The organism is Streptomyces antibioticus, from assembly GCF_002019855.1.
GTDB classification, from domain to species: Bacteria; Actinomycetota; Actinomycetes; order Streptomycetales; family Streptomycetaceae; genus Streptomyces; species Streptomyces antibioticus_B.
This window is the reverse complement of sequence record NZ_CM007717.1, coordinates 3481025-3538695: the sequence shown is the minus strand read 5'-3', so window position 1 is coordinate 3538695 and position 57671 is coordinate 3481025. Positions and strand designations below refer to the sequence as shown.

Here is a 57671-nt window from a genome sequence, read left to right as displayed (position 1 = left end):
GCCCTCACCGATGAGTACAAGCAGCGGTACGCCGATGGTGAGAGTCTGGACGACCTGCTGCCCGAGGCGTTCGCGACGGTGCGTGAAGGCGCCAAGCGCGCGCTCGGCCAGCGCCACTACGACGTGCAGATCATGGGTGGCGCGGCCCTGCACCTCGGTTATGTGGCCGAGATGAAGACCGGTGAGGGCAAGACCCTCGTCGGCACGCTGCCCGCTTATCTGAACGCGCTGTCCGGCAAGGGCGTCCACCTGATCACGGTGAACGACTACCTGGCCGAGCGCGACTCCGAGATGATGGGCCGCGTCCACAAGTTCCTGGGTCTGAGCGTCGGCTGCATCCTGGCCAACATGACGCCGGCCCAGCGCCGCGAGCAGTACGCGTGCGACATCACGTACGGCACGAACAACGAGTTCGGTTTCGACTACCTGCGCGACAACATGGCGTGGTCGAAGGACGAGCTGGTGCAGCGCGGCCACAACTTCGCCATCGTCGACGAGGTCGACTCGATCCTGGTCGACGAGGCGCGTACGCCGTTGATCATCTCGGGTCCGGCGGACCAGGCGACCAAGTGGTACGGCGACTTCGCGAAGCTGGTGACGCGCCTGAAGAAGGGCGAGCCCGGCAACCCGCTGAAGGGCATCGAGGAGACCGGCGACTACGAGGTCGACGAGAAGAAGCGCACGGTCGCCATCCACGAGGCCGGTGTCAGCAAGGTCGAGGACTGGCTGGGCATCGACAACCTCTACGAGTCGGTGAACACGCCTCTGGTGGGCTACCTGAACAACGCCATCAAGGCGAAGGAGCTCTTCAAGAAGGACAAGGACTACGTCGTCATGGACGGCGAAGTCATGATCGTCGACGAGCACACCGGCCGTATCCTCGCCGGCCGCCGTTACAACGAGGGCATGCACCAGGCGATCGAGGCGAAGGAAGGGGTGGACATCAAGGACGAGAACCAGACGCTCGCGACGATCACCCTGCAGAACTTCTTCCGCCTCTACAAGCGCCGCAGCCACAGCGGCAAGGAAGAGCCCGGTCTGTCCGGCATGACCGGTACGGCGATGACCGAGGCCGCCGAGTTCCACCAGATCTACAAGCTCGGTGTGGTGCCGATCCCGACGAACCGGCCGATGGTCCGCAAGGACCAGTCGGACCTGATCTACCGCACCGAGGTCGCGAAGTTCGAGGCGGTCGTCGACGACATCGCCGAGAAGCACGAGAAGGGCCAGCCGATCCTGGTCGGCACGACCTCCGTGGAGAAGTCGGAGTACCTCTCCCAGCAGCTCTCCAAGCGCGGTGTCCAGCACGAGGTGCTGAACGCCAAGCACCACGAGCGTGAGGCGTCGATCGTCGCGCAGGCCGGCCGCCGCGGCGCGGTGACGGTGGCCACGAACATGGCCGGCCGTGGTACGGACATCAAGCTCGGCGGCAACCCCGAGGACCTCGCGGAGGCGGAGCTGCGGCAGCGCGGCCTCGACCCGGAGGAGCACATCGAGGAGTGGGCGCACGCGCTTCCGGCCGCCCTGGAGCGGGCCGAGCAGGCCGTCAAGGCGGAGAAGGAAGAGGTCGAGGCGCTCGGCGGTCTGTACGTGCTGGGCACCGAGCGGCACGAGTCGCGTCGTATCGACAACCAGCTCCGTGGTCGTTCCGGCCGTCAGGGCGACCCGGGCGAGTCCCGGTTCTATCTGTCGCTGGGTGACGACCTGATGCGTCTGTTCAAGGCGCAGATGGTCGAGCGCGTGATGTCCATGGCGAACGTCCCGGACGACGTGCCGATCGAGAACAAGATGGTCACGCGCGCGATCGCGTCCGCGCAGTCGCAGGTCGAGCAGCAGAACTTCGAGACGCGTAAGAACGTCCTGAAGTACGACGAGGTCCTCAACCGCCAGCGTGAGGTCATCTACGGCGAGCGGCGCCGTGTCCTGGAGGGCGAGGACCTGCAGGAGCAGATCCAGCACTTCATGGACGACACGATCGACGCGTACATTTCCGCGGAGACTGCCGAGGGCTTCCCGGAGGACTGGGACCTGGACCGGCTGTGGGGCGCGTTCAAGCAGCTCTACCCGGTGAAGATCACCGTGGAGGAGCTGGAGGACGCGGCGGGCGACCGGGCCGGTCTGACCGCCGAGTTCATCTCGGAGTCCATCAAGGACGACATCCACGAGCAGTACGAGGCGCGGGAGAGCCAGCTCGGCTCGGAGATCATGCGCGAGCTGGAGCGGCGGGTCGTGCTGTCGGTCCTGGACCGCAAGTGGCGCGAGCACCTCTACGAGATGGACTACCTCCAGGAGGGCATCGGTCTGCGCGCGATGGCGCAGAAGGACCCGCTGGTGGAGTACCAGCGCGAGGGCTTCGACATGTTCACCGCGATGATGGACGGCATCAAGGAGGAGTCCGTCGGCTACCTGTTCAACCTGGAGGTCCAGGTCGAGCAGCAGGTCGAGGAGGTCCCGGTCGAGGACGCCGCGCCGGTCGACATGGACAAGCAGGACGTGGTGCCGGCGCAGGCGGGCTCGCGTCCGGAGATCCGCGCGAAGGGCCTGGACGCCCCGCAGCGGCGCAACCTGCACTTCTCCGCGCCGACGGTCGACGGCGAGGGCGGCACCATCGAGGGCGACTTCGACGACGACGGCGAGCCGGTGCGGTCCGAGGCGGACGGCCTCACGCGCGCGGAGCGCCGCAAGCAGGCGAAGGCCGGACGGCGCCGTAAGAAGTAGCCGCGGGAGGCAGCCGCGCGAGGCGTGAGGGCCGGGTCACCTTGGGGTGGCCCGGCCCTCCGCCGTCCGCCGGGCCGGTCGGGTCAGCCGGTACGGGGGCGGGACGCGCGGGGGCCGTCCAGTTCGATCGCCGTGCAGCGCCAGCGGTGGTCGGGGCCGAGTTCCAGGCGGAAGGCCATGGCGCGCAGCCGGTTGCCCGCGCCGATCCGCGCGAAGGCCTCCACGGCGCCCGGGCGTGCGACGTAGTAGCCGATGTCCCGGACGACCGGCCGGACGCCGTGCGCGGGGCGCAGGGGGCCGCTCTCGGCGAGGTGGGCGAGATCGTCGTAGGCCGAGCCGACCGTGTGGCGGAGCATGGAATGGACCGGGCGCTGTCCGCTCAGGACGGCCACGAGACGGTCGGCGAACAGGTCGGTGGGGCGCGGCCGGGGCGGCACGGCCGTCGGCCGGTTGTCCGCCGGGCGCGTGGAGGCGGTGCGGGGTGCGGCCGGCGGGCGGCGGGTGTCCCGGCGGCCGGGAGGACGGGAGCCGGGAGTGCGCTGGGTCCTCGTCATGACCTTGTTCATGGTTGTCCCCGTTCGGTGAGCCCGGTCGCTGTCTCTACCAGGCGGTAACTTTCGCTGCCGATCTTGTACGCGGTCACGGAACGTGATTGCAAGGAAGCTCGGAGTTGCCCCACTGTCAGGGGTCGATTCACTTATCAGGGTGATGAGAAAGGGTGAAAGGGCAGGCCAGGGCGCCGGGTGGGGTGAATTTCGGGGCGCGGAGTGGACGCCGGGAGTGGGGTGGGCGGGCGCCCGAAAGGGGACGCCCGCACGTATCCTGAAGCCCTTCGAGCGAAGCTCCCACCAGAAGCGAAGCTCCCGACCAGAGAAGAGCGGCCAGCCATGCGCGTCTACGTCCCCCTGACCCTCTCCGGCCTCACCGAGGCCCACAAGACGGGGGAGCTGGGGTCCGGGCCGCTCGTCGCGTACGCCGTCACGCCCGCGCTGCGCGAGTGGTACGACTCCGAGGACGTCGAGGAGCTGGAGTACGCCGCCCTCGGTCAGGCGGCGCTCGCCTCGCTGCGGCTGCTCGACGCGGACCGGGCGGCGCCCCGGCGCCGGGTCGTGGTCGCCGTCGACGTCGCCGACCGGATCGTCGAGGCCGACCCCGACCCCGGCCCCGGGAACGACGCCGCCGACCCCGGCGAGGTGCGGGTGACCGGCCGGGTCGCACTGGCCAAGGCGGCGGCCGTCCATGTCGACGCGGACGGCGCGGAAGCCGCCGTAGAGGCCGCGGCGGAGGCCCTCGCGGCGGCGGACGGCGGGGACGGCGGTGCCCGGTCCGTCGTGGACGGCGCCGAGGACCACGAGCTGCTGTGGTTCGCCCCGCAGGAGATCCCCCACCTGGTGGGCTCCTGATTGTCAGTGGGGCCAGGTACGTTTTGTGACATGGCGACGCAGCGAGAACCGGCACACATCGTCTGGGACTGGAACGGCACGCTCTTCCACGACAACGACGCGATCATCGGCGCGACCAACGCGGCGTTCGCCGAGCTGGGCCTGGAGCCGCTCACCCTGGAGCGGTACCGGGCGCTGTACTGCGTACCCGTGCCGAAGTTCTACGAACGGCTGATGGGCCGGCTGCCCACCGACGCCGAGTGGGAGCTGATGGACGACATCTTCCACCGGTACTACGCCGAGCACCGGGTGAGATGCGCGCTCACCGAGGGCGCGGAGGAGCTGCTGTCGGGGTGGCGGTCGGCCGGGCACAGCCAGTCCCTGCTGAGCATGTACGTGCACGACGAGCTGGTCCCGCTGGTGCGCGGCTTCGGCATCGAGCCGCACTTCGTACGGGTCGACGGGCGCACCGGGCCGTCCGGCGGCAGCAAGGCCGAGCACATGGTGCGCCACCTCGCGGCGATCGGCGTGGTGGAGCCGGAGCGGGCGGTGGTGATCGGGGACGCGGCCGACGACGCGGTGGCCGCGCTCCACGCGGGCGCGCAGGCCGTGCTGTACACCGGGGGGTCGCACAGCCGGGCCAGCCTCGAAGGGATCGGGGTGCCGGTGGTGGACAGCCTGGCGGAGGCGGTGGAGGTGGCGGGGAGACTGGCCGCCTGAGCGACGTACCGCCCCAGCGACGTACCGCTCCAGCCCAGCCCAGCCCAGCCCAGCCCAGCCCAGCCCAGCCCAGCCCAGCCCAGCCCCGCCCAGCCCCGTCCCGCTCAGCTCACCGGCGCCTTCGCCCGCAGCACCGTCAGGAACTCCCGCATCCAGGCCGAGTGGTCCGGCCAGGCGCGGGCGGACACCAGCGTGCCGTCGACCACAGCCTCGCTGTCCTGGAAGGTCGCGCCGGCCGACTGCATGTCGATCTCCAGCGCCGGATAGGCGGTCACCCGGCGCCCCCGCAGGGCGTCGACCGCGGCCGTCAGCAGGGGGCCGTGGCAGATCTGGGCGACCGGCTTGTCGGAGTCGAAGAACGACTTGAGGATCTTGCGCAGCTCGGGATCGTTGCGCAGATACTCCGGCGCCCGGCCGCCGGGGATCACGACGGCGGCGTACTGACCGGGCTCGACCTCGGAGAAGGCGAGGTCGGCGGGCCAGGTGTAGCCGGGCTTCTCGGTGTAGGTGTCGAAGCCGGGTTCGAAGTCGTGGACGACGAACCGCAACTGTTTGCGTTCCGGGGCGGCGATGTGGACCTCGTAGCCCTCCTCGCGCAGCCGCTGATAGGGGTAGAGGACCTCCAGGGACTCGGCTGCGTCGCCGGTGACGATGAGGATCTTCGCGGTCATGGTGGGCGGCTCCTCTCGGGCGGGCACTGTCACGGCCCACGCCGTCATGGGCAACGTGCCTCTCGGGGGCGGTCCTGCCAAGAGGGCGCGCCAAGAGAGGAACGCTCGCTTTCAGGGTGCCGTGAGCCGGGACCGCCGTCGACTCGTCCCGGTTCCGCGGGTGGCCCGGCACGTGTCACCCGCGTCCGCCCCTGTGCAGAACGTCAAACTTCTCCCCCCGCTTTTGTACACATACGGCTCATGACGGGGCCCCGGTGAGGAGCGATAGCCTGGTGGCGTGATCAGCGCGATATCTCGCGGGGGCGCAGTCGCCCCTGCCCTGCGCCCGGCGAGCACGGAGTATCCCCGTGGCCGGGCGGCGGACGCTGGTTCTTGCGGGCGGGACGGGGGCGCGAGGTCCCCCAGGACGCCGTACACACCCCAGGGACACGTGACGCGGAGAGCAGCGTCACACCCCGGGGCCGTGTCGAGAATGGCCGATACCGCCCCGCTCATCTCTTCTTGCGGCATAGCGTCGGAACGGACCGGAGACCCCGGGCCGTGGCGTCGAGCCGCAAAGGGAGAGCCCGTACTTCCTTCTACGTCACGCAACGGCGCGCGACAGGAGTCAGAGGACAATGCAGACCAAGCTGGACGAAGCCAAGGCCGAGCTGCTCGAGAGGGCGGCGCGGGTCGCTGAGAACAGCCCGGTCGGGGGGAACCTACCGACTGGGACGACGGGTGAGGGGCTTCCGGACCGGGACACCCTCCTCGCGTTCCTCCAGCGCTACTACCTGCACACCGCACCGGAAGACCTCACCGACCGTGACCCGGTCGATGTCTTCGGTGCCGCGCTCTCGCACTACCGGCTCGCCGAGAACCGGCCGCAGGGCACCGCCAACGTCCGGGTCCACACCCCGACGGTCGAGGGGAACGGCTGGATGTGCAGCCATTCCGTGGTGGAGGTCGTCACCGACGACATGCCCTTCCTCGTGGACTCCGTCACCAACGAGCTGAGCCGGCAGGGGCGGGGCATCCACCTCGTCGTCCACCCGCAGGTCGTCGTCCGCCGCGATGTCACCGGCAGGCTCATCGAGGTGCTGCGCACCCCGCCGTCCGCCACGGACCTTCCGCACGACGCGCACATCGAGTCCTGGATCCATGTGGAGACGGACCGCGAGACCGACCGCGCCGACCTCAAGCAGATCACCGCCGATCTGCTGCGGGTCCTGTCCGACGTCCGGGAGGCCGTCGAGGACTGGGAGAAGATGCGGGAGGCGGCGCTGCGGATCGCCGACGACCTCCCCGAGGAGCCGGTCCCCGGCGACCTCCCCTCCCCCGAGGTCGAGGAGGCCCGCGAGCTGCTTCGCTGGCTCGCCGCCGACCACTTCACCTTCCTCGGCTACCGGGAGTACCAGCTCCGCGAGGACGACTCCCTCGCCGCGGTCCCCGGGACCGGTCTCGGCATACTGCGCGCCGACCCGCACCACACCGGTGCGGACGCCCACCCGGTCAGCCCGTCCTTCGAGCGGCTGCCGGCCGACGCCCGGGCCAAGGCCCGTGAGCACAAGCTGCTGGTGCTGACCAAGGCGAACAGCCGGGCCACCGTGCACCGGCCGTCCTACCTCGACTACGTGGGCGTGAAGAAGTTCGACGCCGACGGCAACGTGATCGGCGAGCGCCGCTTCCTCGGTCTGTTCTCCTCCGCCGCGTACACCGAGTCCGTGCTGCGGGTGCCCGTCGTACGGCGCAAGGTCGACGCGGTGCTCAAGGGCGCCGGGTTCTCGCCCAACAGCCACGACGGCCGCGATCTGCTCCAGATCATGGAGACGTACCCGCGCGACGAGCTGTTCCAGACCCCGGTCGACGAGCTGCGGTCCATCGTCACCAGCGTCCTCTACCTCCAGGAACGCCGCCGGCTGCGGCTCTACCTGCGGCAGGACGAGTACGGGCGCTACTACTCCGCGCTCGTCTACCTGCCCCGCGACCGGTACACCACCGGCGTCCGGCTGCGGATCATCGACATCCTCAAGGAGGAGCTGGGCGGTACCAGCGTCGACTTCACCGCCTGGAACACCGAGTCGATCCTGTCCCGGCTGCACTTCGTCGTCCGGGTCCCGCAGGGCACCGAGCTGCCCGAGCTGTCCGAGGCCGACAAGGACCGGATCGAGGCGCGGCTGGTGGAGGCCGCCCGGTCCTGGTCCGACGCCTTCTCCGAGGCGCTCGACGCCGAGCTGGGCGAGGAGCGGGCCGCGGAGCTGCTGCGCCGCTACCACAGCGCCTTCACCGAGGGCTACAAGGCCGACCACACCCCGCGCGCCGCGGTCTCCGACCTCGTCCATCTCGAACGGCTCTCCGAGGAGCAGAGCTTCTCGCTCAGCCTGTACGAGCCGGTGGGCGCCGCGCCCGACGAGCGCCGTTTCAAGATCTACCGCAAGGGCGACGCGATCTCCCTGTCGGCGGTGCTGCCGGTGCTCAACCGGCTCGGCGTCGAGGTGATCGACGAGCGGCCCTACGAACTGCGCTGCGCCGACCGCTCGGTCGCCTGGATCTACGACTTCGGGCTGCGCATCCCCAAGGCGCTGGGCGGCGGCACCACCGATCTGCTCGGCGACGACGGCCGTGAGCGGTTCCAGGAGGCGTTCTCCGCGACCTGGACCGGTCTCGCGGAGAACGACGGGTTCAACGCGCTGGTGCTGGGCGCCGGGCTGACCTGGCGGCAGGCGATGGTGCTGCGCGCGTACGCGAAGTACCTGCGGCAGGCCGGGTCCACGTTCAGCCAGGACTACATGGAGGACACCCTCCGCACCAACGTGCACACCACCCGGCTGCTGGTGTCGCTGTTCGAGGCGCGGATGGCGCCGGAGCGGCAGGGCGCCGGGCTGGAGATCGTCGACGCGCTCCTGGAGGAGCTGGAGGCGGCGCTCGACCAGGTCGCCTCGCTCGACGAGGACCGCATCCTGCGTTCCTTCCTGACCGTCATCAAGGCGACCCTGCGGACCAACTTCTTCCAGCAGGGCGCGGACGGCAGGCCGCACGAGTACGTGTCCATGAAGTTCGACCCGCAGGCCATCCCGGATCTGCCGGCGCCGCGTCCGGCGTTCGAGATCTGGGTGTACTCGCCGCGTGTCGAGGGCGTGCACCTGCGGTTCGGGAAGGTCGCGCGCGGCGGTCTGCGCTGGTCCGACCGGCGTGAGGACTTCCGCACCGAGATCCTGGGCCTGGTCAAGGCGCAGATGGTGAAGAACACGGTGATCGTGCCGGTCGGCGCCAAGGGCGGCTTCGTCGCCAAGCAGCTCCCCGACCCGGCCGAGGACCGCGACGCGTGGCTCGCCGAGGGCGTCGCCAGCTACCGGACGTTCATCTCGGCGCTGCTCGACATCACCGACAACATGGTGGCCGGCGAGGTCGTGCCCCCGGCCGGTGTGGTGCGGCACGACGAGGACGACACCTATCTGGTGGTCGCCGCCGACAAGGGCACGGCGACGTTCTCCGACATCGCCAACGAGGTCGCGGGCAGCTACCACTTCTGGCTCGGCGACGCGTTCGCCTCCGGCGGCTCGGCCGGCTACGACCACAAGGCCATGGGCATCACCGCCCGCGGCGCCTGGGAGTCGGTCAAGCGGCACTTCCGCGAGCTGGGCGTGAACACGCAGGTCGAGGACTTCACGGTCGTCGGCATCGGTGACATGTCCGGTGACGTGTTCGGCAACGGCATGCTGCTCTCCGAGCACATCCGCCTGGTCGCCGCCTTCGACCACCGGCACATCTTCATCGACCCGAACCCGGACGCGGCCACCTCGTACGCCGAGCGCCGCCGGCTGTTCGAGCTGCCCCGGTCGAGCTGGGCCGACTACGACAGCGCCCTGATCTCGGCGGGCGGCGGCGTCTTCCCGCGCACGGCCAAGGCGATCCCGGTCAACGGGCACATCCGCGAGGCCCTCGGCATCGCGTCCGGTGTCACCAAGATGACCCCGGCCGACCTGATGAGGGCGATCCTCAGCGCGCCGGTGGACCTGCTGTGGAACGGCGGTATCGGCACCTACGTCAAGGCGAGCACCGAGTCGAACGCGGACGTCGGCGACAAGGCCAACGACCCGATCCGCGTCGACGGCCAGGACCTGCGGGTCAAGGTCGTCGGCGAGGGCGGCAACCTGGGGCTGACCCAGCTCGGCCGGATCGAGTTCGCCCGCACCGGCGGCAAGATCAACACGGATGCCATCGACAACAGCGCGGGCGTGGACACCTCCGACCACGAGGTGAACATCAAGATCCTGCTCAACGGTCTGGTCACCGAGGGCGACATGACCGTCAAGCAGCGCAACAAGCTGCTCGCCGAGATGACCGACGAGGTCGGCGCGCTCGTCCTGCGCAACAACTACGCGCAGAACACCGCGATCGCCAACGCCCTCGCCCAGTCCAAGGACATGCTCCACGCCCAGCAGCGCTTCATGCGCCACCTGGTCCGCGAGGGGCACCTGGACCGCGCGCTGGAGTTCCTGCCCACCGACCGCCAGATCCGCGAGCGGCTCGGCGCCGGGCACGGCCTCACCAGCCCGGAGACGGCCGTGCTGATGGCGTACACCAAGATCACCGTGTCGGACGAGCTGCTGCAGACCTCGCTCCCCGACGACCCCTACCTGCGCGGTCTGCTCGACACGTACTTCCCGACGGCGCTGCGCGAGCAGTTCCCCGAGCAGATCGACAGCCACCCGCTGCGCCGTGAGATCACCACGACCGTGCTGGTCAACGACACGGTCAACACGGGCGGTACGACGTATCTGCACCGGCTGCGCGAGGAGACCGGCGCCTCCCTCGAGGAGATCGTGCGGGCGCAGACCGCGGCCCGGGCGATCTTCCGCTCGGCGCCCGTGTGGGACGCGGTGGAGGGCCTGGACAACCAGGTCGAGGCGGAGGTGCAGACCCGGATCCGGCTGCACTCGCGGCGGCTCGTCGAGCGCGGCACGCGCTGGCTGCTGAACAACCGGCCGCAGCCGCTGGAGCTGGCCGAGACGGTCGACTTCTTCGCCGAGCGCGTCGGACAGGTCTGGTCGCAGCTCACCAAGCTGCTGCGGGGCGCGGACCTGGAGTGGTGGCAGAAGATCTACGACGAGCTGACCGGCGCCGGGGTGCCGGACGAGCTGGCCACCCGGGTGGCCGGGTTCTCCTCGGCGTTCCCGGCGCTGGACATCGTGTCGGTGGCCGACCGCACGGGCAAGGACCCGCTGGACGTCGCCGAGGTGTACTACGACCTCGCCGACCGGCTGCACATCACCCAGCTCATGGACCGCATCATCGAGCTGCCCCGCTCGGACCGCTGGCAGTCCATGGCCCGTGCCTCCATCCGTGAGGACCTGTACGCGGCGCACGCGGCGCTGACGGCGGACGTCCTGTCCGTCGGCAACGGCACCTCGACGCCCGAGCAGCGGTTCAAGGCGTGGGAGGAGAAGAACGCGGCGATCCTGAGCCGGGCGCGGACGACGCTGGAGGAGATCCAGGGCTCGGAGACGTTCGACCTGGCCAACCTGTCGGTGGCCATGCGCACGATGCGGACGCTGCTGCGGACGCACTCCTGACGCCAGGACATGAGGGCGCCCCCCGAGTCACTCGGGGGGCGCCCTTCCGCTGTGCCGCTCAGACGGCAGTCTTCGGCTTCGGGGCCGGCTTCTTCCTCGGCTTCCGGTCGCCGGTGAACGCCTCGTAGGCCGCCATGACCTCCTCGGTGGGGCCGTCCATCCGCAGTTCGCCGCGCTCCAGCCACAGCACCCGTTCGCAGGTCTCGCGGATGGAGCTGTTGCTGTGGCTGACCAGGAAGACGGTGCCGGCCTGCGCGCGCATCTCGCGGATACGGTCCGCCGAGCGCCGGCGGAACTGCGCGTCACCGGTGGCGAGGGCCTCGTCGATGAGCAGCACGTCGTGGTCCTTGGCGGCGGCGATGGAGAACCGCAGCCGCGAGCCCATGCCGGAGGAGTAGGTGCGCATCGGCAGGGAGACGAAGTCGCCCTTGTCGTTGATCCCGGAGAAGTCGACGATCTGCTGGTGGCGTTCCTTGATCTGCTCCCGGGTCATGCCCATCGCGAGGCCGCCCAGGTAGATGTTGCGCTCGCCGGTCAGATCGCCCATCAGGGCCGCGTTGACGCCGAGCAGGGAGGGCTGGCCGTCGGTGTAGATACGGCCGTTCTCCACCGGCAGCAGTCCGGCGACCGCCTTGAGCAGGGTCGACTTGCCGGAGCCGTTGGAGCCGATCAGGCCGATCGCCTCGCCCTTGTAGGCGACGAAGGAGACGTTGCGCACCGCGTGCACCAGGCGGGTGCCGGACGCCTTCTCGGTCTGCTTGCGGCGCAGGATGCGGTTGAGGGCGGCGGTCGCGCTGCCCCGGCCGCCGCCGGTGCCGTTGACCCGGTAGACGATGTCGACGCCGTCGGCGATGACGGTGGGGGCGCGCTCGGTGAGCGGCGGGGTGTCGAAGATGTGGTCAGCCACGGCCGTACGTCTCCTCTGCCTTCCAGAAGTAGATGAAGCCGCCGACGCCGGCGAGCAGGGCCCAGCCCGTCGCGAGCGCCCACACGTGCGGCGGGAGCTGCGCGGCGTGGAAGCTGTCGATGAGCGCGAAGCGCATCAGGTCGATGTAGACGGCGGCCGGGTTGGCGCGCAGCACGTCCCCCACCCACGACGGCAGGCCGGAGTGACCGGCGAGCACCTTGTCGAGGCTCCACATCACGCCGGACCCGTACATCCAGGTACGCAGCACGAACGGCATGAGCTGGGCGATGTCCGGGGTCTGCGCCCCGGCCCGCGCCAGGATCATCGACATCCCGGCGTTGAACACGAACTGGAGCGTCAGGGCCGGGATCGCCAGCAGCCAGGACAGCGCCGGCGGTACGCCCATGACGACCACGATGACCAGCAGCGCGGCCATCGAGAACAGCAGTTGCTGGAGCTGCTGGAGGCAGTACGAGATCGGCAGCGCGGCCCGCGGGAAGTGCAGGGCGCGCACCAGGCCGATGTTGCCGGAGATCGCCCGGGTGCCCGCCAGGATCGAACTCTGGGTGAACGTCCACACGAACACGCCCGTGACCAGGAAGGGGATGTAGTCCGGGACGCCCTTCCTGGTCTGGAGGAGTACGCCGAAGATCAGGAAGTACACCGCCGCGTTCAGCAGCGGGGTCATCACCTGCCAGATCTGGCCCAGCTTCGCCTGGCTGTACTGCGAGGTGAGCTTGGCGGTGGCGAAAGCGGTGATGAAGTGGCGGCGCGCCCACAGCCGGCGGAGGTAGTCGGGCAGGGAGGGGCGTGCGCCGCTGACGCTGAGGCCGTGCCGGGCGGCCAGGGCCGCGAGGTCGCCCGGGGGAGCGGCCACGGTGGGGGGCGGCGTGTCGAGTACCTGGCTCACATCCGCTGCTTTCACTCGGGTCTCACGCTTCTCTTGACGTTTTTCTTGACGTTCTCTTACGTCGGGACGGGACCGTATCGTCGTGACGCGAGCGTAGGCCGAGTTGACGTCGGAACGCAACCGTATCGTCGTAACGCCCTATGCTGGTCCGCATGACGACGAACACGACGAACGACGACGGGAACCCGGCACGTCCGCGCCGCCGGGCACCCGCGGGAGCGGCCGTGCTCCGCGAGGACGTCACGGAGGCCATCCGGGCGGCCGTGTTCGAGGAACTCGCGGCCGTCGGCTACGCGCGCATGTCCATCGAGGGCATCGCCCGGCGCGCGGGTGTCGGCAAGACCGCCGTGTACCGGCGCTGGCGCTCCAAACTGCACCTCGTCCTCGACGTGGTCTCCGCGCTCGCCGTGCAGGGCCTGCCCGCCCCGGAGACCGGCGCCCTGGAGAGCGACCTGCGGATGCTGTACGAGGTCACCTCCCGGGCGCTGCGGCACCCCGTGGCCTCGCAGATCATCCCCGACCTCCAGGCCGAGGCGGCCCGCAACTCCGAGATCGCCGAGGCGCTCCAGAAGGCGCTGCGGGAGGGCCAGGAGGGCGTCGCCCTGAAGATCGTGGCGGCGGCCGAACAACGCGGCGAGATCCGCACCGGCCTGGACGACGAACTGGCCCTCGACCTCATCTCCGGCCCCCTCTACTGGCGCTCGGTCGTCATCCGCAGCCCCAAACTCCCCAAGGGCTACCTGGCGTCCCTGGCCCGCGCGACGGCGGCGGCGATCAAGGCGCTGTGAGGGTCAGGCAGTCGCCAGCCGGACCGCCAGCTCGGTGAGGTCGGTCGTGCGCAGGACGCGGTCGCCGAAGCCCGGCAGGGGGACGTGCAGTACCGCCGTCCAGCGCGGCGGGACCGCGGCCGCCCCGTACACCGCCCCGGCGAGGCCGCCGGTGACCGCCGCGACGGTGTCCGTGTCGCCGCCCAGGTCGATCGCCGCGCGCACGGCGTCCTCGTAGGAGGACGTCGTCCGCAGTGCCCAGACGGCGGAGCCCAGGCACGGCCAGACCGCGCCGTTGAACTCGGTGGCCAGGTCGGGATGCCAGTCGGGGGCCAGCACGGTCGCGTAGCGGGCGCGGTGCGCGGGGTCGACCTCGGCGAGCGTGTCCGGCACCGCGGCCAGCGGATCGCCGCCGGTCAGGGCGGTCCTGACCAGCTCGTGGAAGACGGCCGTGCCCTCCCAGGCCGCACGGTCGCCGTGGGTGAGCGCGGCCAGCCTGCGCCCCGCGTCCAGCGTGGCGGCGCGGCCGTGGGGCGCGAAGCGGACGGCGGAGGTGGCGGCCCGCATCAACGCGCCGTTGCCCGCAGCCCGTTGGGACGTCTGGAAGTGCAGGGCCGCGGCCGTGTCCCAGGGGTCGCCGCCGGTCAGCACCGCCTCGGTCTGGAGGCCGATGTCCTTCGGATCGGCCGCCGCCCAGCGCCGGAACCGCGCGAAGACGTCCGCCGGATCCAGGCCGCCGCACTCCAGCAGCGACTCCCCGACGAGGACGGCCATCTGCGTGTCGTCGGTCGCCTCGCCCGGGTCCCAGCCGCCGCCCCCGCACATCTCGCCGCCGTGCCCCGGGGCCGGGAAGCGGGCCGAGAAGGCGCCTTCGGGCCCGAACTCGAAGGGCGCGCCCAGCGCGTCCCCCACGGCGGAGCCGACGACACAGCCGACGGCACGGTCCAGGTCCACGGCCGGGCCGGGCGGGCCGCCGTCCACGGTGATCTCGGAGTCGGTCACCCGGGCAGCCTACGAGCCGGACGCACGGCCACCGCCACCTCTACGCCCGGGCCGCCTCCGGGTGGAGGCGTACCCAGCCCTCCCAGGCTGAGGTGATCATGTCCTGGACGTCGTAGCGGGCCTTCCAGCCCAGGCGGGTCGTGATGCGGTCGGCGGCGGCGACCACGCGGGCCGCGTCGCCGGGGCGGCGGGGGCTGACCGTGGGCGGGCGGTCGTAGCCGGTGACGGCGTTGACCCGGTCGACCATCTCCCGTACCGAGACGCCCTCCCCGCGCCCGATGTTGAGGGTGAGGTCGTGCCCCGGCGAGGTCTGGAGGGCGTGCGCGGCGGCCACGTGGGCCTCCGCCAGGTCGACGACGTGGATGTAGTCCCGGACGCAGGTGCCGTCGGGGGTCGGATAGTCGTCGCCGAAGATGCGCGGCGACGCGTTCTGCGTGAGCCGTTCGAACACCATCGGGACGAGGTTGAACACGCCGACGTCCGCCAGCTCCGGGGCGGCGGCACCGGCCACGTTGAAGTACCGCAGGGAGGCCGTGGACAGTCCCGTCGCCCGGCCGGTCGCCCGGACCAGCCACTCGCCCGCCAGCTTCGTCTCGCCGTAGGGCGACAACGGCGCGCACGGCGTCTCCTCCGTGACCAGGTCCACGTCCGGCATGCCGTACACCGCGGCGGAGGAGGAGAACACGAAGGACGACGCCGCCTCGGTCTCCGTCACCGCCTCCAGCAGGACTCTCAGCCCCTCCACGTTCTCCCGGTAGTAGTGCAGGGGCCGCTGCACCGACTCGCCGATCTGCTTCTTCGCCGCCAGATGGACCACCCCGGTCACCGCGTGCTCGGCGAGCGTGCGCGCCACCCGCTCCCGGTCCAGGGTGGAGCCCCGCACCAGCGGCACATCGGCCGGGACGCGCTCGGCGATGCCCGTGGACAGGTCGTCGTAGACGACGGTCCGCTCGCCCGCCTCGGTCATCGCCCGCACGACATGCGCCCCGATGTAGCCGGCACCGCCCGTGATCAGCCAGGTCATCCCGTGACCTCCCCCTCGTCGCCCGTCGGCCGTGATGGTGCGTTTCGGCAGTGATCGCCCGTCATCGCCCGTCGGCGGACAATCCCCGCAATGGAGTCGACTCACAGTGAAGCAGGCGCCGCGCCCTCCCGCAGGGCCTGTGGACAACTCCGGCATCGGCTCCGACATCGACGCCGCCGTCAATCACCGCGTACGGCCGCACAGGCCCACAAAATCGTCCCTGTGCTCCCTCCGCGCCCGCACGCCCTGACCCCCCGCCTCGCCGTCGCCGTCCCCGTCGCCCTCCCCGTCGTCGTCATGCTCGCGCTCGGTCTGTGGGGGCTGGACCGGGGCGGGACCTGGCGGGACGAGGCCGTGACCGTGCAGGTCGCGCGGCGCTCGGTCCCGCAGATCTGGCGGCTGCTGCACGGCGTCGACGCGGTGCACGGCCTGTACTACCTCCTCATGCACCCGGTCCTCGCCCTGCGCGCCGACGAGGTCGCCCTGCGCCTGCCGTCCGTCTGCGCGGCCGCCGCCACCGCCGGCCTGATCGCGGCCCTCGGCGTCCGGCTCGCCCGCCCCCGGGTCGGCCTGTGGGCCGGACTGCTCTACGCGGCGACACCCTTGGCCGGCCACTACGCGCAGGAGGGCCGCTCCTACGCCCTGGTCGCCGCCGGCGTCACCGGCGCGACCCTGCTGCTCGTCCGCGCGTCGGCCGGGCGGCGCTCCTGGTGGCCGTACGGAGCCGTCGTCACCCTCACCTGTCTGCTGCACGAGTTGGCCGTGCTCGCGCTGCTCGCGCACGCCGTGACGCTCGCCCACGCGCGGGCGCCGTGGCGCGTCCGGCGGGGCTGGGCGGGCGCCGCCGGGGCCGCCGTGACGGCACTGATCCCGCTCGCCCTCGTCTCCCGCGCCCAGGCCGGACAGATCGCCTGGCTGCCCCGGCCGGGCACGGGCAGCGCGGAGCGGCTCCTGCATGCCTTCCTCGGACAGCCGGGGCCGGTCTTCTGGACCTGCCTGGCACTCGCGTGCGTGGCGCTGCTGCCGGGCCGCCTCCCGCGCGCGGAGGCCACGCCACCGGGGCCCCGCCGCGTGCCGTCGCTCGCGTCCGTGGCCCTGCCCCTGGCGGCCCTCCCGCCGCTCGCCCTGCTCGCCGTCTCCCAGGTCCGTCCGATGTACGACGACCGGTACGTGCTGTACGCCCTGGCGGGGGCGCCGCTGCTGGTCGCGGCCGGGGCGGACCGGCTCCTGACGGCGGCGACGGGGGCCCTCCCGAACCGTGCCCGTACCCGCACCCGCACCGGCACCGGCACCCGCACCCGCACCCCGGCGAGAGCCACGGCCGCCCTCGCGGGAACTCTCGCCGTCGCCCTCGCGTTCACCCAGCAACTGCCCCTCCACCGCCGGGACCGCAGCCTCCTCACCCGCCCCGACAGCCTCGCCGCCGTCTCCGCGCTCGCCGCCCGCGAGCTGCGCCCCGGGGACGCGCTGGTGTTCCTGCCCTCCATCGGACGCCGGGCGGCGCTGTCGCACCCGGAGGGCTTCCGGGGCGTGCGGGACATCGCCCTGCGCGTGCCCGCACCGGCCTCGGGCACCCTGTACGGCCGCGAGGCCGGCGCCCGTGAGCTGCGCCGCAGGCTGCTCGCGCTGGACCGGCTCTGGGTGCTCGCCGAGCCGTACGCCCTGCGCTCGCCCTGGTTTCCGCGCAACCCGACCGAGCGGGTCAAACTCACCGTCGTGAGCGAGGAGTTCGTGCCCTACGAGCCGCGCCGCGAGTTCGTCCGCGACGGCGTGACCCTCCGCCTCTACATCCGGCGGTCCGCCCCCGCGCGCGCCGTCATCCGCAGCGAGGCTCCCCGACCGGATCGTCCTCCGGCGTCGCCCCGTCCAGCGCCGTGGTGAGCCGGTCGAGGCGCTCGCGCAGCTCGCCGATCTCCGCCAGGTCGAAGCCCGTCGCCGAAACGATCCGGCGCGGCACCGCGAGCGCCCGCTCGCGCAGCGCCTCGCCCTCCTCGGTCGGCCGGATCACCACCGAGCGCTCGTCGCGGGCGCTGCGCTCCCGGCTCACGAGACCGGCCGCCTCCAGCCGCTTGAGCAGCGGCGAGAGCGTGCCGGAGTCCAGGCGCAGATGCGCGCCGAGGGTCTTCACGGGCAGTTCGCCGTGCTCCCACAGCACCAGCATCACCAGGTACTGCGGGTAGGTCAGCCCGAGGTCCTTGAGGATCACGCGGTACACGCCGTTGAAGGCGCGGGACGCGGCGTGCAGGGAGAAGCAGATCTGGCGGTCCAGGCGGAGCCAGTCCTCGGTGGGGGGACCGAGGGCGGTGAGGGGGTCGGTGGTGCCGGGGCGGGTCGTGGGCGTCATGACCTCAGGATAGCTCCGGCGAGCCATTTAGTTGTGCACAACTGAATTGTGTGCTTCACTCTTTCTCGTGAGGCGGTCCGGACGCGGCAGCGCGAGGACCGGCCACCCCCCAACCGACTTCCGAGAGGGATGGTTCATCCATGGACGCGCTCTACACCGCGGTCGCCACCGCCACCCACGGCCGTGAGGGCCGCGCCGTCACCAACGACGGCCGGATCGACCTCGCGCTCGCCATGCCCGTGGAGCTGGGCGGCAACGGTCAGGGCACCAACCCGGAGCAGCTCTTCGCCGCCGGGTACGCGGCCTGCTTCGGCAGCGCCCTCGGTCTGGTCGGCCGGCAGGCGAAGGCCGACGTCAGCGAGGCCGCCGTGACCGCCGAGGTCGGCATAGGCAAGCAGGGCGAGGGCTTCGGGCTGAAGGTGACGCTCCGCGTCGAGCTGCCCGACACCCTCGACGAGGCCACCGGCCGCAAGCTGGTCGAGGCCGCCCACCAGGTCTGCCCCTACTCCAACGCCACCCGCGGCAACATCGAGGTCGACCTCGTCATCGAGTAACCCTCGACATCGAGTAACCCTCGACATCGAGTAACCCTCGACATCGAGTAGCCCTCGTCATCGGGCAACCCATCACGGGGCCTCGGCGGAGGTCTCACCCGACCCGCGCCAGCACCTCACCGGTCCGCCGGCTCCACGCCACCACCACGGCCTCCTCGGGCACCGGGTGCCAGCGCGTGAGCAGCAGCCAGCGGATGTGGTGACGGCGAGCGATCGCCGTCCGTGCGGCGCGGGTCGACCCCGGGGCGAGATAGGCGCGGATCTCCGCGAGCCGCCGCAGCCGCTCCCCCTCGTCGAGCGCCGCGTCCGGCCAGGCCGGAACCGCGAGGTTCGGCCCGTACCCGGCGATCGCGTGCACCGCGTAGTACCCGTCGGTGATCACCACCTCGCCCGGCCGGATGTGCCGAGCCGCCCAGTCGTACGAGGGCCAGCGCGGCGGCTGCTCGAAGCCCACCGGATCCAGGGAGCGCGGCACCACCGCGCCCGCCTGCACGGTCAGCAGGCCCAGACACGCCCCGCCCGCCGCCAGCGCCCCCAGCACCTTGCGGGCCCGCGGCCAGGGCCGGGGCGCCGCCAGTTCCACCGCCAGCGCGAACTGCGCCGGGATCAGGGACATCCCCAGGATCCGCCCGTAGGTGTAGTGGCCGCTGGCGTAGCCGTACCCGACCACCAGACAGTCCAGGACGCACATCAGCACCAGGGGGTCGCGCGCCGAGCGCCGGGCGCGCGCCCACAGCGCCGGCACCCCCAGCAGCGCCAGCCAGAAGTGGCCGGCGAGACCGTCGTAGAGCCGGCGGTGCATCGCGTCGATGCTGCCGTCCCCGGCCAGGGCGAACACGTCGAAGTACGGCCAGGACCAGGCCACCAGCAGCGCCGCCGCACCCGTCGTCGCCCACCGGCCGAGCACCGCCGCCCACCGGCCCCGCCCCCGCTGCCACCCGACGACCAGGGCGAGCCCCCCGGTCAGGGCCGCCACCGCGGTGATCGGATGCACCAGCAGGATCACCCCGTACAGCACCCCGAGCCCAGCGAACCCGGTGAAGCCGCGCAGTCCGCTCGGGCCCACGAACCGCACCCGGCGGGTGTCCCGCGCGCGGGCGCCGGTCAGGGCCCACGCCCAGAAGGTGAGCCCGATGGCGAAGGTCGACGGATAGCCGAGGTTGCCGGTCATCGACATCAGGCCCAGATAGCCGCTCCACCAGGCCCGCTCGGTGCCCCACAGCAGCGTCATCGCGGCCAGCGCCAGCACCGGCGCCCACGGGCGGGGCGTCAGCACCCGCACGAACCGGCCGACACCGGTCAGCAGCACCAGCAGGTTCACCGGGCCGGCGAGCCGGACCGTCTCCCAGCCGGTCAGCCCGGTCAGCCGGGCGAACGCGCCCTCGGCCACCGCGTACGGGGAGTAGTAGGGGCTGCCCGCGCCCGGCAGGTTCGCCATCGGGTGCAGCGGCTGGAGCAGACGGTCCTTCAGCCGCTCCACGACCGCCGCGTGCTGCCCGGCGTCGCAGCACAGCGGCACCCGCCAGTACGCCAGCGACATCACCAGCCAGAACAGGAACCCGAAGACCTGGTACGGGGTCGGCCGCCAGGAACGGCCGCGCAGGGCCGTCGCTCCGCGCACCTCCTGCCGGGTCAGTACACCGGCGCTCACAGGACCGCACCACGGAAACAGCCGAACGGGGTAAAAAGGCGCATAACGGGCAGCATTCGCCGTATCGTCCCACCCGCGTCAACGGCCTTGCCGTCTGTCACCTCATCGAGTGAGCCCGATCGGCCGCGTCCTGCGCCGGAAGCACCACCGGTCCGCGCCCCCGGAGCACCGGCTCCAGCAGCAGCGGCACCCCGAGCACCGGCAGCAGCCAGGCCAGCACGATCAGCCGTCCGCCCCAGATGTTGATGTCCGGATGCCCCGCCTGGGTGAGGATCCCGGTGCCCGCGGCCGCCACCAGGAACACCCCGAAGGCCCGCCGCCGCCCCCGCCCGAGCGCCCCCCACGCCCCGGCCGCCAGCGCCGCCACGAACAGCGGCTCCCACAACTGCCGGCGCAGCCACTCGACCCAGAAGTTCATCTGGAGCCGCCAGAACTCCGGCCACGCGTGCGTGCGGTCCGGCCGGGCGAAGTGATGGGTCAGCAGATCCTGGAGGCTCTCGGACTCCGACGGATAGCCCAGCAGCCGCGACAGCAGCACGGTCCCCAGCACCCCGCAGCACCCCGCGACGGCCACCGCCACCGGACCACGGCCCACCGCCCGCCCGCGCCGCAGCCGCCACAGCGCGACCAGCGCGCCCGCGCCCGCCAGGCACAGGCCGAGGAACAGCGCCTGCGAGTGCTTGACGGCGAACAGCGCGGCCAGCGAACCGCCCACCAGCCACACCGCCGCCCGCACCCGCCCCTCCTCCAGCGCCAGCGCGCACCCCCACAGCGCGGCCAGGGTCAGCGCCAGCATCAGCCCCTCGGTCATCGGCCGCATCGCGGTCGTCCCGCACGGCAGCGCGAAGTACAGGGCCTGCCCGGTCAGACACAGCGGGACCGGCACGCGCAGGGTGCGCAGGGTCAGGAAGACCAGCACCCCGCCCGCCACCGTCACCACGACCCCGGCCAGCCACATCCCCCACGTCACCCCGAACAGCGTGACGAACGGCACCAGGAACACCGGATAGCCGGGCCGCGCCTCGAAGATCCGCATGAACCGCTCCGGCATGAACGGCACCGTGTGCCCGGCGGTCTGCCCGGCCCGCAGTCGCGCGTCCACGTTCCGCCACTCCCGCGCCCGGCACTCGGCCAGCACCCGCGCCGACGGATCGGCCCGGTGGAAGCGCACCACGTCCACGCTCTGCCGGCGCGCGGCGATCGCCGCGCTCCCCGCGCACGCGTAGTCGATGGTCGCGGCCGCCGCCTCCCGCTTGCCGTCCCCGCGCAGACTCAGCGCGTACGACAGGTAGTTCTTGGTGTCCGGGGTGTCCCGGCCGGTCACGTTCGCGAGCTGGAGCAGCGCGAACACGGCGGCCAGCACCAGCACCCAGGCCCCCGGCCGCGCCAGGGCGCCCGACGGCCGGACCCGCGCGAGGCCGCTCATGTGGAGGTGAGCAGGTCGCGTGCCGTCGCGGGACCCGGCACCGCCGCCGCGCCCCCCTCCGCCCCGGTCTCGCCCAGCAGCAGCCGCCGTACGACACGCTCGGCGGCGCGGCCGTCGTCGTAGGCGCAGAACCGCTCGCGGAAGGCGGCCCGCAGCCGGGTGGAGTCCTCGTCGCGCCAACTGCCCGAGGCCAGCAGCCAGGCCAGTTCGCGGTAGGTGCGCGAGACATGGCCCGGCGGCTCGGCGGTGATGTCGAAATAGGCGCCCCGGCTGGCCCGGTACGCCTCCCAGTCGTCGGCGTGCACCACGATCGGCCGGTCCAGGTTGGCGTAGTCGAACATCAGGGCCGAGTAGTCGGTGACCAGCACGTCGGAGGCGAGCATCACCTCCTCGACGTGCGGCGCGTCGGTGGCGTCGATCAGCACCCCGCGCCGATGCAGCTCCGACAGGCCCGCCCCGCGCGCGGGCCCGGTCGCCAGCGACGGATGCAGCCGGACGACCAGGGTGTGGCCCTCGCCGAGGTCGGCGGCCAGCCGCGCCAGGTCGATCCGGTCGACGTGCCCGCCCCGCACGTACTCACGGCGCGTCGGCGCGTACAGCACCACGGTGTGGCCGTCCGGGACGCCCAGCCGGGCGCGCGCCGCCGCCGTCGCCCGCGCGTCCGCCGTCACCAGGACGTCGTTGCGCGGGCTGCCCGTGCGCGCCGACGCGAAATGGCACGGATAGGCCCGCTCCCACACCAGCTCCGAGTGCCGGTTGGCGACCAGGCTGTGGTCCCAGCGGTCGGCGCGGCGCAGCATCTGCGGCACGTCCACGCCGAACCGGCCGCCGGGTCGCTGGAGCAGATCGGCGGCCATGTACTTCAGCGGGGTGCCCTGGTGGGTGTGGATGTGGACGCTGCCGGGGCGTTTGGCCAGCGAGCCCGGCCAGTTGACGTTGTTGACGAAGAACCCGGCCCGCGCGGTGATCCGCCGGTACGCGGGGGAGTCGAGCAGGACGTGCTCGACGTCGTCCGGGAGCAGCGCGGCCGTCTCCTCGTCCCGCACCACCCACACCCCGCGCAGCTCCGGGGCGATCTCCCGGGCCGCGCGGTAGATCGCGCCGGGGTCGCCGAGCACGCCCCGGTGCGAGAACGCCGAGTACACCACGAGCCGCGGGTCCAGCGGCCGGCGCGCGTGCACCGCGTCCGCGGCCCGGCGCGCCCGCCCGCCGGCCGCCCCGCGCAGCAGCGCGCCGCGCCGGGCGAGTTCGCGTCCGGCCCGCCCGGCCCGCCGCCGCACCCGGTAGGCCGCCCAGCCGCCCGTCAGCGCCCGCAGTTCGGCGGGCACCGGCTCGCCCGCGGGCCGGTGGGCGCGGAACATCTCGACCGTGCGGCGGAAGAACTCGCCCTTGTCGGACGGCGGCAGCCGGTCCGGCTTGGCGAGGATGTCCAGACAGTGCTCGCCCATCTTGCGGTGCAGACAGGGCCGCCAGCCGGCCAGTTCGGGGCGGTCGTCGACGAACGCGAAGACCCGCGCGTACTGGTCGTGGATGTCGAAGTGCTTACGGCTGGTGGTGGACAGGATGTTGCCCTGCCGGCGCTGGCGGTAGTTGAGGCAGATCCGGTCCAGGGTGGCGATCCGCCGCGCGCTCAGCATGACCGGGAACGTCCAGGGGGTGTCCTCGTAGTAGCCCGGCGGGAAGGCGAAGCCGTTCTCCTCGACGAAGTCCCGGCGGTAGACCTTGTTCCACACGACCATCAGCAGATCGAGGATCTCCGGGTGCTCGGCGGCCGTGAACGGGTCCGCGCCGACGTCGGTCAGCAGGTGCGCGAGCGCGTTGCGGCGGGTGCCGCCCCACCAGTAGGTGCGCGCGTAGTCGAAGACCAGCACGTCCGGGTCGCCGGCCTCGGCCAGCCGGTCGGCGATCGCCCGCAGCGCGCCCGGGGTGAGCGTGTCGTCGCTGTCCAGGAAGAACAGGTAGTCGCCGGTGGCGAGCGGCATTCCCGCGTTGCGGGCCCGGCCGAGGCCGACGTTCTCCGGCAGGTGCAGCACCCGGACGCGCTCGTCGCGGGCCGCGAACTCGTCGAGGATCGCGCCGCAGCCGTCGGGCGAGCGGTCGTCGACGGCGATCACCTCGAAGTCCCGGTAGGACTGGTCGAGGAGTGAGTCGAGACACTCGCGCAGGAAGCCCTGCACCTTGAAGCAGGGCACGATGATGCTGAAGCGGGGCACTGCGGGGTTCAGCTCCTTACGAGGGTGGAGGCGGCGGGGGCCGGGACGCGCTCGGCGAGCGGCCGCACGGGCGGCAGCGCCTCCGGGGGTTCGCCGAGCAGCACCCGGCGCACCACGCGCTCGGCGGCCCGCCCGTCGTCGAACTGGCAGAACCGCTCACGGAACGCGGCCCGCAGCTCCCGGGAGGCGGCCGCGGCCCATGAGCCGTCGGCGAAGATCCGCGCCAGCTCCCCGGGGGTGCGGGCGACCGGGCCCGGCGGGGCGGCCATCAGGTCGAAGTACACGCCGCGGGTCTCGGTGTAGACGTCCCAGTCGTCGGCGTACACCACGATCGGGCGGTCCAGGTTGGCGTAGTCGAACATGATCGACGAGTAGTCGGTGATCAGCGCGTCGGCGGCCAGACAGACGTCCTCGGAGGAGCGGTGCGCGGTGACGTCGATGATCCGGCCGCTGCCGCGCCGGGTTCCCCGGTCGTAGAAGTAGTGCGCCCGCAGCAGGACGACGACGTCCTCGCCGGCCGCCTCGCAGAAGGCGTCCAGGTCGAGGCCGGTCTCGAAGCCGGTCGCCCAGTCGCGGTGGGTCGGCGCGTACAGCACCGCCGTCTTCCCCTCGGGCACGCCCAGCTCCTGCCGGATCCGGGCCACGTCGTCGGCGGTCGCCGTGTAGAAGACGTCGTTGCGCGGATAGCCGTACTCCAGATGCTCGTAGCGGCCGGGGAAGGCGCGCTCCCACATCTGGGTGGAGTGGGTGTTGGAGGACAGGTTGTAGTCCCACCGGTCCACGCGGCCCAGGAGTTTGGTGAAGGAGCCGGTCGCGGCGGCCACCACCGGGTACGTCGACTGGTCCACGCCCATCTTCTTCAGCGGGGTGCCGTGCTGGGTCTGCACATGCACACTGCCCTCCCGCTTCACCACGCCCTCCGCGAAGTTGGCGTTGTTGACCAGATACGTGGCGCGGGCCAGAACCTGCCAGGCGCGGCGGCTGCCGATCACGGCGTGGTCGACACCGTCCGGCAGGGTGCGCTCCTGGCCGGGCTCGACGAGGAACACCGACCGGATGTGCGGGGCGAGTTCGGCGGCCCTGGCGTGGATCGCCGCCGGGCTGCACGCGTAGCCGCGGCCCCAGTAGGCGCAGAACACGGCGAGCGACGGGTCCAGCGGGCGGCGCAGTTGGCGCCGGTAGTACAGCCGGGTGCGCAGTCCCCGGGGGCGCGGGATCCGCTCGACGGCCGCCGACGCCGCCCGGTTGGCGCCGCGCAGCGCCCGGAACGCCGTGTACGCGCCCGCCGCGAGCAGCCGGTGCTGCACCCCGAGACTCCCGCCCGGCCTGCGGAAACCCGCCGGGCGGTGCGTGCGGTACAGCCGGGCCGCCCGCCGGAAGAACGCCCGCCGCGTCCGCCCCGGCAGCCGGGCCGGATGCGCGGCCGTCTTCAGGACGAGGGCGAAGAGCTGCTCGAACAGCGCCCCCGACCGGGCGGCGGACAGCTCCCGTTCGGCCGCCCGCCCCATCAACTCCTCGACTCTGTCCAGGAGTTCGGCGTGGTGCACGCCGGGCCGGTTCAGCCGGCCGCCCTGCCGCCGCAGCAGATGCCGTACGACGACCGTGCGCGCCACCGTGACCCGGGAGGCATGCAGGGCGGCCAGACCGCTAAAGCCCAGGTCGGTGAAGTGGCCGTCGGGGAAGGTCAGTTCGTGCTCGGCGAGGAAGGCGCGGCGGTAGGCGGCGCTCCAGGCGGGAAGCTGGACGCCGGTCAGTTCCGGCGCCTCCAGCGGGGAGAACGCGCCCTTCGGCGCCCTCGCCAGCAGCGGGGCGGCGGGGTTGGTGGGCTCGCCCTCCCACCACGGGACGCGCTCGTGCTCGAAGTGCAGCACGTCCACGTCGCCGGTGGCGGTCAGCCGGGCGTCCAGGGCGGTCAGGGCGCCCGGTGCGAGCAGATCGTCGCCGTCGAGGAACAGCAGGTAGGCGCCGGTCGCCGCCCGCAGGCCGGTGGTGCGCGCCCCGGCCAGGCCCGCCGACGGCGGCGAGTGCACGGGCCGGACCCGCGCGTCCCGGCCGACGTACCCGGCGGCCACGGCGGCGGCCGGGGCGCCGGGCGCGTCGGTGACCGGGATCAGCTCGAAGTCGCCGAAGGACTGGGCGAGGACGGAGTCCAGCGCCAGGGACAGCCGGCCCGCGACCCCATGGGACGGGACGATGATGCTGAAGCGGGGCATACTGCTCTTTCTCTGTCTGTGCTCATGACCGGTGCTCACGGCCGGTGCTCGCGGCCCGTACCGCCGCTGTTCACCGGCGGGGGACAACTCCCGGTAGGGCAAACGGCGTTCAGAGGCTGTCGGTGACGGGGAACGAGCCGGAAGGCTGCGGGACCGTGGTGACGGGCGAGCGGCCGGGGCCCGCCGCCGACGGCACCGGGCGCCGCTCGGCCAGGGGCACCACCGCGGGCGGTTCGGTCTCGCCCAGCACCACCCGGCGCACCACCCGCTCGGCGGCCCGCCCGTCGTCCCAGGGGCAGAACCGCTCACGGAACACCGTGCGCAGCCGGGCCGAGAGCGAGCCCTGCCAGTGCCCGGTGGCGAACACGTCGATCAGTTCGTCCTCGGTGCGCACCATCACGCCCGGCGGGCAGGACGCCAGGTCGAAGCAGGTGCCGCGGGCCGCCTCGTACGCCTCCCGGTCGTCACGGTGGATGACGATCGGGCGGTCCAGGTTGGCGTAGTCGAACATGATCGACGAGTAGTCGGTGACCAGCGCGTCCGAGGCGAGCGCGAGCGACTCCACGCTCGGATGGCCGCTGACGTCGATCACCCCCGGCACCGGCCGGGCCAGCGGGGCGCCCTGCCAGTAGTGGGCGCGCGCCAGCACCACGAACCGCGGGCCCAGCTTGCGCAGCACCCGCTCCAGGTCCAGGGCGGCCCGCTGGGTGCGGCGGTAGTCGCGGTGGGTCGGCGCGTACAGGATCGCGACGGTGTCGCGGGGGATGCCGAGGGACTCCCGCAGCCGGGCCACGTCGGCGGCGGTCGCCCGCTGGAAGACGTCGTTGCGCGGATAGCCGTACTCCAGCGTCCGGTAGGCGCCGGGGTAGACGCGCTCCCAGGTCAGGGTGGTGTGACGGTTGGCGGACAGCACGTAGTCCCACTGGTCGACACCGCGCAGCAACTCGGCGAAGTCCGTGCCGCGCGCGGCCGCCGGGTACTCCTGGAGGTCCAGGCCCATCCGCTTCAGGGGCGTGCCGTGCTGGGTCTGCACCAGGATCTGCCCGCGCCGCTTGACCAGCCGCCGGTCGAAGTTGACGTTGTTGACCAGGTACTTGGAGCGGGCCAGCGCCGTCCAGTAGGCGGCCGTGCCGGGGGCCAGCCGCCGCGGGCCCGGCGGCACGCTGTCGTGGTGCTCGGGGTCCGCGACCCAGGCCGTGCGCACCTGCGGCGCGAAGACCCGGAACGCGGCCTCCAGCGCCCCCGGGTTGCAGCCGTGCCCGCGCCCCCAGTACGCCGAGAACACCGCGCGGTCGGCGCGCAGCGGCAGCCGGAGCTGGACCCGGTAGTGCGCCTGGAGCAGCGCCGCCCGCAGCGCGCGCCGCAGCTTCGCCCCGAGCTTCAGGGCCCGGCGGCGCAGCGTCATGCCCGTCTGGAGGGCCCGGTAGGTGCGGTGCAGGCCCAGCCGGACCAGCGCGTGCCGCAGCCGGGCACGGCGCGGGATGTGCGCGCCGGGCGCGCGGTGGCGCCGGTAGTGGGCGCGGGCGCGGCGCAGGAACTCGGCGCGCGCGGCGCGCGGCAGCCGGTCCCGCTTGGCGAGGATCGTCGTGAAGTGGTCGACCATGCGCTGGAACAGCACCGGCCGCCAGCGGGCCAGCGCGGGCCGCTCCCCGACGAACGCGAAGACCCGGTCGTACTGGTCGAAGACGTCGAAGTGCCGGCGGCTGGTGGTCGACAGGATGCTGCCCCGGCGGCGCTGCCGGTAGTGCACGCACACCCGGTCCAGGGTGGCGATCGACCCGGCGGCCATCAGCACCGGATACGTCCACGGGGTGTCCTCGTAGTAGCCCGGCGGGAACCGCAGCCCGGCGCGCTCGGCGAACTCCCGCCGCACCGCCTTGTTCCAGGCCACCATCAGCACCCCCAGCAGCCCCGGGCGGTCCTCCAGCCGGAACGGCACCGGGCCCTGCTCGGTCAGCAGCGCGGCCACCTTGTTGCGCTCGGCCCGGCCGTCCCAGTAGGTGCGCGCGTAGTCGTAGACCAGGACGTCCGGGTCGCCGGACTCCTTCAGCCGGTCCGCCATCGCCCGCAGCGCGCCCGGGGTGAGGGTGTCGTCGGAGTCCAGGAACACCAGGTAGTCGCCGCTCGCCCGGTCGATGCCCGCGTTGCGCGCCCGGCCGAGCCCCACGTTCTCCGGCAGCCGTACGGCCGTCACCCGGGGGTCCAGGGCGGCGAACTCGTCGATGATCTCGCCGCAGCCGTCCGGCGAGCAGTCGTCGACCGCGATCAGTTCGAGATCGTCGTAGGACTGTGCCAGCACCGACGCGAGGCACTCGTGCAGATACGCCTGAACCTTGTACACGGGGACGATGACACTGAACCTGGGCAAGGGACATCCATGGGTCGGCACGGGCAGGGCCTTGCCCGGGAACGGCCGATGGAGTGACTTGGTTACGGTTCGTACGGCATTCGGGGGACCTGTGGTGAACGCGGCTGGACGGGCCGGTGTCCGGCCCGCCCCACGGCTCGTTGTTCTCCGCTCACTCGACCGCTCACTCGACCGCTCACTTGACCGCTCCGGCCATCACCCCCGACACGAACTGCCGCTGGAACGCGAAGAACACGGCCAGCGGGATCACCATCGACAGGAACGCGCCCGGCGCCAGCACGTCGATGTTGTTGCCGAACTGGCGGACCTGCGTCTGGAGCGCGACCGTGATCGGCTGGCTGCCCGCGTCGCTGAACACCAGCGCCACCAGCATGTCGTTCCACACCCACAGGAACTGGAAGATGCCCAGGCTGGCGATGGCCGGGCCGCCCAGCGGCAGCACCACCCGGAAGAACAGCCGCAGTTCGCCCGCCCCGTCAAGCCGGGCCGCCTCCAGCAGTTCGCGCGGGATCTCCGCGAAGAAGTTCCGCAGCAGGAACACCGCGAACGGCAGCCCGAAGCCGACGTGGAACAGCACCACGCCCAGCGTGGAGCCGAACAGGCCGAGGTCGCCGAAGAGTTCGGCGATCGGGATGAGCGCCACCTGTACCGGCACCACCAGGAGCCCCACCACCGCGAGGAACCACCAGTCCCGGCCCGGGAACTCCATCCACGCGAACGCGTACCCGGCGAGCGCGCCCACGACGACCACCAGCACCGTCGCCGGCACGGTGATCGCCACCGTGTTGAGCAGGGAGTCGGTGATGTCGCCGTTCTCCAGGAGCCTGCGGTAGTTGTCCACCGTGAGCCGTGAGGGCTCCTCGAACACCGTCCACCAGCCGCTCGCACCCATGTCCTCGGGGGAGCGCAGCGAGGAGACCAGCAGACCGACCGTCGGCACCAGCCAGAACAGGCCGACGACGACCAGGAACACCCGCACCAGACCGCCGTTGACCCTGGCGGTCAGCCACGCCCTCATCGCCGCACCTCCCGCCGCAGCCTGCGCACGTTGAACCACATCACCGGGATCACCAGCAGCAGCAGGAACACCGCGATCGCGCTCGCCACGCCGGGACGGCCCTCCGAGAAGCCCTTGCGGTACAGCTCCAGCGCGAGCACGTTCGCGTCGTCCTGCGAGGAGCCGGGCGCGATGATGAACACCAGGTCGAAGACCTTCAGCACATTGATCATCAGGGTGACGGCGACCACCGCGAGCACCGGCGCGAGCAGCGGCACCGTGACCCTGCGGAACACCTGCCACTCGTTCGCCCCGTCCACCCGCGCCGCCTCCAGCAGTTCGCGCGGCATCCCGGCCAGCCCCGCCGCGATCAGTACCATCGCGAACCCGGCCCACATCCAGATGTACGAGCCGATGATCGCCGGGGTGACCAGGGACGGGCCGAGCCAGTCCAGGCCGTTGTACGGCTCCGCGAAGTTCCCCGCGGGCAGCCGCAGCCGTGCCCCGTCGGCCGCCGCGGGCAGGGTGAAGGTGCCGTCGGCGGCGGCCTCGGTGGACGCCACCACCTTCCCGTCCCTGACCGCCTCGATCCGCATGCCCGGGTAGCCGAGTTCGGACGGGTCGGGGGCGCCCGGGGTGCCGACGCCCTTGCCGCGGGTGAAGTCCTGCCAGGTGGTGCCGGTGACCTTCCCCGGCTCGGCCGCGGCGGCGACGGCTCGTTTCGCGCCGTCCGGCATCACGTCCGGGGCGACCCCGACCAGCGGCAGCGCCACCGGATCACCGGCGCGGACCGCCTCCCGGGTCACGAACCCGCCCCCTTCGGCCACCAGCGGCGAGTCCCGGCCGGGGTGCGCCTTCGGGAACGCCGACGACGCGGCGAACGTGTCGTGCACGCCCACCCACACCGCGTTGGCGACGCCCTTGTCCGGGTCCTGGTCGTACACCAGCCGGAAGATGATCCCGGCGGCCAGCATGGAGATCGCCATCGGCATGAAGACGACCAGCTTGAACGCCGTTCCCCAGCGCACCCGTTCGGTGAGCACGGCGAAGATCAGCCCGAGTGCCGTCGCGACCGTCGGCGCGAACACCACCCAGATCACGTTGTTCCCGAGCGCGGTGCGGATGCCGTCGTCGGTGAACAGGGCCCGGTAGTTGTCGACGCCCGCGAAGCCGTCGCCGGACTGGTCGTAGAAGCTGCGCGCGACCGAGTACCCGATCGGGTAGACCACCAGCGCGCCCAGCAGCACCAGGGCGGGCAGCAGGAACAGCGCCGCCACGCTCCTGCGGGTACCGGTCACGCTCCTGCGCGAGCGGCGTGAGGGTTGTGAGGGGGCCTTCGCGGCCCCCGGGCCCGACGCCATCGCGGGATCAGTTCCCGTACGCCGCCGCCGCGTCCGACTCCAGCTTCTTCTGGATGCCGGCCACGTCCGACGGGTTCTTCAGGAAGTCCTGGAGGTCCTTCCACTCGCCCTTGCCCGGGGTGCCGCCGAACGCCTGCGGAGCCTGGTCGGACATGTCGAAGCGGAAGTCGTCACCGGCCGCGACCAGCGCCTTGGCGATCGTGCGCTGCACGTCGTTCGGATAGGCGGCGAGGTCCACGTTCTTGTTGGGCGAGAGATAGCCGCCCAGCTTCGCCTGGATCTCCGCCGCGTCCGGCGAGGCCAGGAAGGTCGCCAGCGCCTGCGCGCCCTCCGAGTCCTTGAGGATCACCGCCGCGTCACCGCCCGACACCACGGGCGCGGTGTCGCCGACCTTCGGGAACGGGAACACCTTCGCGTCCGTGCCGATCTTCGCGTCCGTCTGTCCGATGTTGACCTGCACGAAGTCGCCCTCGTAGACCATCGCGGCCTTGGGCTGGTCGCCGCCGGTGAAGGTCTGGGTGACCGAGTCGGGGAACTCCGTCTGGAGCGCGCCGTCGGCGCCGCCCGCCACATAGTCCTTCTCGCCCCAGATCTCGGCGAGCGTGGTGAGGGCCTTGGCGACCGACGGATCGGTCCACTTGATCTCGTGCCGGGCCAACTGGTCGTACTTCTCCGGGCCCGCCTGGGAGAGGTACACGTTCTCGAACCAGTCGGTCAGCGGCCAGCCGTCCGCGCCCGGGATCGAGAACGGGGTGACGCCGGAGTCGTAGACCGTGCGGGCGGTCGTCAGCAGCTCGTCCCAGGTGGCCGGTTCGCTCGCGCCCGCGTTCTCGAAGACCTGCGCGTTGTACCAGATCAGGGACTTGTTGGCGGCCTTGTAGTAGACGCCGTACTGCTCGCCGTCGACCTTGCCGATGTCCTGCCAGCCCTGCGCGTAGTTCTTCCCGACCTCCTTCAGGGCCTCGGCGCCCAGCGGGGTGGCCCACTTCTTCTCGACGGCCTGCTTGATCGCGCCCGGCTGCGGGAGCAGCGCGACGTCCGGCGGCGCCCCGCCCGCGATCTTCGAGCCGAGGAAGTTGATGATCGGGTCCTGCGCGGGCACGAAGGTGATCTTCGCGCCGGTGCGTTTCTCGAACTCCGCGAGCACCTTCTTGAAGTTGGCCTGTTCCGGGCCCGTCCAGACGGCGGCCACCTCCAGGGTGGTGCCGTCCAGTTGCGGGAGGGTGAGTTCGCCGCCCGTCCCGCCCGGTGCGGTGCTCTCTCCGCCGCCGCTCCCGCCGTCGTCTCCGTCGCCGCCGCACGCGGTGAGCGCGAGGGCTCCCGCGAGTAGCACGGCCGCCGTCCTCACGGTCTTCGATGTCCGGTTCGCGTTGCTCGTCCTGCGCATCACTGCCCCGTTCTCCGTCCTCGTCGAACGTCCGAGCGCTGTCCCGTGCGCTCCGGTCTACGCCGGGCGCACGGGGTCGGCAAGTGCGCGAACGGTGTCAACCGGGCGATCGTGACCGCGTCGTGACTCCGTGAAGGTCAGAGCAGGGACGGCACTTCCGCCGCCGCGACCTCGCGGGCGGCCCGCTCCAGCGCGCTCGCCAGCAGGGCCAGGTCCGTCGGGCCGTTGCCCAGCTCCCGGACCGGACGGCGGGTCGGCGGATCGCCCATCCGCCGCCACTCCAGCGGGATCACCGTGGGCCGCAGCGTCGCCGTGCGCGGGATACGGCCCGTCACCCGGCCGCCCTGGAAGGGTGTGAGCCGGCCGTCGGCGCCCTTGAGCCGGCCGCGCCCCGGCGCCGGTTCGTCCGCGCCCGACCCCGGCGCCTCCAGCGCGATCCGCACGGTGGCCCGGCGGACCGCCTCGGACTCGGCCGTACGGCCCCCGGGACCGGTCGCCGCCACCAGGTGCACGCCGAGCCGCTCGCCCTCCCGGGCCACCGCCTCCAGCGCGCGCGTCACGGACCCCGCGGCCGGGCGGCCGGGCGAGCCCAGCGGCGGCGACACGAGCGCGTCCAGGTCGTCCACGACCACCACGAGCCGGGGCAACGGCGGTGCCGGCTCGGTCCGCTGACGCGCCGCCGCGCCGGGCCGCAGCCGCAGCGTGGAGCTGGGCGGCGCCTCTATGTCGGCGGCACCGCCCGCGCCGGGCGCCGGTCCGTGCGGGCCGCGCTGCGGCACGATCCGGCCCGACACCGCGCGGTGCGTGTGCCACTCGGTGAAGTCGGACCGGCCCAGCAGCTCGGCCCGCCGCTTCAGCTCCGCGCTCAGCGACTGCGCGAACTCCCGCATCCGCACCGGATCGGTCCCGGTCAGATGCGTCGTCACATGCGGTACGTCGGTACAGACCCGCAGGCCGTCACCGGCGCCGCCGGTGCCCTGGCCGACCGTGTCCCGGCCGTCCATCAGCACGATGCCGAGGCGGTCGGGGCGCTCGGCGGCCGCCAGCGAGGCGACGACCGCCCGCAGCAGCTCGGTGCGCCCGCTGCCGGGCGGGCCCTCGACCAGCAGATGGGGGCCCTCGGCGGCGAGGTCCACCGCGACCGGGCCGCGCGGCCCCGCGCCGAGCACCGCCCAGGCCCGTCCGCCGAGCGCCTCGGTGTCGTCGGCCGCGTCCGCCCAGCGGGCCATCAGGGAGGCCGGGGTGGCCCGCGCCAGACCCAGCTCGTCGAGCAGCCGGGACGACGGGGGCAGCGGGGCGGACACACGCGTGTGCCGCTCACCGCCGCCACCGCCGCCGTCCGGGCGCAGCGGCGCGAGGGCGCGGGCGAACCGCTCGGCCCAGGCGGGGGAGACGGCGTCCACGGCGGCCAGGGTGCCCTCGCCGACCGGTCCGGCCGGTCCGTCGCCGCCGGGCGCGATCCGCAGCAGCCGCAGTGCGGTGGCCACGTCGCCGTCGAGCAGCGCGACCGCGCCGCACGCGCGGAACACGGGCGCCGCCGCACAGGCCGCCTCGTAGGTCCGCGCCGCCGGGGCGGACGGGGCACCGGCGGTGATCTCCGCCAGGCACAGCACATGGATCCCGGCGCGCGGACCGGCCGTGGCCAGCCGGGTCACGGTGTCCCGCAGACCGGCGGCGCCCGGGTCGCCGTCCACCACGAGCACGGTGAACGGCCCCGCGAAGCCGTCCGGGTCCTCGGACAGGGCCCAGGAGGGCCGGCGGGCGGGCGCGGGGCCGGTCGCGAAGGGCGGGACGGCGGCCGCGGTGTCCGCGAGGTGGTCCTCCAGACGGCGCAGCAGCTCGTCGGTGCGGGCGGCCGCCTGGTCGCGGTCGAAGGCGAGCAGCAGCCGGCAGTCCTGGCCGTGCCCCGGGCGCAGATGCGGCAGCCAGCCCAGCCACGACCACTCGGCGGCCCGCTCCTCCTCGGACCGCGCGCGGTCCGTGCTGATCAGGACGATCTCCAGGGCGTCCGGCGAGTGCAGCGCGGCGAGCTGCGCCACGACCGCGCGGGCCAGCCCGGCCAGCCGCGGGCGCGGTCCGGCCAGGCCCAGCGCCCCGGCCTCGCGCAGGTCCGCCGTCACCGGTACGGCGGGCAGCAGGCCCGAGCCGCCGGGTGCCGTGCGGTCCGCGGTGCCGAGCCGCACGGTGAGCGCCTCGGGATGGCCGGGACCGCGCTCCCAGAGCCGGGGGCCGGGACCCAGCGCGGTCAGCAGCAGGGCGGCCGGGTCGGGCCAGGTCTCGGGCGCCGGGGCGGGGGCGGCCGTCGGCTCGGGGCCCGCGCCGGACACCTCCCCGTCGGCGGGGCCGTGACCGGCCGGGTCCGGGGCGCCGCGGCCGCCGGCCAGCCGCCGGGCCCAGGCGGACAGCCCGCCGCGCCGGCGGACACCGGGCGGTATGTCGGTGCCCCGCAGGGGCGTGCCCTTGCGGCCGGAGCCGGGGTCGTCCGGGTCCCCGGGGTCGTCGTACCCGGCGTTGTCGTACAGCGGCACGTCGTCGTACGGGGAGACGGCGGGCCGGGGGCCGCGGACGTCGTCGTACGGCGGGCCGAAGGCGTCGGCGCGGCCCGCGTGGGTGTCGTGCCGGCTCTCGGTGCGGCTCTCGATGTCCGGGGCGGTGCCCTGGCCGGGGACGAGATGCCGGTCCGTGCCGCCGCCGCTCCAGCTCACCCCGCCGTCGCTGTGGCCGGTGGGTGCGGTCGGGGTGCCGGGCTCGCCGGAACGGGAGTTCGGCACGCGCGGCCGGGACACCGCCGTAGAAGCCGTAGAAGCCGTGGAGGCGGACCCGGTGGCCCCCTCCGCCGCGCGACCCCCGCCGGGCGCCACGCGCACGTGTCCCTCGCCGTCCGGTGCCGTCACCACGCGGGCCCCCGGGCCGCCGGGCGGGGCCAGCCGCAGGGCCGACTCGCCGATCCGCAGCAGGGCGCCGGGCGCGAGCCGCACCGGGCGGGCCTTGACCGGGGTGCCGTCGACGGTGGTGCCGTTGGTGGAGCCGAGGTCGGTGACCGTCACCCGGCCGTCGGGTCCGAGCGTCACCGCGCAGTGCAGCCGGGAGACGTCCGGGTCGTCCAGCGGGACGTCGGCGTCGGCGGAGCGGCCGACGCGGATCTGCCCGCCGTGCAGCAGATGGACCCCGCCCGCGTCCGGACCCGCGACCACGTCGAGGCGGGCCGGGGCGTCGTCGACCTCCGGATGCGGTTCGGGGTCGGCGGGGGCGCCGAGCGCCAGCACCGCGCCGTCGGTCAGCGGGGGTTCGCCGAGCGTGCAGCGGGCTCCGTCGAGCCGCTCGGTGCCCGCGTACAGGGCGACGGCCGCGCCGCCCGCGCCCTCCCCGGAGACCGCCGCGGCCAGGGCGGGCGCCACCGCGGCCAGGGCCGTACCGGCGGGGGCCGTGACCAGCACGTCGCAGCTCGCGGCACGGCCGCGCGCCTCGAAGGGCGGGCCCTGCGGGTCTGTGACGGTCAGCCGGATCTGCATCGGCGTCAGCGGTCCCTTCTGCGCGGGCGCGGACTTCCCCCCACACCACACGAGCACATCGGCCAGTACTCCAGGCATCCTCGCACCTGTCACCGACAACGCGCCCACCACCCGGTGACAAGTGATCTTGATTGGTCGGCTCTGCCCGCAAAAGTGCCTGACCATTGCATCGCCGGCGATCAGTTGAGATCGGTCACGCCCGGATTCGGCAACCGAGCGACCGGTCCGCGCGTCTTTCCAGCGAACACGGCGGAACACGGCCGGAGACGGCCGGACACGGCCGAAGGCGCCCGAACCGGGCCGGGTCGCGGCGGGCGGCCCCGCGCGCGGACCATAGTCGGACCATAGGAAGACGACCGCCCGGTACGGGTATCGCGGCACTACAGTGGGTCGGAACATCGGACCACAGAGGCAAGCAAGCAGCAGGGAGCGCGTGACGTGCGGCCAGTCGGCAGCAAGTACCTGCTCGAGGAGCCGCTCGGACGCGGCGCCACGGGCACCGTCTGGCGAGCCCGCCAGCGCGAGACCGCGGGCGCCGAGGCGGCCGTGCCCGGCCAGCCCGGAGAGACCGTCGCCATCAAGGTCCTCAAGGAGGAGCTGGCCAGCGACCCCGACATCGTGATGCGCTTCCTGCGGGAGCGCTCGGTGCTGCTGCGCCTGACCCACCCGAACATCGTCCGGGTCCGCGACCTGGTCGTCGAGGGCGATCTGCTGGCCCTGGTCATGGACCTCATCGACGGCCCCGACCTGCACCGCTATCTGCGCGAGAACGGCCCGCTGACGCCCGTCGCCGCCTCCCTGCTCACCGCGCAGGTCGCCGACGCGCTCGCCGCCAGCCACACCGACGGCGTGGTGCACCGCGACCTCAAGCCGGCCAACGTCCTGCTGATGCAGAACGGCGGGCAGATGCACCCGATGCTCACCGACTTCGGCATCGCCCGGCTGGCCGACTCCCCGGGCCTCACCCGCACCAGCGAGTTCGTCGGCACGCCCGCGTACGTCGCCCCGGAGTCCGCCGAGGGCCGCCCGCAGACCTCCGCCGTCGACGTCTACGGCGCCGGCATCATGCTGTACGAGCTGGTCACCGGACGTCCCCCGTTCGGCGGAGGCTCCGCCCTCGAAGTGCTGCACCAGCACCTCAGCGCCGAACCGCGCCGCCCCTCCACCGTCCCCGACCCGCTGTGGACGGTCATCGAGCGCTGCCTGCGCAAGAACCCCGACGAACGGCCCAGCGCCCAGAACCTCGGGCGCGCCCTGCGGGTCGTCGCCGAGGGCATCGGCGTGCACGCGAACTCCACGCAGATCGCCGCCGCCGACGGCGTGGCCCATCTGCTCGCCCCCGACCCGGCCCCCGCGCCGGTGCCGGGCGCCCCCGCGGGCTCCTACGACCCCAACGCCGCGACCAGCGTCCTGCCGCACACCGGCGGACCGGCCGGCGCCGCCGACCCCACCGCCGTCCTGCCCCACACCGGGGCCCCGGCGGGCGCCGCCGACGCCACCGCCGTCCTCCCGCCGGTGCCGCCGCACCAGCCGGGACAGCAGGGCGGCACCCCGCCCGAGCAGCCGCACCCCTGGCAGACCCAGCTCAGGGCCGCCCGCGACCGCAACGAGCAGACACAGGTCCAGCAGTACCTCGACCCCGGCGAGGACCCGCTGCGCCGCCGCCCCCAGCGGCAGGTCGCCCGGCCGCAGCAGCCGCCGCAGCGCCCGCAGCCCCGGCCGCAGCAGGGCTACGGCTACCCGCAGCAGCAGCCCCAGCAGGGGTACGCCCCGCAGCCCCCGCAGGGCTACGGACAGCAGGGCCGGTACGCCACGCCCCAGCCGCAGCAGGCGCCGCCGCCCCAGCAGCAGCCGCGCCGCCAGCCGCAGCAGCGGCCCGCCCCGGAGCCGCGCCAGCCGCGCGAGCCGAGGCAGCGCAGTGCCAACCCGATGAAGATCCCCGGGCTCGGCTGCCTGAAGGGCTGCCTCTTCACGATCGTCATCCTGTTCGTCGCGGGCTGGATGATCTGGGAGTTCAGCCCGCTCCAGGGCTGGATCGGCACCGGCCGCGGCTGGTGGGACCAGCTCGGGCACTGGTTCAAGCAGGCCGGCGACTGGATCGGCGACCTCGGCCAGGCCACGGACGGGGCGGGCACCGGCACCGGGAACTGAGCCGGGCCGGAGCCGGCCGCGAGTTTGTGCACTTGTCGACATCCGACGGGTGATTTCCGTCCCCGTGGTGAAGGTCGCCTCACCGGACGCGTACTTTTGTCGGCAACACGCGTCGGTAGGAGCAGCCTTGGCACGGAAGATCGGCAGCCGGTACACCGCCCACCAGATCCTGGGCCGGGGCAGCGCCGGCACGGTGTGGCTCGGCGAGGGGCCGGACGGACCCGTCGCCGTCAAGCTGCTGCGCGAGGACCTCGCCTCCGACGAGGAGCTGGTGGGCCGCTTCGTGCAGGAGCGCACCGCCCTCCTCGGCCTGGAGCATCCCAACGTGGTCTCCGTACGGGACCTCGTCGTCGACGGCAACGACCTGGCGCTGGTCATGGACCTCGTCCGGGGCACCGACCTGCGCACCCGGCTGGACCGTGACCGGCGGCTCGCGCCGGAGGCCGCGGTGGCGATCGTCGCGGACGTCGCGGAGGGCCTGGCCGCCGCGCACGCGGCCGGTGTCGTCCACCGGGACGTCAAACCGGAGAACGTCCTGCTGGACATGCAGGGCCCGCTGGGCCCCGGCGGCTCGCACCGGGCCCTGCTGACGGACTTCGGGGTCGCGAAGCTCATCGACACCCCCAAGCGCACCCGCGCCACGAAGATCATCGGCACGCCGGACTATCTGGCCCCCGAGATCGTGGAGGGCCTCCCGCCGCGCGCCTCGGTGGACATCTACGCGCTGGCGACCGTCCTGTACGAGCTGCTGGCCGGCTTCACGCCCTTCGGCGGCGGGCACCCGGGCGCGGTGCTGCGCCGGCACGTCACGGAGTCGGTCGCCCCGCTGCCCGGCATCCCCGACGAGCTGTGGCAGCTCATCGTGCAGTGCCTGGCCAAGGGCCCCGCGTCCCGGCTGCGCGCCTCCGAACTGGCGTCCCGGCTGCGCGAGCAGTTGCCGTCGCTGGCCGGCATGCCTCCGCTGGACGTGGACGAGCCGGACACCGAGGCGGAGTCCGAGGCCGACGGCGGCGGCGAGCCGGGAGCGGACCGCACGGCACCCGTCTCCGGCGGCGGACGCGAGCGCCGCGGGTCCGTGCCCCTGGTCCCCGGCGCCCGGCCCGACTCCAACCGCGACACGCACACCTCGATGAGGGTCCCGGCGGCCGACGAGCTGGCCGGCGGCGCGCACGGCACCGCACGCGTCCCCCGGGCCGCGGGGGCGCCCCGCCCCGGCTCCGCCCGCAACCGCACGGCCACCCGGCGCCGGCGCGTCACCCTCGGCGCGGCCGCGGTGGCCCTGGCCGCCGCGGTCGGCATCGGGGCCTGGGCCGCGACCTCCGGGGACGACGCGGGGGCCAAGGACACCGACGGCACCGGGAACTCGGCACCGGCGGCCCCCTGACGCCCTGAGCAGGGGGCCGGGCGGGACCTTCCACCGTCGGCGCTGGTCGGCGGACGGAGCCGTTACGCTGGTGGTGTGGCAGTCGTCGATGTATCCGAAGAGCTCAAGTCCCTCTCCTCGACCATGGAGTCGATCGAGGCCGTTCTGGACCTCGACAAGCTGAGGGCAGACATCGCCGTGCTCGAGGAGCAGGCGGCCGCGCCGTCCCTCTGGGACAACCCGGACGAGGCGCAGAAGATCACCAGCAAGCTCTCCCACCTCCAGGCGGAGGTCAGGAAGGCGGAGGCGCTGCGCGGCCGGATCGACGATCTCGCCGTGCTGTTCGAGATGGCCGAGGAGGAGGACGACCCGGACACCCGTGCCGAGGCCGAGTCCGAGCTGGCGGCCGTCAAGAAGGCGCTGGACGAGATGGAGGTCCGCACCCTGCTCAGCGGGGAGTACGACTCCCGGGAGGCGCTGGTCAACATCCGCGCCGAGGCCGGTGGCGTCGACGCCGCCGACTTCGCCGAGAAGCTCCAGCGGATGTACCTGCGCTGGGCCGAGCAGCACGGCTACAAGACCGAGGTCTACGAGACGTCGTACGCCGAGGAGGCCGGCATCAAGTCGACCACCTTCGCCGTCCAGGTGCCCTACGCCTACGGCACGCTCTCGGTCGAGCAGGGCACGCACCGACTGGTGCGCATCTCGCCCTTCGACAACCAGGGGCGCCGCCAGACGTCCTTCGCGGGCGTCGAGATCCTCCCCGTGGTCGAGCAGACCGACCACATCGAGATCGACGAGTCCGAGCTGCGGGTGGACGTGTACCGCTCGTCCGGTCCCGGCGGCCAGGGCGTGAACACCACGGACTCCGCGGTGCGCCTGACCCACCTGCCCACCGGCATCGTCGTCTCCTGCCAGAACGAGCGGTCGCAGATCCAGAACAAGGCCACCGCGATGAACGTCCTCCAGGCCAAGCTGCTCGAGCGCCGCCGCCAGGAGGAGCAGGCCAAGATGGACGCCCTCAAGGGCGACGGCGGCAACTCCTGGGGCAACCAGATGCGTTCGTACGTCCTGCACCCGTACCAGATGGTCAAGGACCTGCGCACCGAGTTCGAGGTCGGCAACCCCGAGGCCGTGTTCAACGGCGAGCTGGACGGCTTCCTGGAGGCCGGGATTCGCTGGCGCAAGCAGCAGGAGAAGTAGGTTTGTCGACAAGGCAACCGCCCCTGGAGCAGGGGCGGTTGCCTTTTGCGTAACATTCACGTCTTCAACGGCGGGCAAAGTCCCCTGACTTGGACATTGCGTACGCAACGAGCTTGACGTGCCCCTGGAAAATCGGGAGGGTGCGGTAAGGCGTGCGCATTTTCGGGGCGCATGTGAACCGGGGGGATCCAGAAGGAAGTTCGGTCGCCCCGTCGATCACCACCCCGACGCGCTGCCGCATCGACGGATCAGCTACTGGGGGTAGCAGACATATGACCAAGAAGACGCGCGTCCGGGTCGCGCGCATCGCCGCGGGCGCGATCATCGCCGCGGGCGCCTCGCTGACGGTGGCGGGCGTGGCCTCGGCCGACCCCGCCGATGGCGACAGCAACCTGGTCTCGACCGAAGAAGTCGAGATCGGCCCGCTGGACGGCGACCCGGACCCCTGCGACATCGTCGCAACGCCGGACTGTGACGACCCGACCACGGGCGGTACGCCAACCGACCCCACGACGGGCGGTACGCCGACCGACCCGACCACCGGCGGTACGCCCACCGACCCCACCACGGGTGGCACTCCGACCGACCCGACCACGGGCGGCACGCCCACCGACCCGACCACCGGCGGTTCGCCCACCACGGGCGGCTCCGGCAACAACGGCGGCTCCGGCAACAACGGCGGCTCCGGTGACAACGGCGGCTCCGGCAGCAACGGCGGTTCGGGCAGCAACGGCGGCTCCTCCACCAACGGCGGTTCCACCAACGGCGGCGGCTCCGTCACCGGCGGCTCCTCCTCCACCGGCGGTTCCGTCACCGGTGGTGGCGGTCCCGACACCGATGGCACCTCCACCCAGGAGGAGGGCACCTCCGCCCTCACCGACACCTCGGACTCCTCGAACACCACCGCCCAGGGCGGCGGCGAGCTGGCCGAGACCGGTGCCGGCCAGACCACCTTCCTGATCATCGGCGCCGCCACGATGATCGCGGGCGGTGTCGCCTTCCGCGTCCTGCCGCGTCTCGCCGAGGGCCGCGGCGCGTCGGCCGCCTGACGGTAGCCGCGCGCACACGCCGTGTGCACACGAAGGGGCCCGGAGCTGTGAAGCTCCGGGCCCCTTCGGCGTCACAGGCCCCAGGGCGGGGCGTGCTACACGGTCTGGTGGGCCAGCAGGGCCAGCGCGGCCACCAGGACGGCCAGCAGCGCGATCAGCGCCATGGGGTTCATGCCCGCCAGGAAGTGCTCCTGCTGGAGCCGCTGGCGGTTGGCGCGGCACACGGGGCACCGCCCCTCGTTCACGGGCGCCGCGCAGTTAGCGCACACCAGCCGGTCGTACGTCATGCGCTCGCCCTCCTTGCACCGGTTCCACAACGACACAACGCCTGCGGGAACGCGAACGTTCCCCTCCCACTGTGCCAGGTTCCCGCGGAGGGCGCGCGGCCCGTCCGGAGAGTGCGGGACGGACAAAGTCCCGTACAAAAACGCACAACCCTCCCGCAACCTCTCCCGGCGACTGCGCCGGGAGACCCGGTTCGCGTATGGTCACGCTCATCTACCCCCGGCGACCCGTGGTGCACCCGTGATCCGATTCGACAACGTCTCCAAGGTCTACCCCAAGCAGACCCGCCCCGCACTCAGGGATGTCTCCCTGGAAGTGGAGAAGGGCGAGTTCGTGTTCCTCGTGGGATCCTCCGGTTCCGGAAAGTCCACCTTCCTGCGGCTGGTGCTCCGCGAGGAGCGGACCAGCCACGGCCAGGTGCACGTCCTGGGCAAGGATCTCGCGCGCCTGTCCAACTGGAAGGTGCCGCAGATGCGCCGCCAGCTCGGGACGGTGTTCCAGGACTTCCGGCTCCTGCCGAACAAGACGGTGGCGGAGAACGTCGCCTTCGCGCAGGAGGTCATCGGCAAGTCGCGCGGCGAGATCCGCAAGTCCGTGCCGCAGGTGCTCGACCTCGTCGGGCTCGGCGGCAAGGAGGACCGGATGCCCGGCGAGCTGTCCGGTGGTGAGCAGCAGCGCGTGGCCATCGCGCGCGCCTTCGTGAACCGGCCCAAGCTGCTGATCGCGGACGAGCCCACCGGCAACCTCGACCCGCAGACCTCGGTCGGCATCATGAAGCTGCTCGACCGGATCAACCGGACGGGCACCACCGTCCTGATGGCCACGCACGACCAGAACATCGTGGACCAGATGCGCAAGCGCGTCATCGAGCTGGAGCAGGGCCGTCTCGTCCGCGACCAGGCACGCGGCGTCTACGGCTACCAGCACTGACCGCGACCGTCCCCGGAAAGGCATCAAGAACACGCCATGCGTGCCCAGTTCGTACTCTCCGAGATCGGTGTCGGTCTCCGTCGCAACCTGACGATGACCTTCGCCGTCATCGTCTCCGTCGCCCTGTCCCTGGCGCTCTTCGGCGGCTCGCTGCTGATGAGCGACCAGGTGAACACCATGAAGGGCTACTGGTACGACAAGGTCAACGTCTCGGTGTTCCTCTGCAACAAGAGCGACGCCGAGTCGGACCCCAACTGCGCCAAGGGCGCGGTCACCGAGGACCAGAAGAAGCAGATCAAGTCCGACCTCGGCAAGATGTCGGTGGTCGACTCGGTGACGTACGAGTCGCAGGACCAGGCGTACAAGCACTACAAGGAGCAGTTCGGCGACTCCCCGCTGGCCGCCTCCCTCACGCCGGACCAGATGCAGGAGTCGTACCGGATCAAGCTGAAGGACCCGGAGAAGTACCAGGTCATCGCGACCGCCTTCGACGGCCGGGACGGCGTGCAGTCGGTGCAGGACCAGAAGGGCATCCTCGACAACCTCTTCGGACTGCTCAACGGCATGAACTGGGCCGCGCGGGCGGTGATGGCGCTGATGCTCGTGGTCGCGCTGATGCTGATCGTCAACACCGTGCGCGTCTCGGCGTTCAGCCGGCGGCGTGAGACCGGCATCATGCGGCTGGTCGGCGCCTCCGGCTTCTACATCCAGGCGCCGTTCATCGCGGAGGCCGCCGTCGCCGGTCTCATCGGGGGCACGGTCGCCTGCGGATTCCTGGTGATCGCCCGGTACTTCATCATCGACCACGGTCTGGCTCTGTCCGAGAAGCTGAATCTGATCAACTTCATCGGCTGGGACGCCGTTCTGACGAAGCTTCCGCTGATCCTCGCGACCAGTCTGCTGATGCCCGCGCTTGCGGCGTTCTTCGCGCTGCGCAAGTACCTGAAGGTGTGACGCATGCCCCGAGAGTCGTACGGTCAAGCGACCGTACGGCTCTTGGTGTTCGCCTAGACTCACCGCCATGTCAGGCCGTGAACCGTTCTGTCAGCCCCGCCGTCTCGGCCGCGGGGCCGCCCTGACCTTGGTGTTCGCGAGCGTGCTGGCCGCCGGTGCCGCCACCGGCTCGCTGCCCTGCGGTCTGCGGCAGGCCGACTCCGCCGAGCGGTCGGGGGCGGCCGCCCCCGCCGGACACGCCGAGGCCGTCACCCGGGCCGCGGCGGAGGCCGCCGCCGACGGCAAGTCGCCCCTGGAGGCCGCCGAACGCGCCGTCAGCCGCAGCGGGGACCGCTGGGCGGCCGTCTACTCCGAGGGCGAGTACGAGGAGTTCGAGGCGTCCCTGGACGGCCGCTACACCGGCGTCGGCCTGGTGGCCGGGCGCGAGGCGGGCGGCCTGATCGAGATCACCGGGGTGCGCTCCGGATCGCCCGCGGCCGCCGCAGGGATCCGCGCCGGCGACCGGCTGCGCAGCGTCGACGGCCACCGGGTGGACGGCACCCCGGTCACCGAGGTCGTCTCCTTACTGCGCGGTGACGCCACCGACAAGCCCGCCGGTACGACCGTCACCCTCGGCCTGGAGCGCGGCACCCGCGCGTGGAGCCAGACCCTGCGCCGGGCGAGGCTCTCCACGGACTCCGTCACCGTCCGGCGGCTCGACGGCCGCGCGACCGTCATCAAGATCGCCGCGTTCACCAAGGGCGTCGGCGCCACCGTCCGCAGCGCCGTCCGCGAGACCCCCGCCGACACCGGGATCGTCCTGGACCTGCGCGGCAACTCCGGCGGTCTGGTCACCGAGGCCACCGCCACCGCCTCCGCCTTCCTCGACGGCGGACTCGTCGCCACCTACGACGTCGACGGCGCCCAGCGCGCCCTGCACGCCGAGTCCGGCGGCGACACCACCCGGCCCCTGGTCGCCCTCGTCGACGGCGGCACCATGAGCGCGGCCGAACTGCTCACCGGCGCCCTCCAGGACCGCGGCCGCGCCGTCGTCGTGGGCGCCCGCACCTTCGGCAAGGGCTCGGTGCAGATGCCGAGCCGGCTGCCCGACGGCTCCGTCGCCGAGCTGACCGTCGGCCACTACCGCACCCCGCTGGGCCGGACCGTCGACGGCCGGGGCATCACCCCGGACCTGGAGGTCTCCGACGGGGTGCTGGAGCGGGCCGAGACCGTGCTCGGCGGCCTCGGCGACGCGTCCTGAGACACCGGGCGGACGGAAACCCTCGTAATCGGCTTTCCCCCAGGCCCCCTCCGGGTGCGAAAATGGCCGCACTATGAGCAAGGGAATGTACGTACCGAAGGAGTCCCAGCCCAAGCAGGGCGGGGGCGGCGCCAAGTCCGCGTCCAAGGACGGCGAAAAGGGCGGCAAGCGCAAGATCGTCGCCCAGAACAAGAAGGCCCGGCACGACTACGCGATCATCGACACCTACGAGGCCGGCCTGGTGCTCACCGGCACCGAGGTGAAGTCGCTGCGGCAGGGCCGGACCTCGCTGGCCGACGGGTTCGTCCAGATCGACGGGGGCGAGGCGTGGCTCTACAACGCCCACATCCCGGAGTACAGCCAGGGAAGCTGGACCAACCACTCCGCGCGCCGCAAGCGCAAGCTGCTGCTGCACCGCGAGGAGATCGACAAGCTGTCCGTGAAGTCCGAGGAGACCGGTCACACGATCGTGCCCCTCGCCCTGTACTTCAAGGACGGCCGGGCCAAGGCCGAGATCGCGCTCGCGCGCGGCAAGAAGGAGTACGACAAGCGGCAGACCCTGCGGGAGAAGCAGGACCGCCGGGAGACGGACCGGGCGATCGCGGCGGCCAAGCGGCGCCAGCGGCACGCCTAGGCCCCCCTGGGGCCGGACCGCCGGGAATACGCTGGCACGTGGGTGCGTTGGTCACGTACGATGGCCACAACACCGGGCGACCGGTGGGCGCATTGAAAAATCAACATGGGGATGATCGGTTTCGACAGCGGCTGTCGAAGCAGGGGAAGCGTGTCGAGGAAGCGGCAATGATCTCGTAAACCATATGTCGCAAAAAATAATCGCCAACACCAAGAGCGATTCCCAGTCCTACGCCCTCGCTGCCTAATTAGGTAGTGAGTGTAGGACCCTTATTGGGTGTCAGCCCGGGAGTGTTCCCGGCCCGGATCCTGGCATAATCTAGGGGACTAAACCATCGAGCCCGGTCACGGGGTTCGATGGGAAATCAAACAGTGACTGGGCCCGTCGGCGACTTGTTCGCGTGATCACCGGGGCCGAGAAAATCGCAGCGAACTGCACACGGAGAAGCCCTGATTCTGCACCGTTGGACGCGGGTTCGATTCCCGCCATCTCCACTCATCCCATGTGAACAGCAACCCCCGTCGCTTCCGAGCGGCGGGGGTTGCTGCGTTTTCCGTGCCGCGACGGCGCTTCGCGGCGGTGATGTTTCCGGCCATGCCTGGAGGGGTAATACGGCCGCCCGTCGTTCCGGTCCCCGCGCCCCCGGTGTCCGCGCCGCGATGAAAGAGGCTGGTCCCTCCGTGACTCGATGCGCTTCGACGGTTCGGGAGGGTGACGTTCGGGAACCAGAGAGGGTCGATTTTCAGCCATAGGCATGAACATGACGTGGGCGAACAAATCACGCATCGCGAACACAGGGCCCATGCCTGCGCTAGATTCGTCGGCCTGAGCGCAGTGGGGTAAATGGGGCGCGAGAACTGGGTGGGGGCCCGGTTCCGTCGACGTGCGCTCATGGTCGTACGCGCACCCGGAACAGTTCCTTGGGGGGAAGTGCGCACGTGGAGAAATGGCGGGAAGACGCCCAACCGGAGTGGCCGGAGCCGGCTCCTTCGACCCGGGACGTGCCGGTCGTCGGTGCGACGGGTGGAACCGGTCGGCCGGGTGATGTCCCGGTGGATACCGGGACGAGTTTCGCCTCGAACAGAGTGTCTGGAAACGAACGTTCGAATGGGTCCCTGTCCGCGGGGCTGGCCGATCCCTGGGGGGAGCCGGCCGGCGGTGGCGCCGTCACCCGCGACCACGACCCGGACGAGGTGACGATCCAGATCGACGCCCTGAGTCCGGCGGCCGCCGGGCAGGACGCCTCCGACGTTCCCGTCTTCGTCGACGAGTCCGGCCGTCGCAGCCGGACCTTCCGCCGTATCGGCATCTCCGTGGGCATCGCCTGCGCCGCGTACGCCGTCGTCATCGTCGTCACCCTGCTCTCGGGCAGCGCCGCCGTGCCCTGGCTGCCGGTGCCCGTGCCGGGAGCGGGCGGCGACGAGAAGCCGGCCAGCGAGGTCGACCCCACCCGGGGGCCCAGCGCCGCCGCGACCCCGGCGGCCGGACAGCCCGGCGGTACGGCTGCCGGCACCCCGGGGGTCACCCCCGCCGCCTCCGGCACCGCGTCGGCCCGGCCCGGGGCCACCTCGGGGACCGGCGCCGCGACCGGAAGCGCGGCGCCCTCGGGAGCGGCGGCCGTACGGCCCAGCTCCAGCGGCACGACCCGGCCCAGCGCGGCGCCCGGCGGCGGTTCGCCCTCGGTCGACACCGGCGGGCCGAGCAACCCGGTCGGCGGCGGCGACCCGACCCCGCCGCCGGTGACCACACCGCCGCCCGACGACCCGCCCTCCGACTCCTCACCGTCCCCGGCCGGAGGCGCCGGTGACACGGTGGCCGCGGGCCCGGCGTCCCCGGTCCCGGTCGCATCGGCCGACACGGGATCCGGGGCCGGGAGCGCGGGAACGTCCGAGCCGGCGACCTGACGCGATGCCCCGCCCGCCCGCAGCCGCCCGGCCCACCTCGGGCCGGCGGACGGGCGGCCTGCCGACCTGCCGCATCCGGCGGTCCACCGCACCGCGGGCCGGCCGCACGCGGCCCCCGGCACCCACCCGGGCTCCGATACCCACCCGGGCCCCGAAACCATCCGGCACCCGGTACCCACCCGGCGCCCGCCGCTCGCGTGGCAGGGGGTTCGTCCCCTGTCCGCGCCGCCCGTCCTCGTGGCCGGTCCCGACCGGTCTCGTCGTCCGGGTTTCTCACCGTCCGGTTCTCGTGCCGGTTGTCCGGCGCCTGATCCTCGTCCCCGGAGTACGTCCACCGATGGCACCTCGTTCCAGTCGACGCTCGGCCCGACGGGCCGCCGTCGGGCAACCCGCGCACGCGTCCTCGTCGCCGCCCCGTTCCTCCTCGCAGGGGGGTGAGCCGGGCGGGAGCCGGCGGCGGCGTTCCGGGCGGCGGTCCGCGTCCCGGCAGGCCCGGGGCCGGCGGCTGATCCCGCTGCGGCTGCGGCATCTGCTGCCGCTGGTCGTCCTGGCCGCGATGATGGCGATGCTGATGCTGCGCGGCTATGTGCACAGCGAGATCCTCGCCGACTACCGCATCCGCTCCGAGGCCGCCGCCGACACCGTGCCGCAGAAGATCCTCGACGGCGGCCCGGTCGTCGACACCCGGGGCGCCACGCCCACCAGCCTCGACGTTCCGGACCACCGGATCGTGCTCACCTTCGACGACGGCCCCGACCCCAAGTGGACCCCCGAGGTCCTCGACGTGCTGAAGAAGCACCGCGCGCACGCCGTCTTCTTCATCACCGGCACCATGGCCTCCCGCTACCCGGACCTGGTCCGGCGCATGGTCGACGAGGGCCACGAGATCGGGCTGCACACCTTCAACCACCCCGATCTCTCCCTCCAGTCGAAGAAGCGCATCGACTGGGAGCTGACCCAGAACCAGCTCGCCCTGGCCGGCGCCGCCGGCATCCGGACGTCCCTGTTCCGCCCGCCGTACTCCTCCAGCGCCGACGCCCTCGACAACGCGTCCTGGCCGGTCACGCAGTACGTCGGCACCCGTGGCTACCTCACCGTCTTCACCACCGCCGACAGTGAGGACTGGCGCCGGCCGGGCGCCGCGCAGATCATCCGCAACGCCACCCCGGAGAAGGGCAAGGGCGCGATCGTCCTCATGCACGACTCCGGCGGCGACCGCAGCCAGACCGTCGAGGCCCTCGACACCTATCTGCCCCGGCTCAAGGAGCAGGGCTACCGGTTCGACAACCTCACCGGCGCCCTGAAGGCCCCGAGCGCGCACACCGAGGTCACCGGTGTCGAGCTGTGGAAGGGCAAGGCATGGGTGTTCCTGGTCGCCGCGTCGGACGACATCACCGCCGTCCTCGTCGTCGGGCTCGCCGTCATCGGCTTCCTCGTCTTCGCCCGCTTCGGGCTGATGCTGTTGCTGTCCGCGATGCACACCCGCCGCACCCGAAAGCGCGGCTTCGTCTGGGGACCCGACGCGCCCGTCACCGAACCGGTGTCGGTGCTGGTGCCCGCCTACAACGAGGCCAAGTGCATCGAGAACACGGTGCGTTCGCTGATGGGCAGCGAGCATCCGATCGAGATCCTCGTGATCGACGACGGCTCCAGCGACGGCACCGCCCGGATCGTCGAGGACCTCGCCCTGCCCGGCGTACGGGTCGTCCGCCAGCTCAACGCGGGCAAACCGGCCGCCCTCAACCGCGGTATCGCCAACGCCCGTCACGACATCATCGTGATGATGGACGGCGACACCGTGTTCGAGCCGTCCACCGTCGGCGAACTCGTCCAGCCCTTCGCCGATCCGCAGGTCGGCGCGGTCGCCGGCAACGCCAAGGTCGGCAACAAGAACACCCTCATCGGCGCCTGGCAGCACATCGAGTACGTGATGGGCTTCAACCTCGACCGCCGGATGTACGACGTGCTGCGCTGCATGCCGACCATCCCCGGCGCCGTCGGAGCCTTCCGGCGCACCGCACTGAACCGGGTCGGCGGCATGAGCGACGACACGCTCGCCGAGGACACCGACATCACCATGGCCATCCACCGCGACGGCTGGAAGGTCGTCTACGCGGAGAAGGCCCGCGCCTGGACCGAGGCGCCGGAGTCGGTGCAGCAGCTCTGGTCCCAGCGCTACCGCTGGTGCTACGGCACCATGCAGGCGATCTGGAAGCACCGCCGGGCCCTGGTCGAGCGGGGCCCGTCGGGCCGCTTCGGCCGGGTCGGCCTGCCGCTGGTCTCCCTGTTCATGGTCGTCGCCCCGCTGCTCGCCCCCCTCATCGACCTGTTCCTCGTCTACGGGCTGCTGTTCGGGCCCACGGGCAAGACCATCGCCGCCTGGTTCGGTGTCCTCGCGGTGCAGGCGGGCTGCGCGGCGTACGCCTTCGTCCTGGACCGCGAACGCCTCACCCCGCTCATCTCCCTGCCGCTCCAGCAGCTCCTCTACCGGCAGTTGATGTACATCGTGCTGCTCCAGTCCTGGATCACCGCGCTCACCGGCGGCCGGCTGCGCTGGCAGAAGCTGCGCCGGATGGGCCAGGTGGCGGCGCCGCCCGGCGAGTCCGCGCCGGCCGAGCCGGGCCGCGCGACGGCCGGTGTGGACGGGGGTGCGCCGTGACGGACAGCGAGACGCGGTCCCTCCCGAAGGCCGGGGCACCGGACGGTGTCGAGTCACCGGACGCCGTCCCGGCTCCGCCGGCCCGCAAGGGCGGCCGGGACCGCTACTTCGACCTGCTGCGGGCCCTCGCCCTCTTCCGGGTCGTCCTCTACCACCTGATGGGCTGGGCCTGGCTGCCCATCGTCTTCCCCTCCATGGGCGTGATGTTCGCCCTGGCCGGCAACCTCATGGCCCGCTCCCTCGACCGGCGCCGCGCCGTGGAGGTCGTGCGGGGCCGGCTGCGCCGGCTGCTGCCCCCGCTGTGGCTGCTCGGCGCGGTCGGGGTGAGCGGCATGCTGCTGGGCGGCTGGGGCCCCGGCGACGACGGCGAGCCCGGCTGGTGGTGGATCCACCTCACCTTCTGGATCCTGCCGGTCAGCGACCCGCCGTACGGCGAGGGACTGCCCGGGGTGCACGGGCTGATCACCTCCGACTGGGCCGCCGCCATGGGCGTACCCCTGTGGTACCTGCGCGCCTATCTGTGGTTCGTCCTGCTCTCGCCGCTGCTGCTGCGCGCCCTGCGGGCCGCGCCCTGGCCGACCGTGCTCGCGCCGATCGCGCTGTCCGCCGCGCTGGAGTCCGGCGTGCTCGACCTGCCGGGCTGGCGGGTGGAGGCCGGTCTGAGCGACCTCGGCGCGTTCGGCGCGTGCTGGCTGCTGGGCATGGCCCATCAGCAGGGTGTGCTGCGCCGGCTGCCCCGGTACGTGGTGCCGTCGATGGCGCCCGTGGTGGCCGGGATCGGCCTCTGGTGGGCCCTCACGCACGATCTCCACGAGGGCCACGACCTCGACGACATGCCGTTCGCCCAGTCCCTGTGGTCGTTCGCGGTGGTGCTCTTCCTGCTGCACATCAGCCCGTCCTGGTCGCAGTGGCCGCCCCGGCTGCGCCGCTGGGACCGGCTGATCACCCTGCTCAACTCCCGGGCGGTGACGATCTATCTCTGGCACAACGTCTGCATCAGCGTGACCGAGGCCCTCTGGGACCGGCTGTGGGGCATCGACGTGCTGGCGGAGAGCGCCCCCGGGCTGCTGGCGAGCCCCTGGCCCCAACTGCCGTTCGTCTGGTTCCTCACCGCGCTGTGCGTGGTCGCCTTCGGCTGGGTGGAGGACCTGGCGGCCCGGCGCCGCCCCCGCCTGTGGCCCGACGGCCGCCCGACGCAGACGACGGCGACCCACCGCGCCTGACCCGCGCCGCCGGGCGGGGGCCGGGAAGGGGGCCGGGCGGGACCGCTCCCGCCCGCGCCCCCGCCCGGCACCTCTCACTCCGCCTTCGTCCGAGGTGAGAGCAACGTTCCCTCGCGGTCACCCACAGCCACAGCACGGAAACGCGCTCTCCCTACCTTCGGGACTCATCACCGCTCATCCCCGCGAACGACCGAGCCCCGGAGCACGTGGAGGCGTCATGACAGCCCCTGGTACAGCCCCCGCACCCCCGCCCGCGAAGAACCGGGCGGGCCGCTGGATCGAGGAGTGGGACCCCGAGGACGAGGCGTTCTGGAACGCCACGGGGGAGAAGGTCGCCCGCCGCAACCTCCTCTTCTCCGTCCTCTCCGAGCACATCGGCTTCTCGATCTGGACCATGTGGTCCGTGCTGGTGCTCTTCATGGGCCCGGAGTACGGCCTGACCCCGGCCGACAAGTTCCTGCTGACGTCGATGGTGACGCTGGTCGGCGCGGTCGTGCGGGTGCCGTACACCTTCGCCGTCGCGGTCTTCGGCGGCCGGAACTGGACGATCGTCTCCGCCGGTCTGCTGCTCGTCCCCACCGTCGCCGCGTTCGCGGTGATGAAGCCGGGGACCTCCTTCGAGACCTTCCTGCTGGTCGGCCTGATCGCGGGGATCGGCGGCGGCAACTTCGCCTCCTCCATGACCAACATCAACGCGTTCTTCCCGCTGCGCAGGAAAGGCTGGGCGCTCGGGCTCAACGCGGGCGGCGGCAACATCGGCGTACCGGTCATCCAGCTCATCGCGCTCGCCGTCATCGGCGCCAGCGGCGGTCCGCGCGTGCTGCTCGGGATCTACATCCCGCTGATCGTGCTGGCCGCGGTCCTCGCCGCGCTCTACATGGACAACCTCGCCTCGGTGAAGAACGACACCGGGGCCGCCAAGGACGCCGCGCGGGACGCCCACACCTGGATCATGTCCTTCCTCTACATCGGGACGTTCGGCTCGTTCATCGGCTACGCCTTCGCCTTCGGGCAGGTGCTCCAGGTCCAGTTCGGCCGGACGCCCCTCCAGGCCGCGTACCTCACCTTCATCGGCCCGCTGCTCGGCTCCCTGATCCGCCCGGTGGGCGGCTGGCTCGCCGACAAGTACGGCGGCGCCCGCATCACCCTCTACAACTACGTCGGCATGGCCGCCGCCACCGGTGTGCTGGTCTTCGCCAGCATGCAGAAGTCGCTGGGCCTGTTCGTCGCCGTCTTCGTCGTGCTGTTCGTGCTCAGCGGCCTCGGCAACGGCTCGACGTACAAGATGATTCCGGGCATCTTCCAGGCGAAGGCCCTCGCCCGGGGGCTGCGCGGCGAGGAGGCGGCCGCCTACGGTCGCCGGCTCTCCGGTGCCTCCATGGGACTGATCGGCGCGGTCGGCGCGCTCGGCGGCGTCGGCATCAACCTGGCGTTCCGTCAGTCCTTCCTCTCCTACGGCTCCGGGACGGGCGCGTTCGTCGCCTTCCTCGCCTTCTACGGGCTGTGCTTCGCGGTCACCTGGGCCGTATACCTTCGCCGCCCGGCCGGGCGGGTCACCGCCACCGGCTCGGCCTCCGAGACGAAGCCGCAGCTCAGCTACGCCGAGGTGTGACGTAACACCGGCGACATCAAGCCGAACCGAGCCTGTCACGAGCCGTTGACAGGCTCGCTCGGCATGTAGGTGCTATGCAACACGACTCGAGTGCGAGACGAGAGTTATGTACGACGAACAGCAGCGAACGGACGCCGGGCCGCGGGCCGCCGTCGACCACGGGCCCCTGGCCGGGTTCACCGTGGGCGTGACCGCCGCGCGCCGCGCCGAGGAACTGGGGGCGCTGCTCCAGCGGCGCGGGGCGGCGGTGCTGCACGCGCCCGCCCTGCGGATCGTGCCGCTGGCCGACGACGGCGAGCTGCTCGCCGCGACCAAGAACCTCATCGACCAGGCGCCGGACGTCGTCGTGGCCACGACCGCGATCGGCTTCCGGGGCTGGATCGAGGCCGCCGACGGCTGGGGTCTCGGCGAGGATCTGCTCGCCCGGCTCGGCGCGATCGAACTGCTGGCCCGCGGGCCCAAGGTGAAGGGCGCGATCCGGGCCGCGGGGCTGACCGAGGACTGGTCGCCGTCGTCCGAGTCGATGGCCGAGGTCCTCGACCGCCTCCTGGAGGAGGGCGTGGACGGGCGCCGGATCGCCGTGCAGCTCCACGGGGAGCCGCTGCCCGGGTTCGTGGAGTCGCTGCGGGCCGGCGGCGCGGAGGTGGTGGGCGTCCCGGTGTACCGGTGGATGCCGCCGGAGGACGTCACGCCGCTGGACCGGCTGATCGACGCGGCCGTCTCGCGCGGTCTGGACGCGATCACCTTCACCAGCGCGCCCGCCGCCGTGTCGCTGCTCTCCCGGGCGGAGCACCGCGGGCTGCTGCCCGAACTGCTCACCGCGCTCCACCACGACGTGGTGCCCGCCTGCGTCGGACCGGTCACCGCGCTGCCGCTCCAGGCGCACGGTCTGGACACCGTCCAGCCGGAACGCTTCCGGCTGGGACCGCTGGTTCAGCTCCTGTGCCAGGAACTGCCGTCCCGGGCACGGGCGTTGCCGGTCGCGGGGCACCGGGTGGAGATCAGGGGGCACGCGGTGCTGGTGGACGGCTGTCTCAAACCGGTGCCGCCGGCCGGGATGTCGCTGCTGCGGGCGCTGTCCCGGCGGCCCGGCTGGGTGGTGCCGCGGGCCGAACTGCTGCGGGCGCTGCCGGGGGCGGGGCGCGACGAGCACGCGGTGGAGACCGCGATGGCCCGGCTGCGGACGGCGCTGGGGGCGCCGAAGCTGATCCAGACGGTGGTCAAGCGCGGCTACCGGCTGGCGCTGGACCCGGCGATCGACGCCAAGTACGCCGACGCCTGAGGTGTGTTCCCCAGGCCCCCTGGCTGCGGCGGGCCCGCGCTGGCACTGTGAGAGGAACGGTTCCCCCGGGCACGCTGAGGAAGAGTTCCCCTAGGCGGTGGCGCATGGCACTGGGCACGGTCACGGTCCCCTACGAGCTGCGGTTCGACTCCGGGCGCAGTTGTCTCGACCTCCTCGCGACCCGCCATCCCTACGAACACCTCGACGGGATCGCCCCGTTGCGTGCCTGGATCACCGGCGCCGGACTGGTGCCGCCGGGCACCCCGCTGACCCACGCCGACCCCGGCTGGACGGCGGCCTTCCGTGAACTGCGGGGCGACATCGACCGGTTGGTGCGCGACTGGCTGGCCCGCACCGACCCCGGCCCGTACGACGCCGCCCTCGCCCGGGTCAACGCGGCGGCCCGCCCGGCCCCGCCCGTCCCGCGCGCCGTACGCGACGAGGACGGCACCCTCGTACGCGAGTTGGACGGTCCGCCGCAGTGCGCCGCGCTGCTCGCCGCGGTCGCCAGGGACGCCGTCGAACTCCTCACCGATCCCGCCGCCCGCGCGGGGCTGCGGGAGTGCGCGGGCGACAACTGCCCGATCGTGTACGTCGACACCTCCCGGGGGCGGCGCCGGCGCTGGTGCTCCAGCGAGGTCTGCGGGAACCGGGAGCGGGTCGCCCGGCACCGCCGGCGCGTCGCGCGGGAGCGGGCTCAACTGCCCGGAATGCGTCTTCTCTGACGAGACGCCAGAAGTGTCGTCGACAACGGGTGAAGTGATTTCGGCAACATTCTGTTTGTTCGCCTCATCGCCCGGGCAGTGAGCGCCGCCGCGCTCATGTGGCGGAAATGTAAAGGAAAGACGGTGGGAATGTGCCGCCATGTCCCCCTCGTCATGACACCCCCAAGAAAACTGTCTGCTCGGTTTGAACGCTCTCCACACCGCGTGCGTACCCGTCAGCGAGCGACTGACTGGGGGAACCCCCGGACACCGGAGGTGGGCGTGCGCAAGGATGCGGCCGTGGCCAATGAACGTGGATCGAGGGCCCGACATCGCATGTCCCAGCCCTCGGAACCTGACGAGGAGCTGATGCGTGCTCTGTATCGGGAGCATGCCGGACCCCTTCTTGCGTATGTCCTGCGCCTGGTTGCCGGAGACCGGCAGCGTGCCGAGGACGTCGTGCAGGAGACACTCATCCGAGCCTGGAAGAACGCCGGCCAGCTCAATCGAGCGACCGGTTCGGTACGCCCCTGGCTGGTGACGGTCGCTCGCCGCATCGTCATCGACGGCCACCGCAGCCGGCAGGCCCGGCCGCAGGAGGTCGACCCGTCGCCGCTGGAGGTCATTCCCGCGGAGGACGAGATCGACAAGGCGCTGTGGCTGATGACGCTGTCCGATGCACTCGACGACCTGACCCCCGCCCACCGGGAGGTGCTCGTCGAGACGTACTTCAAGGGGCGTACCGTCAATGAGGCGGCCGAGACGCTGGGTATACCCAGCGGCACCGTCCGTTCTCGAGTGTTCTATGCCCTGCGGTCGATGAAGCTGGCTCTGGAGGAGCGGGGGGTGACGGCGTGATGAGCATTTACGGGGGGTTCGGAGCGGGTGGCCCGGGTATGTCTGGACCCATGCAGGGATCTGTGGGATCTCCGAGCCCGAGTGAGCATGAAACCGTCGGCGCCTACGCCCTCGGCATCCTCGACGACGCCGAGGCGACCGCCTTCGAGTCGCATCTGGTCGGCTGCGAGTGGTGCGCCCAGCAGCTCGACGAGCTGGCCGGGATGGAACCGATGCTGGCGGCCCTCGCGGACCTGCCGGGCACCGGGACCCCGGCGATCGGCGAGTCCCTCTCCGCCCGGCCCAGCCCGCGGCTGGTGGACAAGCTGGTCGACGAGGTGTCCGAGCGCCGCGCCCAGAAGCGCCGCCGCTCCTTCTTCCTGGTGGCGGCCGCGGCCGCGCTGATCGTCGGCGGTCCGCTGACCGTGCTGGCCGCGTCCGGCGGCGACGGCGGCAGCACCGGTGTGCAGGCAGGCTCCACCAAGTCCGCCGCGGTCACCACGAAGGCCGCCTTCGACGCCCTGCCCACCAAGGTCACGGCGACCGACGACGCCACCAAGGTCTCGGCGACCGTCGCCATGCTGGAGAAGGGCTGGGGCACCGAGGTCGGTGTCGAGCTGAAGAACGTCACGGGCCCGGAGAAGTGCTCGCTGATCGCCGTCGGCAAGGACGGCAAGCGCGAGACGGTCTCCTCCTGGTCGGTCCCGGAGTGGGGGTACGGCATCCCCGGCGCCACCACCGAACAGGCCAAGAACCCGCTCTACGTGATGGGCGGCGCGGCCTTCAAGGCCAATGAGATCGATCACTTCGAGGTCATGACCTTCGGGGGCAAGAAGCTCGTCGAGATCGACGCCTGACCGCCTGTCCGTAGCCTCATGGGGTCCCCTTCGCGTACGGTTGACGGCTGCCCAGCACGTCAGAAGGGGGCCCGGTGGCCGTTCAGGCTCAGCAGGAAACCGCGGTCGGCGCCGCACCGGACTCGGTCCGGGAACGCGAGATCAGCGTCGAACAGGAACATCTCGACCGGGTGTACCGGCGGCTCGAGGAGAAGATCCACGAGGCCGAGTTCCTGATGAACGACGCCGCCAAGCGTGGCCAGGTCGGGACGCCCGGCGCCCTCGCCGAACGGGACGCCCAGGTCTTCCGGGCGGGGGTGCACCTCAACCGGCTCAACAACGAGTTCGAGGACTTCCTGTTCGGGCGGATCGACCTGCTCCCCGGCAAGGACGGCAAGAAGGGCCCCGACGGCGCCTACACCGCCGTCGAACCCGCCGAGGGCGCGGTGCGCGGGGACGGGACCGCCGACATCGCCGAGACCCTCCACATCGGCCGTATCGGCGTCCTCGACTCCGACTACGCGCCGCTGGTCATCGACTGGCGGGCCCCGGCGGCGGCCCCCTTCTACCGGTCCACCCCGGTCGACCCCGGCCGGGTCGTGCGGCGCCGGGTGATCCGTTCCAAGGGCCGCCGGGTCCTCGGTGTCGAGGACGACCTGATGCGTCCCGAGCTGCGGGCCTTCCTGGCCGGCGAGGAACTGCCCGTCATCGGCGACGGCGCCCTGATGGCCGCCCTCGGCCAGGCCCGCTCGCACACCATGCGGGACATCGTCGCCTCCATCCAGGCCGAGCAGGACCTCGTCATCCGCGCCCCCGCCGCCTCCGTCACCTATGTCGAGGGCGGCCCCGGCACCGGCAAGACCGCCGTCGCCCTGCACCGCGCGGCCTACCTCCTCTACCAGGACCGGCGCCGGTACGCGGGCGGCATCCTGATCGTCTCGCCGACCCCCCTGCTGGTCGCGTACACCGAAGGCGTGCTGCCCTCCCTCGGCGAGGAGGGCCAGGTCGCCATCCGCGCCATCGGCTCCCTCGTCGACGGCGCCGAGGCCACGCTCTACGACTCCCCGGCGGTGGCCCGCGCCAAGGGGTCGTCCAGGATGCTGCGGGTGCTGCGCAAGGCGGC

The 57671-nt window shown here is 72.4% G+C and carries 41 protein-coding genes and 1 other RNA gene (2 of these 42 running past the window's edge); 25 read left to right on the top strand and 17 right to left on the bottom strand.

Annotation, left to right across the window (positions count from 1 at the left end):
• A protein-coding gene (gene secA, locus AFM16_RS15660) for a preprotein translocase subunit SecA (protein ID WP_078633671.1) crosses the window boundary here: on the top strand, positions 1-2718 show its 3' portion. 126 nt of this gene lie to the left of the window's left edge; 2718 of the gene's 2844 nt are visible here — the last part of the coding sequence; its start codon lies off the left edge, out of view; the stop codon is at positions 2716-2718.
• A gap of 83 nt (positions 2719-2801) precedes the next feature.
• On the opposite strand, the gene AFM16_RS15655 is transcribed toward secA, so the two are convergent.
• Positions 2802-3284 (bottom strand): Rv3235 family protein, encoded by a 483-nt coding sequence (locus tag AFM16_RS15655; RefSeq protein ID WP_078633670.1) that lies wholly within the window; start codon positions 3282-3284, stop codon positions 2802-2804.
• Between the two features lie 321 nt (positions 3285-3605).
• On the opposite strand from AFM16_RS15655, the gene AFM16_RS15650 reads away from it, so the two are divergent.
• Together AFM16_RS15650 and AFM16_RS15645 are read left to right on the top strand one after the other, a co-directional pair.
• Positions 3606-4121, top strand: a complete 516-nt coding sequence (locus tag AFM16_RS15650; protein WP_030780497.1) for a DUF6912 family protein — start codon at positions 3606-3608, stop codon at positions 4119-4121.
• A gap of 30 nt (positions 4122-4151) precedes the next feature.
• Positions 4152-4820, top strand: a complete 669-nt coding sequence (locus AFM16_RS15645) for an HAD family hydrolase (protein ID WP_030780494.1) — start codon at positions 4152-4154, stop codon at positions 4818-4820.
• 104 nt (positions 4821-4924) lie between these two features.
• Here the strand turns inward: AFM16_RS15645 and AFM16_RS15640 are convergent, their stop codons facing one another.
• Complete coding sequence (locus tag AFM16_RS15640; protein WP_030780491.1) at positions 4925-5491, bottom strand: DJ-1/PfpI family protein; 567 nt, start codon at positions 5489-5491, stop codon at positions 4925-4927.
• Positions 5492-6108: 617 nt separating this feature from the next.
• Between AFM16_RS15640 and AFM16_RS15635 the strand changes: the two genes are divergently transcribed.
• A complete protein-coding gene (locus tag AFM16_RS15635; RefSeq protein WP_078633669.1) occupies positions 6109-11046 on the top strand; it encodes an NAD-glutamate dehydrogenase in 4938 nt (1645 codons plus the stop codon).
• 58 nt (positions 11047-11104) lie between these two features.
• Here the strand turns inward: AFM16_RS15635 and AFM16_RS15630 are convergent, their stop codons facing one another.
• The gene (locus AFM16_RS15630) at positions 11105-11953 is read right to left on the bottom strand and encodes an ABC transporter ATP-binding protein (RefSeq protein WP_030780476.1); all 849 of its coding nucleotides are present in this window, start codon (positions 11951-11953) and stop codon (positions 11105-11107) included.
• On the bottom strand, positions 11946-12863 hold the full coding sequence (locus AFM16_RS15625) for an ABC transporter permease (RefSeq protein WP_030780475.1): 918 nt from the start codon (positions 12861-12863) through the stop codon (positions 11946-11948). Before AFM16_RS15625 ends, AFM16_RS15630 begins: the two co-directional genes overlap by 8 nt.
• 140 nt (positions 12864-13003) lie before the next feature.
• Between AFM16_RS15625 and AFM16_RS15620 the strand changes: the two genes are divergently transcribed.
• The gene (locus AFM16_RS15620; protein ID WP_078633668.1) at positions 13004-13651 is read left to right on the top strand and encodes a TetR/AcrR family transcriptional regulator; all 648 of its coding nucleotides are present in this window, start codon (positions 13004-13006) and stop codon (positions 13649-13651) included.
• A gap of 3 nt (positions 13652-13654) precedes the next feature.
• Here the strand turns inward: AFM16_RS15620 and AFM16_RS15615 are convergent, their stop codons facing one another.
• Positions 13655-14632 (bottom strand): ADP-ribosylglycohydrolase family protein, encoded by a 978-nt coding sequence (locus tag AFM16_RS15615; protein WP_370628037.1) that lies wholly within the window; start codon positions 14630-14632, stop codon positions 13655-13657.
• 40 nt (positions 14633-14672) lie between these two features.
• Positions 14673-15656, bottom strand: coding sequence for a UDP-glucose 4-epimerase GalE (gene galE / locus AFM16_RS15610; protein ID WP_030780468.1), 984 nt, complete (start codon positions 15654-15656; stop codon positions 14673-14675).
• Between the two features lie 222 nt (positions 15657-15878).
• Here galE and AFM16_RS15605 point away from each other — a divergent pair, with 222 nt between their 5' ends.
• A complete protein-coding gene (locus tag AFM16_RS15605; RefSeq protein ID WP_306293473.1) occupies positions 15879-17537 on the top strand; it encodes a glycosyltransferase family protein in 1659 nt (552 codons plus the stop codon).
• Here the strand turns inward: AFM16_RS15605 and AFM16_RS15600 are convergent.
• Complete coding sequence (locus tag AFM16_RS15600; RefSeq protein WP_030780464.1) at positions 17473-18000, bottom strand: MarR family winged helix-turn-helix transcriptional regulator; 528 nt, start codon at positions 17998-18000, stop codon at positions 17473-17475. The two genes, AFM16_RS15605 and AFM16_RS15600, sit on opposite strands and share 65 nt — an antisense overlap.
• Positions 18001-18140: 140 nt before the next feature.
• Between AFM16_RS15600 and AFM16_RS15595 the strand changes: the two genes are divergently transcribed.
• Positions 18141-18554 (top strand): organic hydroperoxide resistance protein, encoded by a 414-nt coding sequence (locus tag AFM16_RS15595; protein WP_030780462.1) that lies wholly within the window; start codon positions 18141-18143, stop codon positions 18552-18554.
• 94 nt (positions 18555-18648) lie between these two features.
• On the opposite strand, the gene AFM16_RS15590 is transcribed toward AFM16_RS15595, so the two are convergent.
• The 9 genes from AFM16_RS15590 to AFM16_RS15550 all read right to left on the bottom strand — a co-directional run bounded on the left by AFM16_RS15590 (position 18649) and on the right by AFM16_RS15550 (position 35682).
• Positions 18649-20205, bottom strand: a complete 1557-nt coding sequence (locus tag AFM16_RS15590; protein WP_078633667.1) for a hypothetical protein — start codon at positions 20203-20205, stop codon at positions 18649-18651.
• A 97-nt stretch (positions 20206-20302) separates the two neighbouring features.
• A complete protein-coding gene (locus AFM16_RS15585) occupies positions 20303-21631 on the bottom strand; it encodes a hypothetical protein (RefSeq protein ID WP_078633666.1) in 1329 nt (442 codons plus the stop codon).
• A complete protein-coding gene (locus tag AFM16_RS15580; protein WP_078633665.1) occupies positions 21628-23844 on the bottom strand; it encodes a bifunctional glycosyltransferase/CDP-glycerol:glycerophosphate glycerophosphotransferase in 2217 nt (738 codons plus the stop codon). The genes AFM16_RS15585 and AFM16_RS15580 overlap by 4 nt, the downstream gene beginning before the upstream one ends.
• 8 nt (positions 23845-23852) lie before the next feature.
• Positions 23853-26057: a bifunctional glycosyltransferase/CDP-glycerol:glycerophosphate glycerophosphotransferase gene (locus tag AFM16_RS15575; protein ID WP_078633664.1), complete on the bottom strand. Its 2205-nt coding sequence runs from the start codon at positions 26055-26057 to the stop codon at positions 23853-23855.
• Between the two features lie 109 nt (positions 26058-26166).
• Positions 26167-28425 carry a bifunctional glycosyltransferase/CDP-glycerol:glycerophosphate glycerophosphotransferase gene (locus tag AFM16_RS15570; protein ID WP_078633663.1) on the bottom strand — a complete coding sequence of 753 codons (2259 nt, stop codon included), beginning with the start codon at positions 28423-28425 and terminating at the stop codon, positions 26167-26169.
• A 175-nt stretch (positions 28426-28600) separates the two neighbouring features.
• Positions 28601-29443, bottom strand: coding sequence for a carbohydrate ABC transporter permease (locus AFM16_RS15565; protein ID WP_078633662.1), 843 nt, complete (start codon positions 29441-29443; stop codon positions 28601-28603).
• Positions 29440-30720 carry a carbohydrate ABC transporter permease gene (locus tag AFM16_RS15560; RefSeq protein WP_107419090.1) on the bottom strand — a complete coding sequence of 427 codons (1281 nt, stop codon included), beginning with the start codon at positions 30718-30720 and terminating at the stop codon, positions 29440-29442. Before AFM16_RS15560 ends, AFM16_RS15565 begins: the two co-directional genes overlap by 4 nt.
• A gap of 70 nt (positions 30721-30790) precedes the next feature.
• Positions 30791-32170: an ABC transporter substrate-binding protein gene (locus AFM16_RS15555; protein ID WP_078633660.1), complete on the bottom strand. Its 1380-nt coding sequence runs from the start codon at positions 32168-32170 to the stop codon at positions 30791-30793.
• Positions 32171-32307: 137 nt separating this feature from the next.
• Positions 32308-35682, bottom strand: a complete 3375-nt coding sequence (locus AFM16_RS15550) for an FHA domain-containing protein (RefSeq protein WP_078633659.1) — start codon at positions 35680-35682, stop codon at positions 32308-32310.
• 438 nt (positions 35683-36120) lie between these two features.
• On the opposite strand from AFM16_RS15550, the gene AFM16_RS15545 reads away from it, so the two are divergent.
• From AFM16_RS15545 to AFM16_RS15530, 4 genes are all read left to right on the top strand, one after another.
• Positions 36121-37833, top strand: coding sequence for a serine/threonine-protein kinase (locus AFM16_RS15545; RefSeq protein WP_078633658.1), 1713 nt, complete (start codon positions 36121-36123; stop codon positions 37831-37833).
• Between the two features lie 127 nt (positions 37834-37960).
• Positions 37961-39217, top strand: a complete 1257-nt coding sequence (locus AFM16_RS15540; RefSeq protein ID WP_078633657.1) for a serine/threonine-protein kinase — start codon at positions 37961-37963, stop codon at positions 39215-39217.
• Positions 39218-39292: 75 nt separating this feature from the next.
• On the top strand, positions 39293-40399 hold the full coding sequence (gene prfB, locus AFM16_RS15535; protein WP_030780430.1) for a peptide chain release factor 2: 1107 nt from the start codon (positions 39293-39295) through the stop codon (positions 40397-40399).
• A gap of 272 nt (positions 40400-40671) precedes the next feature.
• The gene (locus AFM16_RS15530) at positions 40672-41448 is read left to right on the top strand and encodes a hypothetical protein (RefSeq protein ID WP_078633656.1); all 777 of its coding nucleotides are present in this window, start codon (positions 40672-40674) and stop codon (positions 41446-41448) included.
• Between the two features lie 95 nt (positions 41449-41543).
• Here AFM16_RS15530 and AFM16_RS15525 read toward each other — a convergent pair whose 3' ends face one another.
• Positions 41544-41735, bottom strand: a complete 192-nt coding sequence (locus tag AFM16_RS15525) for a hypothetical protein (protein WP_030780425.1) — start codon at positions 41733-41735, stop codon at positions 41544-41546.
• A 238-nt stretch (positions 41736-41973) separates the two neighbouring features.
• On the opposite strand from AFM16_RS15525, the gene ftsE reads away from it, so the two are divergent.
• From ftsE to AFM16_RS15455, 14 genes are all read left to right on the top strand, one after another.
• Positions 41974-42663, top strand: a complete 690-nt coding sequence (gene ftsE / locus AFM16_RS15520) for a cell division ATP-binding protein FtsE (protein ID WP_030780423.1) — start codon at positions 41974-41976, stop codon at positions 42661-42663.
• A gap of 36 nt (positions 42664-42699) precedes the next feature.
• Positions 42700-43617 (top strand): permease-like cell division protein FtsX, encoded by a 918-nt coding sequence (ftsX, locus tag AFM16_RS15515; protein WP_030780420.1) that lies wholly within the window; start codon positions 42700-42702, stop codon positions 43615-43617.
• A 67-nt stretch (positions 43618-43684) separates the two neighbouring features.
• A complete protein-coding gene (locus AFM16_RS15510; RefSeq protein WP_179123281.1) occupies positions 43685-44857 on the top strand; it encodes a S41 family peptidase in 1173 nt (390 codons plus the stop codon).
• Between the two features lie 85 nt (positions 44858-44942).
• Positions 44943-45491, top strand: a complete 549-nt coding sequence (smpB, locus tag AFM16_RS15505) for an SsrA-binding protein SmpB (RefSeq protein ID WP_030780414.1) — start codon at positions 44943-44945, stop codon at positions 45489-45491.
• A gap of 107 nt (positions 45492-45598) precedes the next feature.
• Positions 45599-45988, top strand: a transfer-messenger RNA (tmRNA) gene (ssrA, locus tag AFM16_RS15500).
• A gap of 588 nt (positions 45989-46576) precedes the next feature.
• On the top strand, positions 46577-47395 hold the full coding sequence (locus tag AFM16_RS40475; protein WP_078633655.1) for a hypothetical protein: 819 nt from the start codon (positions 46577-46579) through the stop codon (positions 47393-47395).
• A gap of 337 nt (positions 47396-47732) precedes the next feature.
• Complete coding sequence (locus tag AFM16_RS15490) at positions 47733-50054, top strand: bifunctional polysaccharide deacetylase/glycosyltransferase family 2 protein (protein ID WP_370628036.1); 2322 nt, start codon at positions 47733-47735, stop codon at positions 50052-50054.
• Positions 50051-51277 carry an acyltransferase family protein gene (locus tag AFM16_RS15485; RefSeq protein ID WP_037874467.1) on the top strand — a complete coding sequence of 409 codons (1227 nt, stop codon included), beginning with the start codon at positions 50051-50053 and terminating at the stop codon, positions 51275-51277. Before AFM16_RS15490 ends, AFM16_RS15485 begins: the two co-directional genes overlap by 4 nt.
• Positions 51278-51494: 217 nt before the next feature.
• Positions 51495-52889 carry a nitrate/nitrite transporter gene (locus AFM16_RS15480; protein ID WP_030780394.1) on the top strand — a complete coding sequence of 465 codons (1395 nt, stop codon included), beginning with the start codon at positions 51495-51497 and terminating at the stop codon, positions 52887-52889.
• Positions 52890-52995: 106 nt separating this feature from the next.
• Complete coding sequence (locus AFM16_RS15475) at positions 52996-54171, top strand: uroporphyrinogen-III synthase (RefSeq protein WP_030780391.1); 1176 nt, start codon at positions 52996-52998, stop codon at positions 54169-54171.
• Between the two features lie 104 nt (positions 54172-54275).
• A complete protein-coding gene (locus AFM16_RS15470; protein WP_078633654.1) occupies positions 54276-54896 on the top strand; it encodes a CGNR zinc finger domain-containing protein in 621 nt (206 codons plus the stop codon).
• 315 nt (positions 54897-55211) lie between these two features.
• Positions 55212-55733, top strand: a complete 522-nt coding sequence (locus AFM16_RS15465; RefSeq protein ID WP_010039908.1) for a sigma-70 family RNA polymerase sigma factor — start codon at positions 55212-55214, stop codon at positions 55731-55733.
• Positions 55734-55783: 50 nt separating this feature from the next.
• Positions 55784-56569, top strand: a complete 786-nt coding sequence (locus tag AFM16_RS15460; RefSeq protein ID WP_030780383.1) for an anti-sigma factor — start codon at positions 55784-55786, stop codon at positions 56567-56569.
• Between the two features lie 74 nt (positions 56570-56643).
• On the top strand, positions 56644-57671 hold the start of the coding sequence (locus tag AFM16_RS15455) for a HelD family protein (RefSeq protein ID WP_030780381.1). Its footprint extends 1324 nt past the window's final position; the window shows 1028 of its 2352 coding nt (coding positions 1-1028); its start codon is at positions 56644-56646; its stop codon lies off the right edge, out of view.

What these genes read in the sequence shown, in the direction of transcription:
- AFM16_RS15635 (WP_078633669.1), top strand. Translation starts at nt 6,109, where the DNA reads ATGCAGACCAAGCTGGACGAAGCCAAGGCCGAGCTGCTCGAGAGGGCG.
- ftsX (WP_030780420.1), top strand. Translation starts at nt 42,700, where the DNA reads ATGCGTGCCCAGTTCGTACTCTCCGAGATCGGTGTCGGTCTCCGTCGC.
- AFM16_RS15465 (WP_010039908.1), top strand. Translation starts at nt 55,212, where the DNA reads ATGTCCCAGCCCTCGGAACCTGACGAGGAGCTGATGCGTGCTCTGTAT.
- AFM16_RS15490 (WP_370628036.1), top strand. Translation starts at nt 47,733, where the DNA reads ATGGCACCTCGTTCCAGTCGACGCTCGGCCCGACGGGCCGCCGTCGGG.
- AFM16_RS15585 (WP_078633666.1), bottom strand. Translation starts at nt 21,631, where the DNA reads ATGAGCGGCCTCGCGCGGGTCCGGCCGTCGGGCGCCCTGGCGCGGCCG.
- AFM16_RS15460 (WP_030780383.1), top strand. Translation starts at nt 55,784, where the DNA reads ATGCAGGGATCTGTGGGATCTCCGAGCCCGAGTGAGCATGAAACCGTC.
- AFM16_RS15480 (WP_030780394.1), top strand. Translation starts at nt 51,495, where the DNA reads ATGACAGCCCCTGGTACAGCCCCCGCACCCCCGCCCGCGAAGAACCGG.
- AFM16_RS15645 (WP_030780494.1), top strand. Translation starts at nt 4,152, where the DNA reads ATGGCGACGCAGCGAGAACCGGCACACATCGTCTGGGACTGGAACGGC.
- AFM16_RS15470 (WP_078633654.1), top strand. Translation starts at nt 54,276, where the DNA reads ATGGCACTGGGCACGGTCACGGTCCCCTACGAGCTGCGGTTCGACTCC.
- AFM16_RS15595 (WP_030780462.1), top strand. Translation starts at nt 18,141, where the DNA reads ATGGACGCGCTCTACACCGCGGTCGCCACCGCCACCCACGGCCGTGAG.
- AFM16_RS15620 (WP_078633668.1), top strand. Translation starts at nt 13,004, where the DNA reads ATGCTGGTCCGCATGACGACGAACACGACGAACGACGACGGGAACCCG.
- AFM16_RS15475 (WP_030780391.1), top strand. Translation starts at nt 52,996, where the DNA reads ATGTACGACGAACAGCAGCGAACGGACGCCGGGCCGCGGGCCGCCGTC.
- AFM16_RS15550 (WP_078633659.1), bottom strand. Translation starts at nt 35,682, where the DNA reads ATGCAGATCCGGCTGACCGTCACAGACCCGCAGGGCCCGCCCTTCGAG.
- AFM16_RS15525 (WP_030780425.1), bottom strand. Translation starts at nt 41,735, where the DNA reads ATGACGTACGACCGGCTGGTGTGCGCTAACTGCGCGGCGCCCGTGAAC.
- AFM16_RS15510 (WP_179123281.1), top strand. Translation starts at nt 43,685, where the DNA reads ATGTCAGGCCGTGAACCGTTCTGTCAGCCCCGCCGTCTCGGCCGCGGG.
- AFM16_RS15555 (WP_078633660.1), bottom strand. Translation starts at nt 32,170, where the DNA reads ATGCGCAGGACGAGCAACGCGAACCGGACATCGAAGACCGTGAGGACG.
- smpB (WP_030780414.1), top strand. Translation starts at nt 44,943, where the DNA reads ATGTACGTACCGAAGGAGTCCCAGCCCAAGCAGGGCGGGGGCGGCGCC.
- AFM16_RS15640 (WP_030780491.1), bottom strand. Translation starts at nt 5,491, where the DNA reads ATGACCGCGAAGATCCTCATCGTCACCGGCGACGCAGCCGAGTCCCTG.
- AFM16_RS15655 (WP_078633670.1), bottom strand. Translation starts at nt 3,284, where the DNA reads ATGAACAAGGTCATGACGAGGACCCAGCGCACTCCCGGCTCCCGTCCT.
- AFM16_RS15530 (WP_078633656.1), top strand. Translation starts at nt 40,672, where the DNA reads ATGACCAAGAAGACGCGCGTCCGGGTCGCGCGCATCGCCGCGGGCGCG.
- AFM16_RS15575 (WP_078633664.1), bottom strand. Translation starts at nt 26,057, where the DNA reads ATGCCCCGCTTCAGCATCATCGTCCCGTCCCATGGGGTCGCGGGCCGG.
- AFM16_RS15650 (WP_030780497.1), top strand. Translation starts at nt 3,606, where the DNA reads ATGCGCGTCTACGTCCCCCTGACCCTCTCCGGCCTCACCGAGGCCCAC.
- galE (WP_030780468.1), bottom strand. Translation starts at nt 15,656, where the DNA reads ATGACCTGGCTGATCACGGGCGGTGCCGGCTACATCGGGGCGCATGTC.
- AFM16_RS15600 (WP_030780464.1), bottom strand. Translation starts at nt 18,000, where the DNA reads ATGACGCCCACGACCCGCCCCGGCACCACCGACCCCCTCACCGCCCTC.
- AFM16_RS15565 (WP_078633662.1), bottom strand. Translation starts at nt 29,443, where the DNA reads ATGAGGGCGTGGCTGACCGCCAGGGTCAACGGCGGTCTGGTGCGGGTG.